Genomic DNA, 57,671 nt, shown 5'->3' with positions numbered 1-57,671 from the left:
AACATCATCTCACAAGGCCATTTTTCATATCTCAAAGATATTATTACTAGATATAAAAATTTAAAAGCTCAAAATTTAATTCCAGATTTATCTAATAGCGTTAATAACCAAATAAAATTACAAAAGATTCAAAATATCATCACAGAAGACTATGTGATGAACGTTTGAAAAGATTTAAAGAAAAAAGAATTTAGCGAATATAATCAATCGCACAAAAATGAAATTTTTGGTTTTAACATCAATGATTATCAAACATTTATTAATGATATAGCTAAAATTATTGATTTAAGCATCCCAACCAACAAACAAAAATTTAATGAATTTTATAAAACTAGAAATTTATATCAAAATAACTTATCAAATAACGAAAATGAAGATATTTCACAACAACGCATCAATTATGCACCACATTTAATTGAGAAATATTTACGCCAAAACCACGCATTATTTATAGATAACCTTTTGAAATTGTTTAAAGATAATATCAAAATCAAAAACGAACATGTTATATTAAATCTTACCATTGAAAACATCAATAACTTTCTTAAAGAAAAAACAAGCTCACAGTTTGAAAACATTCTTGCTTGAATATTAAGTTCTAATTTACAAACTCTAAAAGACAATTACCCGGATTCAGTCAATGAATTAAACAATGATGAAAATCCATTATTTAGTTGATTAGCAAACTCGATCACATATATCAATTTAGGGAATGAAGATTTTTTAGAAGATTATCCAAACTTAAATAATTTTGCTTTTATTAACTATACACCTTCATCAATTACAGATTATGAAATTGTTTTTAGATATTACTTTTTAGATAAATTTGATGGACAAGATCAAACTGCAATTAATATGTATGAAATTATTGATAACAGTAATACAATACACGAAACAATACAACCAGTTGATGATAAAACTTTAAGTCTTATAACTACTTATTATTTCAATAAAGTTAAGTCATAAAATCAAAACAAAAACTACTAAATTTAAGCCTTTTAAATTTTGTGGTTTTTGGTTTTTTTAATTTAAAAAACTTTTTTTGCTATAAGATAGACAAATAAAAATCATACACTCAGAATAACAAGATCACAAAATAAGATAAAATTTATATTGTAATATTATATTTAACAATAAGATTACTTAAATAACTTAACATTTATAAACGATGAGTTTGGATTCGCTTGGGTGTGCTAACTATAATTTCAGTGCTAGGCGTCAGAAAAACTCATTTAGATTAAAACAAACTAAAAGGAAAATATGTCAACAGAAAACAAAAAAACAGAAAAGGTTGAAACAAAACAACCAAAAGAAAATAAGGAAGCTAAAAATCCAATTGTTTCAAGAACTAAATTGTTAGAAGCAGGTGCTTATTTTGGACACAAAAGCCATGCATGAAATCCTAAAATGAAAGAATATCTTGTGCCAAACAAAAAAAATAAAGGCGCACACATTATAGATATTTTTAAAACTCAAAAATATTTGGAATTTGCTTATTCTCTAATAAATTCATTAGCAGCAAAAAATGCTAAATTTATTTTTGTAGGAACCAAAAAACAAGCTCGCGAAGCAGTTAAAAATGCTGCCGAGAGAACAAATTCATTCTTTGTAACTGAAAGATGGTTAGGTGGAACCCTAACTAACCACGAAACCATTATGAAACGTGTTTCAAAAATGGAAAAATTAGAAGCAAAACACGCAACCAACTTTAAAGGATACACCAAAAAAGAAGCATTAGAATTCAAAAAAGAATTAGACAAATTACACAGAAACCTTAATGGAATTCGTACAATGAAATACTTACCAAACGTAATGATTGTAGCAGATCCATTACATGATGAAATTGCTGTTAAAGAAGCAAAAAGAAAAGGAATTAAAGTTATCTCATTATTAGATTCAAACGCAAATCCAGATTCAGTAGACTTTGGAATTCCTGCAAATGATGATTCTTCTAAATCGATCGCTTTAATTATGACCATTTTGGCTGACGCAATTACAAAAGCTAAAGGCGGAGAACAATTATTTGCTTACCAAGATGATGAAAAAGTAGTATTACCAAAATTTCAATCAAAAAACACAACTACACAAAATGAATAATTAAGGAGAAAAATGTCTGTAAATAAATTAGAATTGATTAAAGAATTGAGACAAAGAACTAATTCGGCTTTAATCGATGTAAAAAAAGCTTTAGAAGCTACTAATTATGATATCGAAGCCGCAATTAATTGACTAAAAGAAAACGGAATTGTTAAGGCCGCTAAAAAAGCCGGGAGAATCGCTGCGGAAGGTGCAGTATTCGCTGTTGGTAACAATGAAACAGCAGTTTTAATAGAAATTAATTCTGAAACTGATTTCGTTGCTAAAAACGAAAAATTCTTATCATTAGTTAAAAAGGTTGCAACCGCTATCTTTAAAGCTAAAGCGAAAACACTAGAAGAAGCTTTAGTAGTAGTTTTAGAAAACAAACAAACAGTAGAACAAGAACTTCTACAAGCAACCTCAGTAATTGGTGAAAAAATCTCATTACGTCGTGTAAAAAGAGTATCAGCAAAATCAGACGAAAGTCTTGGAGTTTATGTTCACGTAAACAATCAAGTTGCTGCAATTGTAAAAATCAAAGGGAGTCATTCCGATATTGCTAAAAACGTTGCAATGCATGTTTCAGCAATGAACCCAGAAGTTGCGCTTGTTTCAGATTTAAGTGTAGAACGTTTAGAAAAACTTAAATTAAGTTTTGAAAAACCGGTAGGATTTGATTCAAAACCAGCTAAAATTCAAGAAAAAATTCAAGAAGGATGACTCAGTAAACAACTCTCAGAATTTGTCTTAGAAAAACAACCTTTCGTTATGGACGACAGTATAACAGTGGCGCATTACCTTAAAAATTGTCAATGTGAGTTAGTGTCTGCTATAAGATTTGAAGTTGGCGAAGGTATTGAAAAAACACAATCAGATTTCGCGGCAGAAGTCGCAGATATGTTAAAACACTAATTCAAAATTATTATTAAAATTATTAATTTAAAAAAGGAAAATACAATATAAATGAAATTTAAAATTAAAAAACACATTATTATTCCTACAACAACCACTATCATTAGTTTACCTACATTGATAGCCGTTGCTTGTGCCCCAAATCAACATCAGCAGCAAGACTCAGAACAAAATAAAGAAAGACAAGCAAAAACCAACGCTATCAATAGCGTTTTAGAAAAAGTTAATCTATATTATAATCAACCACAATTTTATTTAGAACAAAAAGCTCAATTTGATTTACTTAAAAAGAAAAAACATCTGACTGCATTAGATTTAGAAAATTTTTATAATAAGCTATTACAAAAACTATTTAAATTAGATTCAGATGATATTCTTGCTAAATTAAATAAAATTGCTCAATTACAAACATCAGTTGAAAAATTACAAAATGAAATTAAAAATCTACCTAAAAGCAATCAAACTACCTCAGATGATCAAAAAAATTCAAATATTCAACAACCAACTATTAGTCAAAATCAACAAGGTGATTCAACCACTACACAGTTAACAATAAAAGAACAAAAAATCCAAGAATTACAAAAACAAATTGGGGCACTTAAAAAGAATTTCTTACCAAGAACAATTTCTGGTAAACACGGTTATAATAGACTTTTAGAAATAGAATCTCAATATTTAAATAAATTATTATCTATATTGCAAAGTTTAGATCAAACACCAGCAAGCATTATTTCCCAAGTTAATACTCTTTCATCATTTGTTGAAAGAAAAATTAAAATTGAAGATTCCATTACCGAAACAGTTAAGGATTTGGATAAATATCAAAATGTTGTTTTAAGCGAAATCAAAAGATTTAATTTATTAAAGAACGCTTTTGATGGGATTATACTTGGCTTTAATAAAACAATAAACATAGACGATGAATCCGAACCCTTTATGAATCTACTATTTGAATGAAGAATTGCAGATTTACAAGGCCTAAAAAATGCAGTTTCTAATGCTCAAGCATCTAGTTTTGGTAGTGATGCAAGTAAACAAGAACAAACAAAAACCAGTTTAATTGCTGAACTTGATAAAATATTAAGTGCATATCAAAACGCTAAAACTAACTCAAAGAATTTTTTAGAACAACTCATCAATTACAATAACGTTGAATCAGGATATTGAGACAAATTTATTGAAAACAAAAATTCTAAAGTCACAGCAGAAGGGGTATCAGTAGATACCACTATATGACACGTAAAATATGTAATAAGTAAGTTTCCTTTATCGACCAGAATCACAGATGAACAATTTATTAAAGAAGTAAAACCTATTACAAGTAAAATCTTTGATGAATATAAAAAATACTACCAATCTCTCGGTAAAAACTTTGATAGTGTTTTTTATAGAAAACTAAACAAACCTTTTTTTGATATTGTATACAATCTCACTAAATTTCAATATTTAACTATTGAAAATACTAAACACGGATTCTTAGGTTTATTTCAAGATTATGAAAATCAGTTAAAAACCAAATTCACCCTAACTACTCAAAAAATGCAGGAAGACAAAACAAAAGTAGTTGAAAAAAACAACAAAATAAAAACAGAAATCGATGCTGCAATCACCAAATTAAATAATATGAAAAGCACCGATTCATCAACAGATACAGTTAAAAATCAAAAAATAGAACAATTAGTTTCTAGATTTAACACCGAATATAACTCTGTAAAAGACGATGATGAATCTGACATTTTAAAAGCATTTAATAAATATTTAAAACTTAGAATGTTACAAGAAAAATTAAAATTCTTAGAGCAAAGTTTTTTGTATTGAGAAAAATTAGGTTTAGACCCGCACTCTAGTGAGCTAGAAACTTTATTAGGATATACTAAGGATAACGGAAAATATCAAACTCAAATCAATGATGCCAAGGCTAATGTTGCTAAATATACAAAAAATAAAGAAAAAGTTACACAATGATTATCAAAGATTCCTAGCGATTATGCTTCGGATGAAACAGTTTCAAATAAAAAGCAATATATTGCAACAAACACAAACGCATTAAAAGAAATGTTAGATATGGTAGCCACTTCTATAGCTGAAAATGGCGAATTTAATAGTGACGACCAAATAAAAACTGAATTAGCTAAATTTTCACCTGAATTAAAAAACAAACTAAACGAACTACAAACCGGTTCAATTAGTGATACTGATTTTAATGCAAAGTTCAATGAATTGAAAACTTTATTAACTACCACTAAAAATGCTTTAAATACTGTTACTTCAAAATTAGATGAATACATTACTGATGAAAATTCAAGTATAACTACTTTCCAAAACAAAATTCAAAAAGCACAAAAATTAAGTTATTATGTGCCGGCCCAAGAATTATTAGCATCAATTCGCGAATGAAACATAAACGATTTAAGTAAATGAACCAATAATTTATCTTTAAGTAAATCTAATCCTGATACAGAAGCATATAATACAACTTCTGCTGTTGTTTCTAACTTAGTTAAAACTGAAAAAAATATTGCTATTACTAATTTTAACGACAAAGACATTTCAAGTGCAAACGAATCTACTACATTAGATAAAGAAGCATATAAAAAAGAATTTTTAGAGTTAGAAAAAGCATATTTTGAAGCCTCACAAGCGGCTTTAGACGCTATTGATACAAACGCCAACGATGTTGATGTTAAGAAAACAGCATTAAAACAAGCTAGAGATGCATATTATGCTAAATTAAACAATTCAAATGTTATTATAGAAAAAGGTTCTTTCTTAAAATACAACAATAGCATATACCAAGAAAATAATGACGGAAATACTAGCTCATTCACTCCATATGATTTAGCTAATATTTATGCTACATTTAAGGCTTCAGAAAAAGTTCTTAAAGAGTTAATTGACGAATATTTATAAAATAATAAAACTTCAATATCAATAATTGAAGTTTTATTTATATCCAAATTTAGATAAATATGTATCTGAATCATTTCATTTTTTAGCTACTTTAACTTTTAAAGTTAGTGTAACTGCTACACCAAGCTGATGTGCAATTTTTAAACGAGAATTTTTACCAATCAACTTAATCATTGAAGCATTTTTACCAATTAACATTCCTTTTTGAGAATCTTTTTTAACATAGATAATCGCATCAATATAAATATGTTCTGAATTTTCTTCATTAAATTCATTAATTTCCACTACAATTGAATGTGGAAGTTCATCATATAATTGATTAATTGCTGCTTCTCTAATTATTTCTTTTGCTATAAAACGCATTGATTTATCAGTAATATATTCAGGATCGTATTGTGCTTGTCCTTGATATGCATAAGTTTTAATAACATCTATTAAAGCATTAATTGAATTTGTATTCTTAATAGATGTTGAGAGAATATGACTAAAATTATACTCTTGTAATTGCGCTATTTTTTGAGTAATTAATTCGGGACTCCCTTTAATTTTATCGATTTTAGAAATTAATGCAATTTTATTTTGTCTATCTTTTATTTTTTCTAAAATCATCTTATCGCCTGGCCCAATTTTTTCGTCCGATGGAGATAAAAAAATTAACACATCAATATCATCCAAAGATGAATATGCACTTTTATTTAACGCTTCACCTAGTTTATTTTCAGGTTTATGAATTCCTGGCGTGTCTATAAAAATTATTTGAAACTCTTCGTCTGTGTAAATGCCTACAATCTGATCTCTAGTTGTTTGTGCTGTATCAGTTACGATAGCTACATCATAACCAATAATAGCGTTTAGCAAACTACTTTTACCAACATTAGGACGACCGAGGATACTTACAAAACAAATTTTCATTATTTAATACTTTCCGGAACTATAGGAAAAGGACAAAGTTCTGACAATTTATTAATACGAACCGATTTTGCGTCGTTACTATATTGATATACTAGCGCATCGGTAGGCATAAATTCCGTCATTACCTGACGGCAACCAGCACACGGACTAACAATAGATGCACCACTAGAGATAATGTGAATTTCTCTAAACTCACCAACTTTACCACCTAAAGCGACAGAACCAAATAATGCGCTTCTCTCAGCACACAAACCAGATGGATAAGCAGCATTTTCTACATTAACTCCTGGCCATTGTCTACCATCTTTATCTATTGCAATTGCCGCAACATGAAATTTAGAATACGGACAATATGATTTATTTAACAAATTCCTTAATTCATTGATATCAATTTTCATTATTTCTCCCTCGAAATTTTTAATGGATTAAAAATTTTATCTACAATAGCATCCATTTGAATTTTTTCTGCTTCTATTTCATGATCATAACCTTGTAGATGAACTAAACCATGAGTAAATAAATAACAAAATTCTCTACGAATCGAATGATTAAAATCTTTGGCTTGTTGTAGCATTTTGTCTCAACAAATTACTAATTCACCCAAAAAATACATTGGTAATTTTTGATATAAATCTTTTTGGTCAAAACCAAAAGATAAAATATCAGTAACACAATCTTTACCACGATGTAAATAATTTAACTGTTTTATTTTGTTTTTAGAAACAAAGCTAACATCTAAAATAATCGTTTTTTTTGGACTAATTTTAAAATATTTAGCAAAATTTTGTAAAATTTCATTCATTTCTTTTTCAAAAAAAACAACCTTCTTTGACCGATTCGAAACGTTTAATTCAATGTTATAATTTAACATTTTATAATTATACCATTATCTAAACAACCTGACTATTCAATCAAAAAGATATTGATATATTAATGTTCTATTTTTTATTAATTTTACTGATATAAATTCTAAGTTATGATTAATTAAATAGCTTTCTAAGTCTTTATTAGAAATTATAATCTCATTATTTTCACCAACTTCATGTATTTTTATAATGTATTGATAAAACTTTTCCTTATCAATGAATTCTATTTGATAATTAGATTTTTGAAGTTCAGCATATGTAATATTTTTAAGCCTAAGTGTGTTATCATTAAATTTAATAATAACAATTTTATAATTCACAATATAGGTATTTAAAATCAAATATATAAAGTATACAAATAACAATATTAAGCAGAGTAATAATAAGTATTCAAAAAAATTAATTTTGAACTTTTTCAATTTGTATTACCTCAGCATTGTTAAATATATACTTATGATTATGACTGATTTCTAAAACAATTTTATCTTTTAAAAGATCATAAATAATTATTTTTAATATTTTAAAAATTTCTTCAGAAAGCGATTCAAACGCTTCATCTAACATTATTACATCATAATCATTTAAAAATAATCTTAGAATTTTTATAATTTGCAATTGTCCACTAGATAATGAATTAATATTAGTATTTTTTATATCATTTAATGATGCTGCCTCTAAAATAGAGTGGAGTTTAAATTTCAACATAATTTGCTGAAAAATTTGTATGTCTTTTATCATTAAATATTCAGCAATTGACATATCTAATTTTTCTGCCTTATCGCCAATATAATAAATTTTCTCACGAATATTAAAATTTTTATGTAGATTCATTGGTACATCATTTATTAAAATTTCTCCAAAATCATTTTGATATTTGCCGCTCAAAATATTACATAACGTAGTCTTACCACACCCATTATTACCGCTGATAATATGTTTATTATTTAAAATCATTCTTGGAATATTAATAGTATTAAAATTAGGATCATTATGATAAGAAAAAGAAACATATGAAAGTTGAATCTTAGTTATTTTATCTAAATATAGATCCAAATTTTCTTGCTTACTTGGTGCATTAAATATTTTTAACAATGATGTTACGATCCGATAATCTTTATACATTTTAAATGCTTCTGGAATGAATTTTAATGGTTTAATAAACAAATTAGACGCAGTAATAAAGAAAAGTAGTTGATAAATTTGCAAATTATTATTTCACACTTGGTAAGCACCATAAATCAAAATGCAAAAAGGATAAAAAACATCCAAAAAGAGCTCAAAATAATTAAAATTTTGCATTTGTATATTAAAACTAGAATTCATTAATATATGGTTAGTATAATTATTCAATAAATTACTCTGTAAAAAATTGATTAAGTTTGATTCAAAGTTATTTTTCAATAAATTTATATAGTTATCCATATCCTTGTCGCGCTGTTGTGCATCATTAATTATGATGTTTTTATATTTGTTATACCATTGAATAAAAATAAATGAAAATAGCGATGTTATAATACCAAAACAAGCAACTATTATTAAAAGCTGCTTGTTAATGCTTAAAATAATTATTAATGCAAGAATTAAACTAATTAAATTTACTATAATTTTCGATAAAAAAGTTTGTTTATACACTAAATAATTACTTAATGAATTAATGCGATTTTTAATTTCTATACTATTGAGTTTATTAATTAATTTAATATTTTCACTAATTCATGTTTGAATTAAGGATTGAAATTTTTGATTATATTTCTTAAGAAATTTTAGTTCAAAAATGCGCATCAACATAATTTGAATTAAGATGCTTAACAAAAACATTACAACAAAAAAACCGGTCATTATCCATAATTCTATCTTTAAATGATACGGAATAATTGCTTCAAAAACATATTTCGATGTTAGTGGAGTTATTAATGAAACTAAAATTTGTAATAAATAAAATCCTATTAGTTTAAACGAAAGAGTCATGCCTTTTCACTGAAATTTATTATGAGTTTTAATCTCTTTAGTGATGTGTTGTGAAGTTTTTTGAAAACAAATAATAATTTCAGCAAACGTTTTTAAAAACTCATTTATTAAAATAATACTTTCACCAATTTGAGGATCATAAATTATTAATTTATTTTCTTTTCGTTGTTTAATTAAAACCATATGTGACATATTGTTGTTATTGACAATTGCTGCAAAAGGATATTCACTATTATCAATTTTTTCAAAATCATTGCTATTACATTTAAAACTCTGCAATTGATAAGAAAACTTTTTAATTAAATCCTGTAAATTCTTTAAACTAATTCCGTTTACATCATAGATAATATTTAATTTTAATTCATTAATATCTATGCTGTCACCATAATATTTATTTGCAAAATGTTCAAAGACATAAATTGAACAATCTCTTTGGTCTATTTGTTGTTTCATATTATGTTTATAATTTTTTTGTATAATTAAACTAGAAATTAACTAATTTTAAACCTAAATATTTGCTTAGTTCGCTTTAAATATCATTTGTGCATTTGTTTTTATATTTGCAAGCGGTCTAATAAGTCTTTAAATTTTAGAACTCTAGTTAAAAAAATTTTTATACTATTATCTTTTGCTTTGTTTCAATTACTACCTAATCATTTTTTCATAAGAAGTATTTACTTGGTTTTTTAAAAAAGTTCATAATTTTTCATTTAAAAATGTACTATACTGCTATTAAATAAGCATGAATTAAATTATTTTTAGTATTATTTTGTCTATTATTTTTTATTTTGATATCTTTTTATAAGTATAAATCTAAAAAAATATTATAATTAATAAAATAATATAAAACCAACATAAAAATAACACAATAAAAGGAGGGATTTATGTCACAAAAACATAAAGATCGCTTTATACAATTTCGAAAAGAAGAAATCGCTAATGCTATCGCAAAAAGTAAGCTTAAGCTACAAAAAAATAATTATTTTGAAGAACAAAAACAACTACCATGATACAAAAGAAGACTCTATATCAATATCTTTTTTTCGAGTTTATCTTTAATAATTATTATTGGTTTATTATTAATTGCATTTTTTATTGGCAAAACTTTTTAAGTCGATGTCTACATTCAATACTTACCAATTATTGATTTAAAATTTGTAATTGGTAAGTATTGATTAATTTTTTTGTAATAAAAGGAGTCCTATGGACATAATTTTGATTGTATTAGTTGTTTTAGTTTCAACAGCGATATTAATGTTATTGATTATCGGAATATTTATTTTATGGCCTTATTTACATAATTTATTTTCTTTAAAATTAAAGAGGACTAAATATGATAAATTAGGTAAAAGTAGTCAAATTCGTTTAATTAACCAGTTGCGAGAAACTGTAGAATATTTATCCAAAAATAAAATCGGTGCACTGATAACCATTGAAGGAAGTGAAAATATTGACAACCTCCGCACAGATGGTGTTGTATTAGATGCAAACATTTCTAGCTCGTTATTAATCTCCATTTTTAACAAAACTTCTCCATTACATGATGGAGCAGTAGTTATTCGTGATAATAAGATTTATTATGCTTCTACTTTTTATAAGATTACTCGTAAATCTGTTAATTCAGATTATGGTTCAAGACATCGCGCCGCTATAGGTATTTCCGAACAAACAGACGCCGTTACAATAGTAGTTTCTGAAGAAAACGGTGGTGTAAAAATACTTAAAAAAAATACAATTCAAAATATTGAAATCAATGAATTCCAAGAACAATTAATCAAATATCTTAAGGAGTAAGTATGCAAAACGATTTAAGACAAATTAATATTGAAAATCTTGTAAAATTACTCCAGAATCTAATTGATAAAAAAAATGTTAAAAAAATTCGGGAACTAGAAGAAGAAACACCTATCGCTGATTTTGCTAAAGCAGTTGAAAAATTAGAATCTCAAAAACAAATTTATTTGCTTAGAATTTTAAAAACCGATGAAGCTGCCGAAGTTTTCTCTTTCTTAGACGAAAACATTAAAATTCATTTAGTTAGTTTATTTACCGATGAATTAGGTATTAAAGTTCTACAAGAAATTGAAACCGACGAACTAGCTGAGTTAATCGAAGAACTTCCCGCTAATTTAACACGCAAAATTCTTTCACAAACACCAAAAGAAAAAAGAGAAAAAATCAACCAAATTTTATCATATAGCGATGAGCAAGTCGGTAGTTATATGAGCGTTGATATTTCTATTTTGCAAGATACATGAACCTGTAAACGAGCAATCACTAAAATCCGCCGTGATTACAAACAAAATATTTTAATGGGTTATAATTTTTATGTTGTTGATAATCAAGGTAAATTGTTAGGTGATGTTACTTTAGAGGAATTAGTATTTAGTGATGAAGACATCTTACTTTCAGATGTTTATAGTGCCGTTACAAGTTTAAAACCTACTGATGATAAAGAATATGCAGCCCAAATTTTCTCCGAACATGATAAATCAACTCTACCGGTTGTTACGTCTGACAACAGACTAATTGGTATGATTACATCTGACGATATTATTGATATTATTCAAGATGAAGCAACTGAAGATATTTATAAAATGGCTGGAATTAACCCACAAGCAGCGGAAGAAAATTATTTAAAAACCACAATTCGTAGTATTGTTAGATCTCGCGTCTTATGATTAATTATTTTAATGATTTCTGCCACAATGTCACAATTTATTATTCAAGAATTTACTGATTTAAGCGAAAACTTTATTAACGGTTTAGGAATTACAGTTTCAACCGCCGTTATTGTTTCATTGATACCAATTATAAGTGGTGCCGCCGGAAATGCCGGATCACAATCCTCAACCACTATCACGCGCGCGGCGGCTTTAGGCGATTTTAATAGCAAACAATACAAAAAAGTCATTTTTAAAGAAATGAATGTTGGTTTAATTATTGGCTCTATAATGTTTATTGTCAATGTAGCTCGTTTATATATTTATTATGCAATCCCATATTTTAGACGCGAAGTCGGTAACTGAGGAACTTTATCTTTTATTATTATTGCGAGTTCGCTTTCGTTGTGATTTGTTGTTATATTTGCTAAATTTTTAGGAACTACCATCCCTCTTTTTGCAATTAAACTTAAAAAAGACCCCGCAGTGATGTCTGCACCAATTCTTGCTACACTTTCTGACGCAATTGCAACTTTAATCTTCTTTGGTTTAAATTTATTCGTTTTATGAGCAGCGCACGCATCCGGTGTTTTAGAAAGCAAAATAACTACAACACAACCAATGTTAGAAAAGGTCGTAAGGATGTATGAAATATTGAATCAACAGCTTATTCAACCAGTAGGTATTAGTCTTTAGGAGTTATTATGTCTCAAACAGTAGATTTAGAAAAATTAAAATTATTAGCAGAACGTTACAATGAATTATCAGACGAAATAAAAGTATTAAAAAAAGAGATGAAGGAAATGGTTTCTGGTACCGAAACAACAATACATGAAAGACTTTCAGATGGTGGTTTTGTAATTTATGAAAAACCAGAAAGCAAAGAAATAATTAGTAAAAATTTAGTAACATCCTTGCTTTTTGATTTGTTAATGCAATTAAACAAAGGTGAAATAGATAAAGCGCCTAACATTGATGAAATTAAAGAAAAAATAGCGGTTAAATGTCGTTTTGAAAAAACTTTTAAGTGAAGATTACAAATTAAAAGAAAATAAGGAGAAGCATGATTTTAAATTATCAAGAATCAACCGGTACTAGTAGTCCTTTTGGCGGAATTAGCGGCGGAAATATCGCGCTATGAATAATTTTAGGGGTAATTTTTGTTTTATTACTTGGATATTTTTTATTCCAATATATCAAAAGTCGTATAGAACGTAAAAGAACTAAGGCCGCTACGGCTGAATTTAAAAAAAATTCTAAAATTTATTGGTATGAAACAACAGTCAAAATTAATAAATTAATTCAATTAAATCGCAAAACACACTCTGAGTTTGTTGTAAGTATTGGTAAATTAAAAATGTCTCAAATTAATAATACAACAAAAAATATATTAGATGATTTATTAGATGAATATGAATTTAAGAACTTTATCATCCAAAATCCAAGCTTTACTAAAGAAGTTCAAGAAATAGAAAGATTACGTGATTTAAATTCAAATTTATGAGATAAAAAAATCCCAAATTTACTATCAGACTTTGAAAAAAACATTAAATTAGCTAAAGAAGAATTAGAAGAAGTACAGCGCACTAGTTTCTTTGAATTGAAATCACAAGAAGAAATTGAAGCGACTTTTGAAGAAACATATAATAAAAAACTTTACCAATAATATGCAATTTCTAAAAACTTTAAATATTCCAAATAAACTAACTTTATTGAGAATTATTTTAGTTATTCCGATAATTATTTTAGCTACAATTAACACCATTATTTTTCATCAAAGCGAGCTCATTTTAAACGAAAAATTGAATTCTCCAACTGCCGTCACTTTTTTTATTTCTAACATTTTATTTTTTTTAATTTTTATTATCGCAATGATTACGGATTATTTTGATGGAAAAATAGCGAGAAGTAAGAATCTTATAACTCCATTCGGAAAATTATGAGATCCATTAGCTGATAAAATGATTACTACTACAGCCCTAATTTATCTAACTGCCATCTCTTACACACCAATTTGATCTACTCTACTATTTATTCTCCGAGATTTAATTGTTGATGGATGTCGTGGATTATTAATTAAAAATAATAAAGAAGTTGCGGCAAACTACTGAGGGAAATTAAAAACTATGCTTATGAGCATTGCTATCCCAATTATCTTATTATTTTTAATAATTGCACAACCGTTAGCATCAATTAAATTTGATTATTGAATAATTATGATTTTGAATATTCCATTATTTATAGCACAATTCTTCTCTCTATTTTCTGGTCTTATTTATATAAAATCAACTTGAAAGTTTATGTTATAGATTAAAAAATGCAGGATGTCCTGCGTTTTTTAATCAAATGGATTACTATCGTGATAAATACAATATAAGATTTTAGCTCAATATAAAATTCCTATTAATTCTCCTAAGGCTTCTTCATCGTTTTGTTGTATCTCTAACCTTACCGATTTAGAATTATCAGTATAAGAAACAAAATAATTGTCAAATGCATTCAAACTTATTTTATTAAATTCATCAAATGTAAATGATGAAAATTTACTTAATAAATCATCATAATCCACATTCGATGATGAACGATAATCAAAGTATTTACGGTCAAAAACAAAATAAAACAAAATCTTTTCTAAACCATTTGAAAGTACAGGTTGTCCAATTGATGAGATATTTTCAGGGAAAATACAACTATCATTAAACACTTTATCTTTAATTGTAATTAAATTAAAATGCAAAGCGAAAACACTAACTAATTCAAACAAGAAACTATCATAACCTACAAATAAATTTAATTTTGTCTTATCGACGGTGTTTAATTCATAAAAATTAATCAAATGCAAAACTAAACTTAATGCTTTATTAAAATATTGTTCATCCGAATTTAGTGATTCCGAAACACTTTTATAGCCATGAATTAATTTGGTTAAATTAACTCCTTGAGTCGCTAAAATAACAAGACAAATCTCTGAAAAAAAGGAATATTTATTATGAACACTACTAGAAACAAATAAAATATTTTTCTCAGGGATATTATATTTCTTTAAATATGAAAATCATTCTTTTTTGCCTATATAATAAATCAAACGCTTAATAAAAAAATCACTAGCTTGTTGATTAAATTTAGATAGAATATGTTCTACTAATCAAATATTTTTTTCTTTATTATTATCAGAAAAAACATCTAAAAACATAACACCCATATAACTGATATTAGATAATTGAAAATAATAATGAACCTTTTTTTGTATATTAATTTTGGTATCTTCATTGTTAATAAAAATTAACTTAATTTTTTTATCAGCATTAAAATCATTCGGACCAAAAATAAATTTAATAGCTGCTTTTAAAATTAGCTCAGTTTCTTTTGATGAGACAACTAAAAGATATTCAATATTATTTTTATATAACAAATCACATTGCGCAATAATATCATTAAAACCTTTAACACTATAATTTATGGCGATATCATCAAAACCTAAATTTTCTGATCCTTGAAAATTTAAAGATTTTAATTTTTGTAGCAATTCATAATTAAAATCCTCTATTATATTAGTGTTTATTTTTGGTTTATATGAAGCATGAAATTTTATTTTTGACATACAGTTTTATTATCAATGCAACATTCTTTTTGACAATCATTAATTTCACCGTTAAAGAAATTAATTAAGTTATTGAAACCGTTAGGAGTTTCTTTCAATTTATACGAAAATTTTGTTTTTAATTCACGGTGGTGGTTAAGTTTATAACTTCCATAACCCTCATTTTTTTCTTCATTAAATGAAAGACATACAAAATTTACGATATCTCCTATTTTAAAAATATCGTAAATTTTTTTTCCTTTAAAATCTGATACTTCTTCATGTAAAATTAAAAATTTTGTCGCATTCTTGGTCCATAAATTTACATATTTTAGACCTATACTATGAACTTTTGCCACGACAATATCGCCATTTTTATATTTCATTTTTTAATTATATAACATTATTTTAAAATGACTCGTTTTTTAGATTCAAATTGATAGTCACTTGCGTATAAACTCCCGTCACTAAATTTTAATTCTATTGCGTTTTTTATTGGTTCATAATATGCATAAAAAACTTTTAAACGTCTGTTTTGATACATAATATATGCACCAGGATTACTACTAAAGGCACGAATTTTATTAAATGCTTCTTGTTTAGTTAATTGAAAAGTTAGCAATGCATCAGCTTTATCTAATTTAGGGGATAAAACCACTAATTTGGTATCTTGTTTTTTTGGTTGAATTTCATTTTTTGAAATTTTATTTAATCATTCAACAATATTTTCTGCTGCTAATTGTGAAAGCTTCTTAAATAAAGAATCTGATGTATCACGTTGATTTATATCAATTTCAGCTTCAAACAAAATATCACCTGCGTCAAATTCTTTAGTCATATATATCAGAGAAAGCCCGGTCACAGAATCATTATTAAGCAAACTATGTTGAATTGGAGCTGCTCCACGATATTTAGGTAGTAAAGAACCATGAATATTTATTGATGCTATTTTAGGTAATTTGAGTACTTTCATAGGTATATATTGACCAAAAGCGCATGTTAATAAAATGTCTGCATTTAAATTTTGCAATTCTTGATAAATATCACCTATTTTCTCAGGTTGATATAAAGGGATTTGATATTTTTGTGCCAAAAGTTTAGTTGCTGTTGGTTGCAACTTGTACCCTCTTTTTGCTGGCCTGTCTGGTTGACTAACGATCGCAACAACATTGAAATTTTTAATAATTGCCTCAAAAGGTTTAATAGCAAATTCTGGTGTTCCGGCTAAAATAATTTTCATTATCTGTCTTCCTTGTTGCCGATTCAAACTTCGTTTGCAAATGTTCGATCTAAATATTCATCAGTATATGAGCACATTATTTTTTTAAAATTAGTTATTAGTTTTTGATGCATTGTATTTTTTTCAAATTTTTCCGGGTTATTAGACTTGCTTTCCCTGAAAAAATAATGCTTAAATAAAATAAAAGCACGATAATATGAACCAAAAATAACAGTTTTTTTATTAATAATACATTCACTTAACAAGGGATCTAAAAATATTTCTAAAAATCAATTCGAAAACTTTTTATATCCAAATTCATCTAAAATAATGACATCTAATTTTAACATACTATCAATTAATTCACGAATTTCTAATTGTGTATTAGATTTATTTAAATATGATTTAATTTCAGTATCTAAATCATTAATATTTAAATATGCAACGGTTTTATCCATAGTGGCGATCTGATTTGCTAACGCAGAAAGCATTAAACTTCTCGAACTGGTTGATGAACCTACTAATGTAAAATTTTTGAACTGATTGTTAAAAATTAATTTTAAATTGTTAGCTTGCATCAAATCACGAAAACCTGATTCACTATTGCTATTGCTTTGAATTTCATTTAAAAGTTTTTTTGTGGTAGTGGAGGTAATATATTTTAGTTTTAAGTTATTTGCAATTTTAAATTCATTTGCATGTGGCGAATTAGGATTTAAATATTTACTAAAAATAATTTGATCATTATATCCACGTTTAATATTAGTTAAAAATAATTCATTTTCGCTATTTTTTACTTCATTAACATAGTCAACTAAATTAGCAAAGGAATCCATAATCTCTTGATCTGTAAATTCTAATTTTTCAAGAATGGGTCTTAATATTTCATTCTCACGGACTTTTTTTATTACTGCTTCTTTTTTTGGAATCTTTTTGAAACTTATTTTAGGGTTATGAAATGATTTTATATTTTTTGTTTCTATATTCATTAGACACTTTTATTTATTAAAAAAGGCGTTCTTTAATATTGATTTTTCTTCAAAAATATTCACATATTTTTTACTTCCCCTAAGTAGTCCGTCAAGATATTTTTCAACATCCTCAAATTTATATAAATTTTGTGAGATTACTTCCATTATAGTAGTTCAAACATTCTTTTTTCACTTTTCGCTTCTGAATTTTTTTCTTGCAATATACATAATTAAATTTAATGCTTTACTATCTGGAATCTGGTCGCTTCAATTCTTTATCATAATTTCATCAACTGAATTAATTTCACTATCATTTAATTGTTTAAAAAACATTTCTGGGGTTAATTTATAAATAGCTTCATATGTATTTGAATACTTTACATTACCAATTATTAATGGAATTGCAATATTGTGCTTTTGAGTGTAGTGATTTATTTCTTGTTTATTGATAGAAGCAGCACCAGCAGTCATTAGAATTTCTTTTTGACGTTGTTTTTGTTCTAATTTATCAGTTTGTGGGAAAACTGTAAAAAAATCAAATGTCACGTCTTCATATTCACTATTATAATATGTGGTTGAAATTTTAGATTTACGAGATTTAATAAAACGCTCAAAATTTATGCGGCCAATCTTACTTACAATTAAATCGGTTAAAAATGGATTTTTTTGAATATTCTCTGGTGTTTGGGGTCTGAGAATTTCAAAAATACTAAATGCACGCTTATTATCTTTATATGTATTTAATAACCCTGCACCCTCTAAACGAGTGCGCGCTAAATTAAGTTCATCTTCATGAACGTTTAAAAATAGTGCCAAAGTTCGAAAATCATATTCAATAACTTTGTATTTTTCACCTGATGATAAATCTAAAAGATATTCATATAAGCACACTGAAATCGGACCTAAAAAAGTCCCATAAAATTGGTGCAAATTATGTAAATCATCTTGAGAAATATTAAAATTTTTTGATATAGCAAAATTATTAAAATCTAGTTTATAAAGTGAATTTTGGGTATCCATAATAACCTCATTTTAAAAAGTGACATTGTATTTATAATTTTAATGAGTTATTTTAATTTTTCTAAAATTTTTATGATTTTTTCTGTATTATCACGACTTCTCATTGGGATATTCACAACCTTTAGACCTCTGAAAAGTTCGTTTTTATTTCATTTATAGTTATTTAAACGATCTAATTTCTTAAATTCCAAGTTTTCCCCAAACCTTAAATTAACAAACTCTTTGCGTTTTTTAGGACATATAGTTAAATTCCATACTTCATCAAACAAAACACTAAAATCTTCATTTATAGTATTTAAAACTGGAATTTCAATAAAATCATAAGTTTCTTGTTGGAGTTTTTGCTTTAAATATGGATATAAAACTTTTTCAAATACATCAATATGTTTCAAATCTTCAAACAACCATTTTTTTAAAATATTTTTAGAAATTTGGTTGTTTTTTATTAAAAAATCACCTATTTGATTCTTTAATAATGCAATTAAATTAACATCTTTTTGATATAAATTTGAAATGTATTCATCTAAATTAATAGTGTGATAACCTAAATTTTTTAAAGTAGCTAAAAAATAACTTTTACCACTGGCAATTTTACCTACTATTGCTATTTTTTTAAAATAAGTTTTTTGAGTCATTTTATTACCGTATGCATTTGTAATTCTTCTAGTGTTTTGTTAGCATTATTTAGGTTTAATTTAATTAAATATGAATCAGCATTTGTATCAAAATCAAAAACATTTGTATTTAATTTTGATAATTCAAAACACATTTTGCCTACTTGATAACCACTTAAAATCTTTTCTTTAATTCCTTTTGAGTAATTTGAGTTTGCTATATTAGTATGAATATTTTCAAAATTACCAAAATCTTCCAATAATTTTATTGCAGTTTTATCACCAATCCCTTTAATTCCTGGTAAATTATCAGAACTATCTCCTTTTAAACCTTTATATGAGGTAATTTGATTTGGTTGCATACTAAATAAATCGTAAAAATTGTCTAATGTTATATGTAAATAATCGTCTTTTTTGCGTTGTAAAATAGTGGTTTTTGAATCAACTAATTGTAATAAATCTTTGTCTGCTGAAAAAACAAATTTTTCACCAGGAAGCTTTTTGACATAAGTTGCAATTAAATCGTCAGCTTCATCACCTCTTTGTTGCTTTCAAGAAATATTTAATTCAGTTAATATTTGTTTGATTTTTTCAACTTGTAAATATAGTTCATCGGGCGATCTGGCGCGACCAGATTTATATTCTTGATATTCTAGATGACGTTTTGTTTTGCCGGGTGCATCAAAAGCGATAAATAAGTGTGTAGGTTTAATATATCGAATTAGTTTAATCATCTGCATTAAAAATAATTGAATTGCGTTAGTTGGAAAACCATTTGAACTGCGTAAAATTGCACTAGTATCACCTCGATATGAAGCATAAAAGGATTGAAAAATTAAATAATTTCCATCAATAACTAAATTTTTATTCATTAACTACTTCCTGAAATTCTAAAAGATTGTAATATCCATTGCGTTTCTTAATAAAAGCTCGAATTTTAGTTTTAGGTTGTCTTCCTAATAATTCTTTTGCTTTTTTATTTCAACTATGTAAATCGGCAACGCCTGATTGATCTTTAACCTTAATTTTAGTGTGTTCAGGCTTGCTTCCATTTTTAACCTGTAGCAACTCTACAACAACTCATAAACCATATTCGTCTATATTTATCAAACAAGGAACAGAGTTATCTTTTAATTCTCTAAGAAATTCTTTATTATCTGTTGTGTATTTAGAACCTAAATATTTAATTTCATTAGCTTCTTGTTCTAAAGCATCTTCTTGTACAGTTGGAAAAGTAATTTCATTAACCTTTTCTTCTATAAGATACTGCATTAACAAACTAAAGTCATCATCGCCTGTAGTATATTTGCGCTTAAGAAGTAATTGAAAGTTTGTAAATAGCTCGTTAATAGTAGGAAGCATTGAAAGTAAATATCTTTGTCCACCAAAATTTCTAAACACTCCAGCTTTAGTTAATACTTCTAAATTAGCATCACCAATACCAACACGCTTTAACCTTAAGCATGCACAAATAAAATTTGGATAACGTCCGTGATTTAAGCGTTCTGCTACAATTTTACTAGCTGCTACCGAACCAATTCCTTTAATCATTAATAACGAAAGATAAATTTTCTTATCATATATTTCAGCGATATTGGATGAGACATTGATTTCTGGTGCAACCACTAAAATACCTTGTTGATATGCTTCTTCACTATAGCGCTTGATATTTTCTAAATCCGCACTCGCATCTGAAAGTAGGGTTTTATAAAAAATTTCAGGGTAGCGTGCTTTATAATATGCTAGTTTATAAGAAATCAAAGCATAAGCAACTGCATGCGCTTTATTAAAACCATAGTTAGCAAAGCTTTCTATTTTTTGATAAATTGCGTCTAATTTATCGAGATTGATACCATTTTTAATTCCACCATTAAAAAAAAGAGTTTTTAATTGGTGTAATTCGCTTTCATCTTTCTTAGAAATCGCACGACGCAAAAGGTCGGCTTGTGAAAACGACATTCCTGTTACTTGTTGTGCAATTTGCATTATTTGCTCTTGATATACAATAATACCAAAAGTAGAACGAACTATTTTATCATAAATCGGATGTACTCTTTCAATTAGTGAAGTATTTCGCTTATTACGTGCATATTCTGGAATAAATGCAACAGGCCCCGGACGAAATAGTGAAATAATTGCAAAAATATCATCAAAACTATCAATATGTACTTGTTGTATTGTTTGTCGCATCCTTGGTGATTCTAACTGAAAGATTCCATCAGTATGCAATTTATTTAACACATCAAAAGTTATTTTATCATTAAAAAGCGAGTATGACTGATTCATTATTTCATCAAAATGTTGGTCTAATGGCAACTGATTTTCAATCTCTTGCATAAAAGTAAGATTTTTTAAACCTAAAAAATCTATCTTAATAAGTCCAAAGCGTTCTAAATAATTCATTGTCATTTCGACTTGTTGAAACCCATTATCATTATAATGGCTTGCCACAATATTATTTAAAGATTGATTAGCAATCAATACACCAGCGGCATGTAAACCAACTTGTCTTGGAAATCCTTCTATTTTAGAAGCCAATTGATGCAAAAGTGGAAATTTAGAAATATACAAGCGATACTTGGAATTATTGTTGTATGCATCTGCTAAAGATTTATCTTTTAAGCCAACACAGGCACAAATATTATCAATATCACTACGTGCAATATCTAAAATTTTTTTATCCACCAGATAACGCGCAACATCTCGTAAAGAGTTTTTAGATGCTAAAGTTTGAAATGTTGAAATTAAAGCAAATTTTTCGGTACCATATTTATTTTTTAAATATTGTAACACTTCCTCACGTCGGTTATCTTGAATATCGATATCAATATCAGGCAATGAAACGCGATCAACATTTAAAAAGCGTTCAAATAATAAGTCAAATTCTAATGGATTAACAGATGTTATTTCTAATAGATATGCCACCAAGGAACCTGAAGAACTTCCGCGACCTGGACCAATGTTAATTCTATTTGCTCTAGCATAAGCTAAAGCATCGTGAATAATTAAAAAATAATCAATAAAACCTAATGAATCGATAACTTTTACTTCATATTTTATTCTTTGTAAAATTTTTTCTTTATTATAGTATTTAACAAGCTCCTGATATCGCTTTCCTAAAATTTTTTGTTGAAAAATATCACGACTATTAGTTGCGTATGCAGCCAATTTTAGGTCCGAACTTGGTTTACTAATATTAATAGATTCAACTAGATTTAGCATATTATTATAAACCTCATCATTTAGATCCATAAATTCACTGTCATCAAAATACTCACCATAAATTTTAGTGTTATTGTTACCTGAAATATGCGATAAAATTGGTAATATTTCATTATCATCATAATTTAAAATTCGCTTAGTAGGAGCATAAACGCATTGGTGATGCAATGGTGATTTTGAGTTAAAATAGAAATTTTTATGCAAAATATCAACATCAATATTTTTAACTAACATTCCATATTCTTCATGATCTATAACAAAAATATCATTAGTATTAAGTTGATAATAACTTGGTTTTTTACCTAATGAGATATCACTAACTAATTGATATAAAAATCTTAAACCTGAATTATTTTTAGCAATTGCAATAACACAAAAATTTTCTAATAAATCTAATTCAACTCCTATTATTGGTTTAAAATCATATTCATCCAAAAATTCTCAATAATATTGAAGCGCATAAAAATTTTGATAATCAGTTAAAGTTATATACTTTTGCCTTAATTCTTTACTTTTTTGTAATAATTCATGAACTCTTATTGTAGATGATAAAAAGGAAAATTCAGTATTAGTGTGTAGATAAATTTTTTGTCTCATATTCTTAATTGTAATATATTTATTTCTAAATAAATATATTTAAATGAAAATTGTCTGAACTTTGCTTTATTTAACACGATAAAACTTAATTTTCAAAATAATTTTAGGAAATTAATAATTTTATAAAAAATAAATATACAATTATATATTATGTATCAATCCAAATTAAATGTTAAGCAAACCCAAAAAGCAATTCAAAACTTAAAGCACATTTTTCAAAGTTTAATTAAAGAAGAACTTAATTTAACGAGAGCAACTGCTCCATTATTTTTAGATACAAAAAGCGGTTTAAATGACGGTTTAAATGGTGAGACCGCTGTCTGATTTAATCCTAAAAATTCTAATGTTCGTTTGGAAGTTGTACACTCATTAGCTAAGTGAAAAAGACATGCGCTAAAGCAATATCAATATAATGAGCACGAAGGTATTTATACAGACATGAATGCAATTCGACGTGAAGAAAATTTAGATCGCACTCATTCATATTATGTAGACCAATGAGACTGAGAACGTATAATAACTTCAAAAGATAGAAATATTGATTTTTTAAAAACAATTGTAAGTAAAATTTATAAATGTATAAGAATTACCAAATCACAACTTCAACAAGAATTTCCAATTTTAAATCATAAATTAGCTAAAGAAGTGTTCTTTATTAGCGCGCAAGAATTAGAAGATATATATCCCAATGACACTCCTGAAGCGAGAGAAAATTTAATCGTTAAAGAAAAAGGAGCAGTTTTTATTTATCAAATTGGCTGAGAGTTAAAATCAGGCACAATACACTCAAAACGTGCGTTTGATTATGATGATTGAAAATTAAATGGAGATTTAATTGTTTATTCTAATGTTTTAGATAGTGCAATTGAACTATCATCAATGGGCATTCGTGTCAACTCAGAATCAATGGTAAAACAATCAGGTTTAACTTATGAACAGCTTTTAGAACTATCACCATATCATAAAAGTATTTTATTAAAAGAGCTCCCATTAACAATTGGCGGTGGAATCGGACAAAGTCGTTTAAGTATGTTTTTATTAGAAAAAGCACATATCGGAGAAGTTCAATCTAGTTATTGACCACAAGAACACATTGATGAAATGGCATCAAAAGGGATAAAATTATTGTAAAACATAGCATGTGCTATGTTTTATTTAATTTGATTTATAATAAAATTTAACTTCTGCTTTTTGAATAATTAAAGGGTCTAAGTTTTTTTCAATATCCTCATATATAATTCTAATTGCTTTCTTTTTAGCGATATTTACAACACTAACACAATCTAAAAATAAGTTATTATCTTGATGAATTTTAGAAGCAATATTTTTTCCTATAACAATCACTTTTAAACGCATATCATTTAAGATCGTAATTAGTGATTTATCAATTTGATTAATATATAAAGTTGTCGGAATTTTATTTTGAAGGTTTTTTTGTATTTTAGTTTGTGTTTTATTAGAATTAAAAAAATTTATTTCACTATACACCAACGGAATTGGTAAATTATCTGCAGAGTTAAATTCTTTTTGTAAAAATGTTTCTTGCGAAATTTTTAAAATAGTATTCTTCGAGTTTGCAATATTCTGATTTTGTAAAATTTGATAATTATTTTTTTCTACTTTTAATTTTAAATAAGGTATTTTTTCAAATAACTCAAAATTTTTAATAGAGTTTTTTGGGTAATCTTCTATTATTTTTGCCACCGAAAGTCTGGTGGGTAAATCATTCTGAAAATTTAAAATTTTATTATGTTTAATATTAACTTTTTGTTTAGAATTATGTATGTATTCAAATAAATTCAGGTCTTCTTTAAATTTTCGTAATTCTTCTGGTTTATTAAAAAGTTCATTACCCAAATATTTTTGAGATTCATTTGGATTATTAATAATATTAAATAATGAATATTTTAAAATTCGTTCTATTTCAATGATGTCATGCACTGAATTCATTTTAGTTTCAAAAACCGAAGTAGCTAATAATAATTTTGAATTTCAAGTATTTTTGTTTATTTTTTTAGCTTCGTTTAATCAAATTTCTATTTTTTTATGAGTATTTTTTTTGGCAAGAAAATATATAATCCCATCTTTGTAAAAATACATTTCTTTTTCAGGATTTAGATTAAATGTAACTGCTAATTCTTTAATATCGTCATATCTTATTTCATCAGTCAAATAATAGGAATTTAAAGCAAAACCTAAAACAAGATAATTGCCAGATTTTATTCTAAAATTTTCCTTAAAATGTAAATTCTCCAATTTATCTGAGACATTTATATTATCAAAATGATTTCAATGAATTTTTCCATAAAAATCACCTTTACTATTTGATAAAATTTCTAAATAGTATTTTTTGTTTTTCTTAAGTTTTGTATCGAATTTATAAATTATGCGATCTATTAGACTAAATTTCTTTAATAAAGTTACCATTTCTTTATCATCACATAAATAAGCATCTAATTTATACTCATTTACTTCTGAATTATCTAAAATAGCCAAAATTTTATCCTTAGTTTGTTGATTAAAATAATCTAAAAAATCATTAACAGACATATAGTTATACATTTCAAAATCTGTGTGTTTCGCATCAAAAATTGTGGATAAATAAGCAAATTTAGAATTTAAACGTATGACACGTTTGTTGATATAATCAACTTTGAATAAAATAATTCCTGATGAACTACGTTTATAAAAACCAAACAAAACAAAACAAAAAAATAATACAAATACAAAAATAATTAACGATAATAAAACGATTAAAATTTTTAGAAATTCAAGCATTTTATCTCTCTCTTAAAATCCTAATTGAATGGTGGATTTTATTTAAAGTTTTAATACTACCATCCGAAAATTTGATTACCGCATTATTATTTTCACCTAAATCTATAACTTCTCCCTCTCCGAATATTACATGCGAAATTAGATCGCCGATTACCATCTTAGAGTTCATTGAAATAATTTCTTCTTGGCTGTTCTCTGATAAATCCAACCCCGCTTTGGACCCTGCCAAGATTCCATCTTCAGTATTAATTCCAATTTCTCGCACAAATTGTGAGGGCTCTTTATCAATTTTAGTTCCAATAATTTTTCCCCGAGATGAACTTATAAAAAGTCTTTTTTTAGCGCGCGTTACCGCTACATATGCTAAACGCCTTTCTTCTTCTAAAGTGTCTAAATCAGCAATACTATTATCTTGATAAATTCGCCAAGTTGGAAAAACCCCTTTAGACATACCGACTAGAAATATATTATCATATTCTAAACCCTTAGCAGAATGAACAGTCATTAAAGTAACATAATTTGTGTTTCCATCAGTCTCATCAGTAACTGATAGAAAATTAATATAATTTAAATAATCCTCTACTTTTTTATCAGGATTTTTTGTTTCTCAAATTGCTATAGAATTAATCAATTCTTTAACATTTTCTTCAGCTGTTCCACGTAAACTTTTGTTTTTTTCAATAAATTTATAATAATCGATTTCTTTTAAATAAAAATTTAAAACTCTATGAATTTTCATATTGTTTTTTAATAATTGCGTGCGATATGATAATGTAAGTTTTATAAAACCATACATTTTTTTGGCAATTGATTCGTATTCTTCTCTAAACTGATTTCAATTTTTGTATAAACCTTCCAAGGTAGAAATTTCATTTTTAGAGTCTAAAAAACTACTGATATTTTGCAGCGCTGTTTCACCTATTCCGCGATTTGGCACATTTATAATCCGTTGCATCGATAATTCGTGTCCGTTAAAGATTACACGTAAAAATGCTATTGCATCTTTTATTTCGCTACGTTGGTAAAATTTAATTCCATTCAAAATACGGTGTGGAACACCCTCTTCTATTAAACTTTGTTCGAATGCACGCGAATAAAAGTTAGAACGATATAAAATAGCAATTGATTTGAGTTGATTCTTTTCTTTTTTAAGTTGGTTTATTTCATTTACTACCCAACGAGCTTCAGCATCTTCACTAAAACTATGCATATATTTAATTTTAGCTCCTACTTCATTATCGGTAACTAAATCCTTGTTAAAACGATTTTTATTATGCTTAATTAATTTATTAGCAGCATCTAAAATAACTTTTGTTGAGCGATAATTCTTATCTAAAACAACTGTTTTAGAATTAGGAAAATCTTTATCAAAATTTAAGATTAAGTTAACATCAGCCCCTCTTCAATTGTAAATTGTTTGATCCGGATCTCCTACTATTGTTAAATGTGTATTCTCTGAAATAATTTTTTTAATTATGTTATATTGCAAAACGGAAGTATCTTGAAACTCATCAATTAAAATATAATCATAGTTATTTTTGTATCTCATAAGAATATCGGGTCTTTCATCAAAGAGAATGCTAGTTTGTAAAATTAAATCATCAAAATCTAAGGCTCCATTTTTAGCCAAGTAATTAGTGTATTGAATGTAAATATCATTTAAAATACCATCTGAATTTTTATTTTTATATAAATCACGAATATCTTTATTAAAATTTTTTACATAAGAAATATATTGAATTGCATTTTTATAACTAACCTCATTAATAGTAATGCCAAGTTCTTTATAAACATTACTTAAAATCATGTTTTTGTCATTTTCATCTAATATTGTGAAATTATTGTTATAACCCAAATTATGTATCTCGCGGCGCAAAATGTTAGCACAAAATGAATGAAAAGTCATAATATTTAGCTTCTCATTGTTTTCGCGACAATACTTTTTAATTCTTACTGACATTTCTTGTGCCGCTTTGTTAGTAAAAGTAACTGCTAAAATTTTTTTCGGCGAAATACCTAAAACATTAATTAAATAAGAAACCTTACGAGTTAAAACTTTTGTTTTTCCTGTACCGGCACCAGCAATAATTCTTAATGGAGAATCAAAATAACGAACAGTCTCTGATTGATGTTCGTTAAGATCGCCAAGTAAATCAAGTTTTTTATAATTTAGGGTCATAATTCTCCAAACTCTCTCATTCATTAAATCTTTTAATTTTTCTTCATTTTTTTTCAAATGGTTTTAATAAATATAATTCTTCCTCTTGTATTTCTACTTGCTTGATAAAAACAACTCTAGAATTAGATAAAAAATCAGTAAGAGAAAGTTTCTTTTTATGAAATAAAATCATTATATAATTTGCTGTTTTCAAAACCATTAATAATGAAAATGCAGTTGTAATAAATCTTAGAACAATAATTGTTTTTGTATTTTCAACAATATAAATTCCTTCTTTTTTATCATTTATATCGTTTTTGTATATTGTAGAAAAGATAAAAATTACAATCGCAAAAATATAAAACGAACTCAAAATATTACGTTTGAAAATCATAGCAAAAGTATAATCTTTTGTCTTTGTATCAATAATCCTAGTTTTGAAAATGTAATTACTTATTAATTTTCCTTTTGTGATTATAGGTAAAATAAAAAAATACAAAAGTGTTCAAATTGACATAAATAAAAACGAAAGATAAAAATAATAAATTTTAAAATGTCCATTGGAATCTTTTTGATTAAAAGAAAAACTAATAAAAATTAAAGTAAAAACAATGCCATAAATTAAAAGATCAAGAAGGTCTCCGAGAAGCCTTCTTAAAAAATTAACATTTTGATACATTATTCAAGTGAACTCAAAATCCCTATTTTACGTAATTTTTTATTATCCAATAACAATAGTGATACTTCATTCAATTTATTATGAATATATGGGTTGATTAATTCAAATTTATTTTTTTGATATTCTTTTTCAATTTTTTCTATTAATTCATAGTGTTTTTGAAGCCACATCTTAGTTCTTGTTTCCTTTATTTTTTTCTTCTCACTTTGATACACATAGCGATATAAAATTGTAGTTTCTTTTAAAAATGCTGTTAGCAAAAGCTTAAAGAAATATAATTTTGCATAATTTAACTCATTTTCGTATTTCTCTAAACTAGTACTATTTGTTATTCACTTTTGTATACCATCAAATGAAGATAACATTCTTTTTGAATTAAATCAAATTTCTGACTCAAAAAATTCTCTATAAATCCCGTAGTTGAGATACATATAATTTTTTGATTCTAATAATAAAATATAATTTATTTCTACACACATTTTAGTATCGTTTGTATTTAGTGGTTTATAAGAAAGAATTTTCTTAATTAGTTGTTTCTTAAAAATTTTATTAAAAACAAACGGGTAAGCATAAGCAATAATATTCTTTGATTTTGCAGTAAGAGTTGGTTCTTCAATATTGTTGCGCTGTTTTGGCTTTCAGCGGATTGATCCTATAATCCTTGGACGGAACTCTAAAACATCAACATCATACTTAACTGCTGCAGTTATCATTTTATTAACATAATATTTTTTTAAACTTACATCAGTATTCAAGGTTGCTACGAAATCGCCTTTTGCAATTTGAAAAGCGCTCATTAAATTGTATTGATATGAACTATTTTTCGAGTTATAAATACTGATTAAACGATCATTAAAATATAGTTGATAATTCGCAATCAAATTAATAATTTCAGCTTCTTCATTAGTTTTATTAATGCATAAAATTATTTCAAAATCTTGATTATCCTGCTCTAATAAATCTTTTAAGTATTTTTCAACATCTTTTTTCGAATCATTCATTACTGAAATTAAAGAAAGTTTCATTATTGCTCCTCAAGATTTTATATAAATTAATTTTACCATATTTACTTAAGATAAGACAAAAATGACCCATTGTAATAACAAGAGGTCATTTATTTGTAATCATTAATACCATTAAATACTTGTTCATCAGGATTATTAATTTCTCAAAATTTATTTGCTTCGCGTTTTGCTTTAATTCTTTGATTTACTGATTCAAATCATATAAAGAATTTAGGCATTATAAATAATGCAATTAAAGCAACTAATAACATTGAAATTAATGAAAAAATTACAAACCAAACATCAAAAACACTGTTAAATCCTAAAATTATAAACAACGAAAGATAAACACCAATAATCAACAATACGAATCTTTTAATAGAACTAATAATTAGTTTATTAACCACCGTTTTAATATTTTCTTTTGTCATTATATGTTGATAATAATTATGTCTTATTAAAATTCTTAATTTCGCTAACAACAATGATGCGCTATAGATATATAAGATATCAAAAATTAACATTGACAAGACTACATAACTATTTATTTTAATTCTAGTGATAAATAATATAGCAAAGAATGCTAAAAATAAAATTATAAAACCAACCAAAGCACTTAAGGCATACGAAACACCCATTCTAATGCTAAAGAAGACTAGAATAATAACGGCAAATATCAAGAATAAAAGTGATAAATTATTAAAGGTTTTTAATGCTTCGTTATTAGAAACTTGATAAGTATTTATTTCTAGTGGTAATTGAGTTGAATTATTAATTGCTTCTTGAATATTATTTAATTCATTATTACTTAATAATTTTGATGTTTGCACCGAAATCATAAAATTGTCTGTATTATCGATTGTAAATAATTTTGTAACATCATAACTTAAATTAAATTGACTTAAATTTGGATTTTTACCAAGTGAATTAATTATATGATTTATATCATTTTGTAAAAGAAGTTGATTAAATTTTGAACTTCCTTGAACTGTAATGACAGTACCACCACCAAAAATATCTTTAAACGTAAACGCTCCTAAAATACTTCTATTAATTAAACTTAATGTAATAAAGACAATCAATCCAATTACTATTAATGTTAAGATGGTGATAGTAGAAACATTTAATGTTTTATTAAAGTTGTAATTTTTCTTACTTAAGTTAATATTTTTGAAATTATTTTTAAACAAAATACCAAATAATCATAATTTCTTATTTTCAAAACTATTAACAATTCATTCAATGATAAATTTATTAAATGCTAATAAAGAGAAAAGTCCAACTAAACTTGCAACAATAAATATTACACCCGAAGTATTAAGTGGTTTTAATGCAAAAAAGAAAATAAACAAACCAATTACCAAAATAAACACGTTAGAATCTATAATTCATCATAATGACTCTTTGAACGAATTTTTTATTGCTTTTTTTTGCGTATCTCCCGAGGAAATTTGTTTTTTAATATTATCAAACATCAACACACTTGTGTCTAAGAATAATCAATATGTTGATAAAATAATCATAAAGATATGTGGCGAATATTCACCCCTTAATGCTGTAAATATTAATAGTGTTAAAAATATATATAATGCAGCAGAAATAGTATTTAAAGCTCCTAATAAACCATAATTTACAATCATTATTAATGATATTAAAGAAAAAATCACTATAGATGCTATCATTGTATAAAACAACGCACCACGATTTTTTTCAATAAATGCATAACTACTTGAAATAAGATCTAATGTATAGTCACTCAGTGCATAATTAATTTTATTCGCAATTCTTGTTGCTTCAGTATTTGTAAAAGTTTCATTATGTAAGATTAGATTTTCACCATTAAAAACATGATCGACCGGTATTATTGCAATTAAATATTCACTTAAAACTGGTATGATAAATTTTTTAATTTGATTTTCTTTTTTGGTTTCTTTATCTTCGATTTCTTCGTTTACATGAATAAATTTTCACATATTTCTGCCGGATTTTTCTCATTGTGTATTATATTGAGTTTCCGCAATTCTTTTTAATTTATCATAATTTAATCAGATTAGGATTTTTTTACCATCAGTTTTTGAAATCTCTTCGGTAGCCTTTGATCATTCAGATTTTCCATCTTGACTATTAAAACTAACTTCAATTGTATTCTCGCGATTAAAGTTTGAATTAGTATAAATTGCTCCATTTTTGCGAAACGGTGGTATATATTGATTTAAATCCGAATCAATTAAAACTTGATCTTTTTTATAAAAACCATCTAAAAACAATGGATGCATATCAACATCAGTCGCAATTAGAGTGGGCTTATTAATTAGTTCATTTTCATACAAAGTTTTAGATTCATTATTAAAATTTCCGCCTTGATTTACATAAACAATTCCATCAGAAAGTGTAGTTACATATGCATTTGGGATACGTTTAGAAATATCAGAATTTACATTTTCTGTTTGTTCAGAATTCGCTATTTTATTGTTATATTTAACATTTAAAACAGTTTTAATTCCATTATTGTATTCAATAGAAGTTTTAGAATTTTTTGAAATATAAAAGGCGCTTCCTAATGCAATAGATAAAATTGCTGTAATTATTACTAGAAAACCGATAACCATCCTTATTACTTTATTTGATAATAAGAATTTTTTTATTTTATTCATAATAAAAATATTATCACAATTTATTACTTTTTGTATTAAGAAATGTTGATTATAGTAATTTTTGCGAAATTAAATAGTCTATTCCTTTTGATGTAATTCTTCTTCCTCTTGAACTTTTTTCAATTAAGTTTAAATATAATAAAATTGGTTCAATTTCAGAGACTATGTCTCCTTTTTCGCGTATAGTTAATCCTGAAATTGTATTTAAGGAAACGCTATTTTGATCGAAACCATCTTTTAGAATCTCTAAATATTGGATGTGTTCATTGGTTAAACCATATTTATAAATTTCTAAACTCCGTAAAGTTTTCTTAACTATTTTACGATCTATAACTCCCGAATTGTGTGAAATTGCAAAATCATAAACGCGCTGAATTATATGATTGGCAATTCTGGGCGTTAGTCTTGAATATTCTGTTAATTGTTCCAAAATTTTAGTTTCTACACCAATTTGCATCTTTTTACAAGTATTCTTTAAAATCTTTATAATATCATCTTGAGTGTAACCGATAATTCGACCAATATAACCAAATCTATCCTTTAAAGGTTGGATAATTTCATTAATTTTCGTGGTTGCAGCAATCAAAGTAAACGGTTTTATTTTCATTCGCATAGAACGAGAATTCCCTTCTACACCTATGATTAAGTCAAAAACAAAATCTTCCATTGCATTATATAAAAATTCAATAACATTTTTATTAACGCTATGTATTTCATCAATAAACAAAATATCACCTTCGTTGATAACTGATAACATACTGATTAAATCTGATTTTTTCTCTATATTTGCGCCTTGTACAAAATGAATATTACTTTGATATTCATTTGCGATAATACTTGCTAATGTAGTTTTACCCATTCCAGGAGATCCATAAAATAAAATATGTGGTAAAACTTTGTTTTGTTTTTTAGCACTTTCTATAATGGTCTGTAAAGTGCTTTTCAGATGAATTTGACCTATAAAATCATTAAAATTCTGTGGTCTAAGCTCTAATTTCTCCATCTTTTACACTAGTTATTAAAACTATACTTTCCTCAATCATTTTATCTAAATCTTTTCTTTCTTTTAAGTTTATTAATGCATATTCAATTTGTTTTTTCTTAAAACCAAGTGATTGTAGTGTTGAAGATAGTTCAGTTAGTATTGAAGTATTTTCAGAATTACTTACAATAACTTTATCAATCATTTTCTTTCATTTTTCTGTTAATTCAACACATATTAAACGCGCAGTTTTTTCTGAAACAAATTGGCATTTTGCTAATTCAAGATAATTATTTTCTGCTATATACCTAGCTATTAATTCTCAACCTTTATCCAACATTAATATAGCTATTTTTGGTCCTATTTTATCTACATTAATTAGATCCATAAACAAAACACGCTCTTTAAATTCTTTAAAACCATAAAAGTTGTGTAAGTAATCGGTCGCATGTTCATAAATATAGATTTTGAGTTTTTGTCCAATTTCAAATCGATTGATATTTGGGACAGTGACAATATGTCCATCGCCACGACTTTCAAATATTAAATTGTTTTTATTTTTATGTACTATTTCACCTATTTTGTAAAGTATCATTTTGTCCTCCAATTTATATATAAATGTTTTACAAAAACAGAACAAAAAAGGGAAAAAATTTTTGTTCTGTTTTTGTATAAATTTCTTTAGTAATTACCATCATCGTCTGATGAAATTTGATGTTTTATTAAAATTCAATTATCATAATCTGCCAAAACTTCGTTATGCCTTTCTTGATCGTTACATAATTCTATTTCATAATTTAATAAAGCATTCATCAATTCATGTGTTTGAGTTTTGATGATTGTTTGAACTTTGGAATTTAGTTCCAATTTTTTATTAATATCTTGATTTTTATACTCTAAAAAATTTGTATAAACATAATGTTTCTTACCTTTATGAAGCTGTATAAAGCGTTTATTAAGAAAAAAATTATCATTTATATGTGATGGAAAGTTTATATCTTGTCCTAAAACTAAATATTGTGAAAATTTTGAAAACGGTTTAGAAAACAAATGTTCATATTCACCACTTTCAACAAGTTGATTATCATCAAATAAAAACAAGCTTTGAAAATCATTTCTTAAAACTAATTGATCATCTGTAACATAAATATAAGGAACATTATATTTTTCAGAGATTAAATTCACTACCCTAATAAATTCTTCTTTTAATTCATATTTTAAATCATTATTAAAATCTTTAATAATTATTAATTCCGCTTCATCAAATCAGTTTTTTAAAAATTTAATTTTTATTTTATCTATAGTTTTAAGATATTTATAAGGTACCAAAAAATACTTTGAGTTTACTGAAATATTTTCAATTAATTGTGTTAATTTTAAAACAGCAATAATTTGTTTTATTAATTTTTTTGAGAGCTTTTTTTTGGAAACTGAATATGAACTAATACCTAATAAAAAATTAGTAATTCAGTTATCATAAGAAAATAGGTTATATAAAATTTTGAAATTTTTATCAGCCTTTTGTTTAAAAATACTAAACCTTTGATTTTCATTAAGAATCTTTTGAATCGTATTAAATGATTGCGATAAAGTTTTATTTAAAAGTTTAAAATTAGATGAAAATCGTTTTACTTTATTCTTTTTATTTTTTTGTGAATTAATAAATAATTTATTTTCAAAATAATTATCTCATTTTATTTCTGCTTCAGCTGTTTTAAGTTGTTGTCCTGCATTATATAATTCTAAAAGATGTTTATCACTGTGTACTTGTTTATAAATAACATTATCTATTTTTTGAATTTCTTTTTTTATTTTACGTATTCTTAATATCACTTCCGAATAACGCTGTTTTGAATATAAAGTATAAATATCAATCTCAGGGTTAAATTCATAATAAATAAAATTACGTAGTTTTTTTAATACTGTGTATTGATCTTTTTCATTAACTTTATAAATATTATTAATAAAAAAATTAGTTTTATTTTCAAATTCTTCTTCTAATTTACAAAGTTCCTCGTAAGTTAAATATAACAAATGTCTTTTTCGATACTTCAAAAAATTATAACTACGTTTTTTGATTAAGAATAACTTATAAAGTTCTACATAATCTGAAAAAATTGCCTTACTATATTTTAGTTTATATCTAATAATTGAAAGTTCTTTAGAATATTTATTTAAATTGTTATTAATAAAAATGACAGCTTGTTGCTTTATTGTTTTTAAAAATTTTTTATAATGGTATATTTCAGTTAAATAGTCGCGTTTCTTTAATTCTTTGGAAACTTGCATATTAGAAGTTTTATTAATTTTATTTAAGTAGTATATACGTTTTTTAAATTCAATTACTTTATTTTTTTGAACCGCTAAATTTGAATTTTCAAAGTTTAAAAAAATATTTTCAATTTCTGATTTTAAATCACGAAAAAAGTTTAAAAATAAATCAAAAAGTTTAACTTGATAAGATACAAATAAAATACGGTATTCTTCTATGCTCTTTTCTTGAAGATGAGTTTGACCTTTTTTTGCAATATTTTTCTTTAATAAATCAATTTCACGAATATAATCTTGGTTTATTGATACAAAATTAGGCATAAAATCAAAGAGGTGTTTGTAAAATAAATTTTTTAATAAATAAATATTTTCTTTATTTATTGATGTAATTTTATTATAGTAATATTGATAGCGAAAATCAGTATTTAAACATACTTTTCATATTTCATTAATCGGAAATGTTTCATCTTGATTATTCACTATCTCTTCGATATCTAATATGGAAATTTTGTTTAATATTTTCTTTTTATTAGATTCATAACCGAGGCCTTCAGAATTATTACCACGAAATAATACAACAACATCTTTATTAGATCTTAACGCACGTCAAAATGAATCAAAAGTTAAATTTTGATTCATTTTGCTAAAAAAGAAAAGATTACGTTTATGTGTTATTGTAATTTTTGGAACGCTAAATGTATGTGATTCTTCACTATTATTTTTTCGTCCATACCAACTTCGCTTGCTATCCTCAAAAAGATTTTCTAATATAAATAAAAATTTATCTTCGTTCATAAACCCTCTATTTGTAAGATAAATTACTATTTTTGTAAATTAGTTTTGAAATAATTTCATATGTATAATAAATAACAAAAGTATTAAATCATATTTTAACAGGACCAGATAAAATATGTTGTGAAATTCAAAAGAAAATATCTTTGCCATCTTTATTTCCTAATGATAGCAAGTCTGCATATGCTAGTACTGGGATATTTACTAACTCTAAAAATGCCGAGAAGACCACAATCGGTACAAGTGTTAAATAAGTTTTGGTTTTAAAGAAAAAACGACCTAAAAACACAAAAAATAACATCATTGAAGTTCCACCAGACATTAAACCTAATAAAATATATTTATTTTTTATAATTCCTTTTTGAATGATTTCATCAGGCGAATTTAGAACAAACCAAGCAAAACTAGCAATAACTAACGTTAAAAGAATTATACTTGCAAATAAATAAATATTTTTAAGTAAATTATCTGCATCATTTTGATTAATATATTTCTTTTTATTGTTTAATTTAATAAGTTTATCAGCTACTACATCTGCTTTTTTGAATTCATTTTGATCTTTTAAAAACTTATATTTATATGCATATATTGTAAGTTTTTGTGAAATTCTTTGCAAACGAAATTCACGACTGAATGCAGTTTTTAAAATTTGATTAAAGTAAATCCCAAATAAACCAGAAACCAAACCATTAATAGCAGTCGCTACGGTATATACCGGATTATAACCTGCTGGCGGGATAAAAAGTAATGAAAGTAAATCACTTACTATACCAACAAAAACTCCTACCACTGGTCCAAATATAAAACCAGCTATTTTTACCGGTAAACCTATAAAAGAAAATTTATATGTAGGTAATGAAACAATAGGGATTATTTGAGCAACAACAATAGTAAAACTAACTGAAATGGCAATTAAAATAGATACCATCACCATATTTTTGATGGTTCATTTTGGAAAAAGACTAATTTCTTTTCAGTTTTTACTTTTTACTTTATCTATCACTCGTTTCATAACCTAAATTTTATAGTATTTTTTCATTTTTGTTTGTATTTGTTAAATTTTATAAGGTCTATATGACTTTGCCATTAATTCGATTGCGATTTGAATCAATATTTAAAATTTCTAAGTCAATGATCATTCCTACATAATATTTTTCAAAAATAGATTGATTCTCTAACTTTGCATCATTGAGATGGATAAATAAATGTTTTTTAAGACCTATATATACAAATAAACCAAAATCTGTAATATTCTCGATTGTTCCTTGTAATTTAAAACCAGGTTGTAAATCTTGTATCTCTAAAATCTTATCTTTAATCAAAAATCCACTTTTATTCTTATCAAAATTTTTAATTGGATTTTCTAAAGCGTTTAAAATTAATTCAATTTCATATTTTTTATCACTAAATTCATTAAACAATTCTTTTTTAATTGTCTCAGAAATTTTAATTCCTGTTTCTTTTGGTTGAAAATGATATTTAGCAATTATATAGTTAGCTAATTGATATGATTCAGGATGGATAAAGGTTTTATCTAGAAAATTTTCAGAATTAAAAATTCTCAAAAAACCAATGCTTTGTTCAAAAGTTTTTTCTCCTAATCCTTTAACTTTCTTTAATTCGTTGCGATTTGTAAAATTACCAACTAACTTACGATATTCCAATATCTTTTCTACAATTTTGTTATTTAAACCTGAAACATAAGTTAAAATAGATTTTGTTGCAGAGTTCAAATCTACACCAGTTTCATTAACGACTTTATCTACCTTATATTTTAATTTTTCCTCTAATTCTCTTTGATTTACATCATGTTGATATTGTCCAACTCCTATTGATTTAGGGTTAATTTTCACTAGTTCATTTAGTGGGTCCAAGAATTTTCTTCCGATATTTACAGCACTTCTTTCTTCAACTGATAAATTCGGAAATTCTTCTTGTGCTATTTTAGAAGTTGAATAGACACTCGCACCAACTTCAGAAACAATCGCTCATTTTACATTTAATTTTTGTTTTTGTATAAAATCAGCGATAAATAACTCGGTCTCACGCGAAGCGGTACCATTGCCGATTACTATAATATCAATTTCAGGGAATTTTTGAAAAATTTTTATCAAAGTGGTTTGTGCTTGAATGATTTTAAATAAAGGGGCATTTGGAAATATTTTATCTATAAATAAAACTTCTGAATTCGAATTTAAAACAGCCAACTTGCAACCACTTACAAAAGCAGGATCGATCGCTAAAATAGTGTGTCCATATGTTGCCGGTGCTTTTAAAAGTTTTTCTAATGAAGTAGCAAATACTTCAATCGCGCTATGTTGTGCCTTATCAAATAATTCATTAAAAATTTCTCGTTCAATTGATGGTAAAATTAATCTTTTTAAACTATCTTCTACTGGTAAAATTAAATTTTTGATATTGATTTTTTTATGATCATATTGATATAAGATAGTATTAATCAAAGGTTGAATATTGTAATTAAAATTAAGTGATAAAATATTTAATTTTATCCCTCGATTAATAGCTAAGATATTATGATTCTTTATAAATTTAATTGGTTTATTAAAGTCATAATAATTACTAAAATTTTCATTTAAATCTTCTACTTTCTTTTTTTGTTTAGTTTGTAAGGTTGCATACTTATAAATACTTTCTTTCACAAATTCTCTTACTTTCACATCCTGAGAAATGATTTGTGCAATGATAAAATTTGCTTGTTGTATAGCGAATTTTACATTTGTAACTTTTTCATTAAAATATTTTTTTGCTTCTATAAACACATTAAATTTTGGATTTTTGTTATTTAAAATTGTTTGTGCTAATGGTTGTAAACCTAACGCAATCGCTTCGGTGGCTTTGGTTATTTTTCCTACTTTAAATGGCTCATATATTGCCTCTAAATTGCTTTTAGTTGTCGTTTTTAAAATTGTTTCTTGCAGTTGTTCGGTTAATAATTCTTTTTCCTTTAATATATCTAAAATTGTTTTTTTGCGTTCTTGAAGTTCTTGATTATATTTATATAATTTTTGAATTTCAAAAACCTGTTCTTCATTTAGACCGCCGGTAGCATCCTTGCGATACCTCGAAATAAAAGGAATGCTACTACCTTGTGATAAAAGATCTAAAACTATTTGAACTTGTTGATTTTTAATATTTAGTTTTTGTGATAGAAGTGTAATAATTTTTTGATTCATTATTTTCCTTTTTTAATTATTTTTTTAAATTTTTGTTTTTCTTTATTTGTTTTTATTTTCATTGACATTAACATTTCTTTAACTGCCTTTTTATTTATTACAGGTGGATTTTGGTTGTTTACATAACTACGCAGTTGTTGTAAAGTTTCTAATAATTGATCTTCTGTTATAAAAAGAACATGATCTTCTATATTGGTAATTTTAATTTTACTTTGTTGTGGAATTATAATTAAACTTGCATAAGGAATTTGTTGTGAGATAAGTTTAAAAGTATGATTTAAATTTTTTTGGCATTGCAAAATTGGATTAGTTACTAATTTATATTTTGATTTAGGATGTTTTTTTAATTTTAACATTATATCGTTAGCATCACCACTCAAAATTCCATTATAAAATTTAATTTCAATAACCACAATAAACACATTAGAAATTAAGAATCCATCGGTCTCAAATATTTTACCGTCATATAAATAACTACTTCCTTTTAAAAACTCAAAGGTATTAGAATCAATATTTTTTTGAAGTTTTTCTCAGATATAACCTTCATACAAAAAGCCTTTTTTTCCTTGCTTATAGTCTATTTTAATTCTTCAATAAAGATATCACACTATCGATGAAATTAAAATAAAACAAAAGAAAACTATAAAAAAAATCGTTAAAATAAGGTGTGTTGAACTAGACATATTCTCCTTGATAAATCTTATAAAGATAAAAATTGAAATTGAACAAGACAATGTCCAATTTCAATTTATTTATTTCTTTGTCTTAGGATTATTTTGACATTTTTCCATACATTCGTTTTTATTATTTCTGTATTTAATCGACGACACAATAAATGGATTAATTCATTTACGAGTAATACCTTGTGCGGTTATATAAAATAGCGGAGCAATTAAACCACCCAAAATCATAGAAATAGTGGCAGATACTACTGAATTATAATAAACATCGTATGCTTCTTTTGTAGTGGCATTAGTATTTTCACTAAGATTAAAATAACCACCAACAACATTATTTATTTGCAAGTAACCATCTTGCACCGGATTCGGTTCAAATGCTAAAAGTGATAGTTGTTGCGCTAAACCACGAAACGGATTTATTGCGGCAGTTCCTGATAAAATACCCATTCAAACACTAAGTGAAATAATAAACATAATAAATAAATCGCGATATTTATTTTTAATATTTGGTGAAAAAATTGGAAATAGCAAAATCGATGTCATTATCATTTCAATAAAGAAAATTCAAGTAGAACCACTATAAATTGCTGTTGTAGAAGTACTATCACCCCTAAATAAGTAAAAAGCTTTTTTAGTTGATGAAATCGCATCTCAAGGTAAATTAGATAAATAACCTGGATGTGAATTTGCAGTAGCTCTACCAACACCAAAAATCATTGCCGCAGCTACAATTGAACCAAGAATTTGAATAAAAATCTTATACGATACATACCACCCGGCTTGACTTCCATTCAAATACCTAAAAATACTTACCGCCGGATTCAAATCACTACTTCAACGTAAAAAGATAATTAATATCAATCCGACAGCGATAAAACCAGCATAAAAACCGACGAATACCGGATGTAATAAAAAGTGTTCTATTACTATTGGTTTACCATTTCTAGAACCTACAACAGTTGATAATCCTGCCAATAAAAGAGATAACATTATGGTTCCAAAAAACTCAGATAAGCCATGAATTATTCAAGTTTTTATATCTTTTGGTTTTTCTGCATTAAATCTTTCAAGTCGTTTTAATTTAAAATAACTAAATATATGGATTTTTTTATCGCGATCCGGGCACACACATTTTTCATTATCATGTTCACACATTATTAAAGTCCATCCCTATTAAGCAACTAATGCGTTGCTAAAATCTCCTTTAGCGGCTGCATCAGCATGCGCTAAAGTATCTCTTGCAATTTGAGTTAAGGCTAAATCAGTTAAGAAAGCTTGATGTGATGTAACTAACACATTATCTAAACTTAAAAGTTCTTTTCATTCAGGATCAATTATTTTAATATCACTACTTCATTGAGATAAATCTTGATAAAATCTTCCCTCTTCACGTTCTAAAACATCTGTTGCTAAACCACGAATTTTACCAGATTTTAAACTGTTTAATACTGCTTTGATATCAAAAATTTCACCACGCGCTGTATTAATAATTATTACACCATCTTTTAATTCTTTGACGGCTGAATCATCAATTAAATAACGAGTTGATGGTAGTAGCGGACAATGAATTGAAATAAAATCACTTTGATTAAGAAGTTGAGTTAATGAAACAAACTCAATTCCTAATTGTTGCTGTAGTTCGGGATAATTTTCCTGAGCGTATGCATCAAAAACAATTACTTTAGCACCGGTAGCCTTCGCAATATTAATAAACGTTTGCCCGATTTTGCCTGAACCAATTACTCCAACTACAGAATTGGCAATACATTTGCCGTTTAAACCTGAAAGCGAAAAGTTATAATTTTTCACCCTTTGATTAGCAACTAATAAATTGCGGTTTAGTGTTGATAAAGTAGCAAATGCAAACTCTCCAATACTTTCAGCAGAATAATTAAAAATCCTAAAGACTTTAATTCCTAATTTATTTGCTTCAGTTACATCTATCTTATTGAAACCCATTGATCTTTGAAATCAAAATTTAATTCCTAATTTTGAAAGCACCCGCAAAATAACTTTGTCTCCATAAGTATTAACAAAACCACATATAGCATCAAACCCTTTTGCTAATTTAACTGTATTTAAATTTAAATTTTCTTTAAAAAAGGTGATTTGATGTCTAGAGTTATTATGTTTATTAAAATTTTTAACATCATAATCCTTAGCGTCAAAAAATGCAATTTTCATCTTTTAGTCCCTCTTGTTACAATAAACATAACATTGAATTATTAATTTTTAATTATATACTAAATTTAAAAATTTGATAATCATATCAATACTATTCACCGTTAAATTATTAATTGTTTTTAATTTTTACTTTATTTGTTTATTTTTTGTATTATTCTAGATTTTTGTTATTTAATAATGGGAGAAAAATGAAAGAAATTTTATTATATTTTAGTTTAAAATCAAAGGGTGATCAATACCAAATCTATAAAAACATTAAAAACGGAACATCTGTATCATTGCAGGAAGTTAGTGAATTTCAAAAGAAATTAATTGAAAATAACATTAATTATAAAACAATATTAGACGATGACTATCCCAAGGAGCTATATCAAGTAAATGACTGTATGTTTTTATTTTATTACAAAGGAAATTATGATTTAATAAACCAAAAATACAAATTTTATATTGTTAATGAACTTTGAGAAGCATATAATTGGGAAATTATTAATAAAAATATCAACACCTTAGTAAATGAAGTTGTTTTAGTTACAAATAACTACAAAAAAACAGAAAGTCAATTTGTTGATTTTTTTAGAAATAAGGGTGGTTGTATAATCCATTTGGCCAAAGAAGGATTAGATTCATATAACTATGATAAAATTAATTTAGAAAAAGAACTAGTTATTAGTCAATACCCATTACAAACGCACCCAGAAATCAAATATTTTAAACAAGCTAATTTTATTGCATCTGCATTATCAAATTGCTTGTTGTCTTTATCAATTAAAAAAGAATCGAAATCTAATAATTTAATTACATCATTTTTAAATTTAGGAAAAGACGTATTTTGTTTTCCTGGACGTGAAATTAATGACGGTAATAATCAATTAATTGATTCTGGTGCAAATTTAATCTTATCAATATCTAAAGTCATCAATATTTAGAAACAAAATAAAAAGAGCAATTATATTGCTCTCTTAAAATGCAAACCTAAAAGCTACACTATAAAATTTATGTAAATTAGTGTAGTTTTTTTGTTTTTTTACTTTTTAATATTTGATAAAAAAAATAAAATTTTATTGATTTTAAAAAACCCCTTTTCTATCTAATAGATAGAAAGGAGCCATCATCAGTAATAATTTTACTCTTAAAACAAGAGTTTCATTAGAATTTTTACTTAAAAATACAGACTTATCTTTAAACGAAATTTCAACTAAGTTAGGGTTCTCGAAATCATCTATAATAAGAGAAATAAAAAGAAATTCTGATTTATATGGTTATGATGCCTATTATGCACAAAAAAAGCATAATATAAGAGAACAATGGAAAAATCATTGTCTTTTAAAATCAAAAATGGAAAGTTTTTTGGAGTTTAGCGAAATTTTTAAGAAAAAATTTAATAAAAGAAATTTTGGTGTAGATGTGACTTATCAATTTATTAAAAATACGAAGAAGATTAAAAGGCCATCATTAAGGTCTGTGTTTAATTGAATAAATAGTGGTATTTGAATAATAAATAGAAATGATTGTTTACGCAAAAAATACAAAAAAAGAAATAAAGAAGATTATCAAAGCGCATCAGATAAATTGGTCGGTAAAAGATTGGTTCGTCCAATATGATCAAGACCAAAAATCGTGATGGAAAGAAAGGAATTTGGTCATTGAGAAATTGATTTGATAATAGGTAAAAATAGAGCTAAAAGCAGTCATCTAATTACTTTTACAAAAAGATTATCACGTTATGGAATAATAATTCTTTTAAAAGAGAAAAATCCTTGATTAATCATTAGATTACTATGAGACACTATTAAAAAATATAAATTAAATATAAAATCCATAACCCAGGATAACGGATGAGAGTTTAATAAGTTGTTTTATTTAGCATATAGATTAGGTATATATATTTATAAAACTGAGGCATATGCGTCGCAGCAAAAAGCAAGTATTGAAAATTTTAATAGCATCGTGAGACGATATTTTCCAAAAGGAACTAGTTTTAATAACTTCACCGAAGAAGAGATTTTAAAAGTTCAAAATAAAATAAATAATATGCCTAGAAAATTACATAATTATCAATCAGCAGATGAAATCTTTTTTGATTACAATTATTACAAAGATAAATGAAAAGAAATACCAGAGAACGAACCGTTATATGTATATTCACATTTAAAAAGAAAATCAAATACATCAAAAAACACATTCTTTAAAAAATATAAATAAGAAAGATAATTTAGATAGAAAAGGAAGAAAAGATGGCATGTAAACTATCTTTTCTTATTTTTAATAAATAAAAAATATTTTTTTAAAATTAAATTCCTCTATTACACTACCCCTACTTTCTTTTTTTAAAAAATATGGAGCGGGGAGGTGTAATAGGAAAATAAAAATAAAAAATTTACTTCCATATTTTAAAAAAATATATCAAATACAAATACAAAAAAAGATGACTTTTAAAAAATATCATCTTTTTTTGTATAAAATTTTTGCTATTTAGTGTAGCTTTTAGGTTTGCAATTCAGCCTTTTATAATGTGAAAAAAATATGAAACAAAAAAAGCAAAAAACAAGATTTTTATAATATTTTTATACATTTCAAAAAATTTCATTTGTTAATTTATATGTTGTATTTTACAATAATGATGTACTAATTAAACAAAGAAAGCAAAATATATAATCAAATATAAATTAAATTTTTTATGGAGGAATTTTAATTAGATGAACAAAAAATTAAAAAAATTACTTTGAATAACATCAGGAGTGGTGTTTGCTACAACTGTATCTGTGGGTTATATTTATCTTCCTGATAATTCTAAAACACAAAAGACACAAATACCTTGATATGAAAAATATCAAAATAGCAAAACGGTAGTAAGAGAAAATAAGTTTAATCTAAATTCTACAAACGATGCAAATGATATTAATATTAACAATCATTTTGAATTAAAATTATTATTAAATTATGAATTTATTGATAATACAAATAATGATTTTATAAAACAAAAGAATCATGAATTTCTCGATAATATTAAAAAGCAAGACAAATTAAATAGGTTAGTTTTAAATTATGAAACAAGTGAAATGATGCCTATTGTTTGATTTTATTTTAAAAATGAAAATGATCGCGAGAGTTTTTTAAAAAATATAATAGAAAAAAACGAAATTTTTCAAGCAATTATTTTTCCTAATAAAACAAAACCAAATTCTAATTTTAATTTAAATAAGAGAGAAAATAATAATATAGAAAAAGCTAAAGATCCATATTTTAAATTTGATAGAAAAATCGATAATAGTAATTCTACATTCGTAAATTTTGATGCTCAGAAATTAAGGGAAGATAAAAGGGGTTACGCTAACACATCATCTATCGGTATTTTAGAAGTAGAAGGTACATTAGATGCTAGTAAGACGGATGATTATAAGAAATTTGGATATGAAATTTATTCTGATTCACTTGATAACATAAACCATCACGCGCAAGAAGTTTCAATGATAGCGGCTGGTAATCAGGGTATTGACCGATACGCAAAATTATATTTTGCATCATATAAAACAGATGCACAATGAATGAAAGCAATAGAGTGATTTGTAGAGAAAAAAGGTGTTAGAGTAATTAATCATAGCTATGGTTTTAGTTATGACGACCCTAATTATAAATACAACGAAAATAATCTCTTTTTAGATTATATTTCAAGAAAATATGGAGTAGTTAATGTTTTTTCATCAGGTAACGCTAATGATAAAAGAGAAAAATATAACGAGTGAATAATAGGAAGTAAATTATCATTTAATAATCTTGTGGTTGGTGCACTAGGATATAATGAATGAACAAAAAAGACGACTGATAGAATTGCAGATTATTCAAATTACTTATTATATAATGATTATTCAGAACTTTCTAAACCTAATGTTGTAGCTCCTGGATATTTATATTCTAGATATTATTACGAAGATGACTTTTTTAAAATTAAAAAATATGGGGATTTTGATGGTACAAGTTATGCTGCTCCAATAGTTTCGGGTTTAATTTCAACTCTGTTAAGAGAAAAAACATTTTTAAACACAGATTCAAAAAGATTACAAGCAGTAAAAGCAATTATAGGTGCTTCTTCGAGAACTCCTAATATAATTGATAAAATTAAGTATAAGAAAAACGGATATTCAGTGATTTATGGTGCAGGAATTGCTGATTTTGAAAAAATGTTAGAAGCAGCCGATAATATAGAACTTAAAAATATATCAAAAAATGAAACAGGAATAATAATGACTTCAAAAGAAATATTTGTGGATAAAAATAAGCATATAAAGGGTGCTATTTCTTGATTATTTAATGCTGGTATCTTGAAAAATAAGGAAAATCTACCAACATATAATGCTAATGTTAATTGATGATGGCTCTTAGGTGTATTAGGTGGTATTATCGCAAATTCTGTTGAAGGTGCCAGATTAACAAGAGAAAAAGATGAATGATATAAAACACATATTAATTCAGAAAGATTGAATCTTGAAACAACTAACAAAAAACAAGGTAATAATTTCTTTACTGATTATGACATAATTTTACAAAAAAAAGATAGATTAGGTAATTGAAATAATATAGATAAAAAAAATTCCATAAGATCTAATGATGAAATTTTAGAATATATCACAAGCGAAAGCGGAACATATCGCTTTGCAATCAAAAAATATGCTGATTCACTATTTAATAATTCAATCGATGATAGTTTAGCGTTAACATACACAATAAGGTAGGAAATAATGAAAAAGAAACATTTATCTTGATTGATTCCTTTTTTGTCAATTCCTATGCTTTCCCTTGCTTCGTGCGTAAGTATAATTGATAACGAAAATAACAAAAAAGATGAAGAATATAATGATGAGAAATATGCAGAAAATTTCTATGATTTATTAGGAAAAGCTCAAAAAGAAAGTCAAATAAGTACACCTGATGATGACTTTTTTGAAGTTATATTTTGAGCTTATAATTTTAGTTTTCAAGCACGTGAATCTGGTGAAAAAGTTTTTATTAATAACGTAGATAAAAATTATGTTTTAATAAAAAATACACAGGAATTACAAGAAAAAATCTTAAATAAATTAAACACTGATTTTTTTAAAGGTGTTAATATAGAAACAACTGATAAAGAAAATGAATATAAAAAAGCCGAGGAATTAAACGATACACAATTAAAAGAGTTTATTAATCGGAAATTTAGCAAGATATTTTTAAATAATGAACCGATTGAGATGTTTTTCAAAAAAAAGAACTTATTTATATTTCAAAGTATAATTACTGGTGATTCATTAAGCTCATTGCATATAGTACCTTCTACAGAACAAAATGTTTATAACTTAGTTAGACCCTCAGCTATTCTTAATTATCACAGAGCTTTTCCTACAGTACGTCGCCCCATAACTTTTAGTTTATATTACAAGGTTTTTGACAAATCAATTGATAATGTAGAGATAAAACAAAGACTAAACAAGAAGCAAGCAATACAGTTATATAAAAATCTTTTGAGTAAATATAAGCACGATGACTAATTAGTAAAACACGAAATTTATGTAAAAATCAAAGTAATTTTCGCGTTTTTATAGTAAAATTTTAAAAACAAAATTAGGATAGTTTATAATTAATATTATGAAATTAAAATACCTGTATTTCCCACTTTTGTGGGATTTTTTATACACTTTAAAAATTCTCTTATATATTACATATATAAGAGATACACAAAAAATTTTTATTTTTTTCTTATTGTTTCTTACTATTTATGGTATAATTTATGTATGGAAAGTCTAAAAGTATTTAATGTATCAGGAAATAAAAAAGGAATAACTTATAAATATGTTGGTTGATACAAAGGGAATGGTGACAGAAATTTTCATAGGTGATTTAGTTTAGGACTCTTGTCTGATTTGCTACAAATAAATCCAAAAGCTAATGAAATTTTGAAAACTCGTATAAAAGCTTTTAGTAAAAACGATGATAAAGAATTTATTAAACAATCTCTTTTAGATTCATTAAAAGAAACTAAAACAACAAAAAGAATAAATGTTAATGTAGGAAATCACTTAATATATGACTTATTAGATAAATACAAAATATTTGATTATATAAGTGATAAGAAAATGCATTCAAAGCTAAAAACAGTTTTTTATTACCTAATTTCAAGGAGAATAACAAATCCAACAAGCATTCTACAAAGTTTCAATGACCAAGAAATGTATATAAACAGACAAATTGTTTCTAAAAATACCTTTTATAGAACACTTGATTTTGTGACTGATAATTCTGATACTTTATTAAATTCATTAAATGATATGGTCTTAGAAAATACAGATAGAGATACAAGCGAGTTATTCTACGATTCATCAACAGTTTATTTTGAAACATTTAAAAGAGATGGTTTAAAACAACCAGGTTATTCAAAAGATGGTAAATTTAAAGAAGACCAAATTGTTTTAGGTCTTGCATGTGATAAAAATGGTATTCCATTTCATCTAAAAGTTTTTAAAGGAAATACAGCAGACTCAAAAACTTTTATACCTTTTATGGTGGAATTACAAAGAAAATATAATAATGGTATTAAAAATCTAACAGTTATATCAGATAGAGGGATGAGTACGACACCAAATATTCGTTATTTAGAACAAAAAGGAATTAATTATATTATTTCTTGTCGCGCTAAATCTAGCAGTCAAAAGTTTAAGAATTTCGTGTTAGATAAAAATGATTATATACAATTAAATAACGATGTAATGTATAAAGAATCTTTATCATATTCTACTTATAAAAACAAAAGACAAACAACTTCTATTAGAAGAAAAATTGCTACATTTAGCAAAAAAAGAGCAATCAAAGATCGTAATGATCGTGATGCATTGATTGATAATTTTCGAAAGAAACAAGATGAATTCGGAATCGTTGATTCAAATAAATTAGTCGGTTCTAAAAAATGCAAATTCTTTAAGGAAGTTTCAAATTTAAAGTTTGAATTGGACTATAAAAAAATAAATGAAGATAAAAAATTTGATGGATTATATGTTTATGAAACAAACCTTGAAGATAAAACTGTCGCAGAAATTATGGGAACTTATAAAAGACAATGACAAATTGAATCAAATTTTAGAAGTTTAAAAACTTTTTTAGCTATTAAACCAATTTATGTAAGGTTAGAAGAACATATTATTGGACATCTATTAATTTGTTTTACTTCATTAGTAGTACTTAAATATTTAATTTATATCTTTAGACAATTTAATAAAGAAACAGGATTGGTCAGAGAATATACAGAACAAAAACTAATTAAATTATTAAATCAAATTTCAATTTCGCAAAAAGTTGATATTATGACCGGAGAAATATTGGAATCAGAAAGAAATGCGATACCGAAAATGGATGATGCATGAGATATCTTTGATGATTGCCGAAAAACAGTAAGAAAAAGCTGATAAAAAAAGACGTTTATTCTTTAAATATAGTGATAAACGTTTTTTACATCCATAAAAGTGGGAAATACAGGAAAAAAGATGACTTTTAAAAAATATCATCTTTTTTTGTATAAAATTTTTGCCATTGAATGTAGCTTTTAGGTTTGCAATTCAGCAAAAAGAGCAATATAATTGCTCTTTTTATCATGTTTATTTAGAAATTCTTTCAGGATATACTGAAACAAATTTTCTATTTTTTTTGCTTTCGTATTTTACATAACCATCAATTAAGGTAAATAATGTATCATCTCCACCGCGACCAACATTATTACCAGGGTGGATTTTAGTTCCACGTTGTCTGTAAATAATTGAGCCTGCTGTTGCAAATTGTCCGTCACCTAATTTAGCACCTAAGCGTTTTGAATGTGAATCACGACCATTTTTAGTAGATCCACCTGCTTTTGTCTTTGCCATTTTCTAATTATCCTTGAATTGAAGTAATTTTAACACGTGTATATGGTTGACGGTGCCCTAATTTTCTTTTATGAGTTGATTTTGCATTGTGACGATACACAATAATTTTCTTTGCTTTACCTTGCTTTTCAATTGTTCCTAATACGACAGCATTTTTTAAATGAGGTTTTCCAATTTTGGTATCTACAAGTAAAACTTTGTCAAATTTTACTTCCGAACCTTCTTCACCTTCTATTTTTTCAATGAAGATGGTTTGACCTTCTTTAACTAAAAGTTGTTTCCCACCTGTTTCAATGATTGCTAACATGCAATTTCTCCTAATAAGTGGCTCGTCTTTAAGGTGAGCAGTGCTACTTTAAACCTTTTTAGAACGGTTACTCACGGTAACAGTGTTATTATACCAAAAACCAAAATAATTTAAAAAATTATATAATTAGTTTTCGTGATCGCTGAAGAAGCCTTAGTTTCGTTATTTCATTTATATGTGGTTACTTTATCTTTAATTTCTCCAGATGTTGAAAATGCTGATTTAAACAAACCAACCAAGGAAGCCAACGCAGACGCTAAAAGTGGAATATTTGTTAAAAGCGCCGTAAAAGCAAATCCTGGTTTTATTTTTTCTAATTCTTTGTTATTTATTTTTTGTAATTGATTAAGTTTCATATATACCTCCACTTAGTATATAAAAAAACACAAAAAATGAACCAATAAAGGAAATTTTTAGTGTTCAACAAAATCAGTGTTAAAATTACCAATGACTGTATGAACTTTTGTGATAGATATTCATATTTTAGGATCTAACGTTTTTAAATCAGAAATAATATTTGGAGTTTCTAAAATTAACATTACAGTACTAATTTTAGTTGCAAATTTACCTGTATAACCTGATTTATATCTTTCAATTCGGTATGAGTGTCAATAATCAATTAATTTGAAGTAAACAAGCACTTTCGCAGGGTCACTACAAACAATGGTCACGTTAACCTTTTTATATTTTGGATAAATAATATCTATAAAAACATTAACTACTAAAATGTATAAAAAAGTTGTTAATTCACGAATTCCAAAATAAACTTTATGATTGATACCTTTTTCTGTAAGATAATTTCAGGTTTGAATAATCTTAAGTACATCTTTATTTTGTATATCAATCTCTCTATAGATTGGCGCTTTAACTATCCCTTCGATTATTTTTTTATCATTATCAATTGGATATGGATACAAATAATTAGGATTAATAATGGCAAAAATTATTAAGAAAACTATCGCAGTTGCTACACCAATAATTGTTAAAACATTTCCCACACTTTTTTTTGATTTAACTGAATAATAATAAGCAATAATATCAGTTCCACCGGTTGAACCACCCGATTTTCAAGAGATTGAGATTCCTAAAGCAATGAATAAAGCACCAACTATTGAATAAACAATATTAGATCAATTAGTAAAAGGTGGATTTGAATCTGTAAATGTAATGTATTTATTTAAATAAGATTCTAATCCGATTGCATCTAGCGTAAAAAGTAAGTTAGATACAATTTGAAAAATCATAAACGTGAGTGTTAAAAACACAAAACTTTTTTTGATTTTTCAACCAAAAATTAAAAAAAGTGGAATATTACATGCTAAATAAATTAAAGCAAAATAAGATTTAACTGCAGGAACAATATATTGAATTAAGGTTGGTATTCCAGTAACCCCAGACGGAATGGTTTGTGCTCTTTGTAAGAAAATTTGAATTCCGGCATTAAAAATTAATGCGGCAAAAAAAATAGAAATAACCTTAAATCAATATCTTTTCACCAATCATTGAAAAGTAATTTTAGTATCTTTTGAATTTAAAAGATAATGCCCCATTTTATATTTTAATTGTTCAGTTTTCTTTTTTAATTCTTGTTTACTAATACCATCGTTAATAAAGTTCAAAATATTTTTAGAATGAATTTCGCAGGATTCTCGAGTCTCTGGTTTACAACAATTTTTTTTACTCTCTAACGGTGCGGGTGGTTGCGATTTCATAGTGTTATTATTGTATATTTTTTTATGAAAAAAAAAAAAAAAAAAAGATATAAATCCTAATGGGTAAATTAGAATTTATAAAATTGCTTCTTGGTGTCTTTTATAATTATGATTGTGTTTGCTTGGAATCAATAATGTAATCAAAAGTCCTATAATACCACTAAAAATGAGTGCATCGGCAAAATTAAAGGTTCCATTACTATGAACAAATGGAATATAAAAAATGTCCTTTACATATCCAGCAAAAATAAAGCGATCTAAGGCGTTTCCTAAATCTCCGGCTAAAATACAACCAATTAAAATAGCTCTTGTTTTATTTTTACGTTCAATAAAGAAACCGTAACAAAAAATCAAAATAAATAATAAGATACTAATTGTTTGTATTAGATTAGTATTTCGGGTTTTAGCAAATGTTATTCCACCATGTCAAATGCTACGAACCCCTATAATTACATAGTTTATTCATTTATCAGAGCCAGGATAGATCGATTCAGCGTCTTTATAACTACCATCAGAAAATTGAACTTGGTGATTATTTAATGTAGAAATCGCACCATGACTAAAAAGCAAATTTTTAGTAATTTGGTCGATTGCTAAAAATACTATTAACGCACCGAACATAAAAATATAAGTTATTAAAATGCGTTTTTTATTATTTTTTAAATAGTGCAAAAATTTCTTAATTTTAAATTTATTCATAATTATTCAAATTCTCTAATAATTGAATTACATTGTAAACATAATTCATTATTAATATGTTCAGGTTGGTAATGGTTTCAGCATCTTTGACATTTTAATGAATCAAATTTTGCTACTTTTAGATCTTTTGATGTAGTTACCTTACCTACCATCAATAATGTTTTTAAATCTAAGTTATTGATTAATTCTGATTGAATTGGTAAAAATAATTCTAACTCGTTTGAACGTTTAACATCACCAAACTTAATAGCATTTTCAATTAAAACATTAATCTTATCACGTAAAACAAAAAATTCTTTGTAGTCTGATAAAACTTTTTCATCAAATTTACAGTCTTCTAATTTTGGAAGATTTTCTAGCATAACTGATTCTTTTTTATTGATTTTATTAAAAAAACTATATGCCTCCTCAGAAGTTGTTGTTAAAATTGGTGTTAATGCAAGAATTAAGAAATCTACAATCTCATACATATTAGTTAGGGTCATTACGCGTTCGGCATCATTTACACGACGTACGTATAAAATATCTTTAGTAACAGAAAGATAAAAACTAGAAAGCTCTACAACATAGTTTGACAAAAGTTTAACTACTAATAAAAATTTGTACTCATCATAAGCCTTAATTACATTATATTTAAGTTCTTTTAATTGTTCTTGGATAAATAAATGAATTCCAGTACGTTGAATAGTTGGATCATATTTAAATCCATTTAAATTACCTAATAAAAACTTAATAGTATTTCTTAGTTTGCGGTAAACTTCAGTATTTTGTTTTAAAATGTCTTCACTAATAGAAATGTCCCCTTGATATTCCGAATTTGCTACTCATAATCTTAAAATTTCAGTACCTCATTTATTAATAATATCATTAGGTTCAATTGAATTTCCTTTTGATTTAGACATTTTATTACCTTTACCATCAACTACAAAACCATGTGAGATTAAATTTTTATAAGGAGCGACACCCTTATATGCAACAGCATTAATAATTGACGAATTAAATCAACCACGATATTGATCGGTTCCCTCTAAATACAAATCATATGGTAAATTTAAACTTTTCTCAATTTCAACCGCAATGCTCGAAGTACCTGAATCAAATCAAACATCCATAATATCATTTTCTTTACTAAACCCTAGATTACGAAATTTTGACGGCAAAAGTTCATCAACTTCGCGTTCTCATCATACATCAGTTCCAAATTGTCCAACTAAATCAATTACATAATCAAAGATTTCTTCTTCAAAAACTGGTTTACCATTTTTATCATAGAAGATAATTAATGGTACTCCTCAAATTCTTTGACGTGATATAGTTCAATCTGAACGGTTTTCTATCATTGAAAATAAGCGTTTTTTTGCTCATCCAGGATGTGTTTGTACATTATTTTCAATTTCATTTAAAATTTTGCTACGAATTTTATCAATCGAAACAAATCATTGTGGGGTACCTCTAAAAATAATTGGTTTATGTGTTCTTCAGTCATGTGGGTATGAGTGAGTAAATTTTTCAGAAAATAATAAATTTTTTGCTAAAAATTTATTAATTCCTTCGTTTGCAACTTCATAAAATTGACCATCAAATTCTGTATGAGTATTTTCAATATATCCTTTATCTGAGATATGCATGATCATTTCTAGTTTATGTTTTTGTCCAATTAAAAAATCATCCTCACCAAACATTGGTGCTGTATGAACTAATCCGGTTCCTGAATCTACACTAACATGATGTCCAATTACTAAAGGTGCTTTAAATTTTAGAATCGGTGTAAGATATTTAACATTGTGATTTTGTGTTTGTTTTCCTAAAAAAGTAGTTACAATTTGATAATCTTTTCAACCAAATTTCTTTGTTACAATCTCTAAAAGAGATGTTGCAATAATATAATATTTATCGTTATATTTAACTCTACCATATTCAATTTCTTCACCAGCAGCTACGGCAGCGTTTGCTAATAGAGTCCATGGAGTAGTGGTTCAAATTACTAAGTAATCGTCTTTTTTAATTAAATCAAAATCACTTTCAATAACTTTAAATGCTACATAGATTGATGGTGATACTACATCTCGATATTCTACTTCTGATTCAGCTAATGCGCTTTGAGAACTAGGTGACCAAAAAACAGGTTTTAAACCTTTATATACTAAACCATCTAAAACCATTTTTTTAAAGACTTTAAGTTGAGCAACTTCGTATTGTTTGTCTAAAGTGATATAAATTTTTTTGTAATCTGTAAATAATTGTAGTCTCTCGATTTGTTTTTTTTGAATTTCGATCTGATTTAGTGCATATTCCGCTGCTTTTTTCCTTAATGTTAATGGATTTAATTCATCTTTATGTAATTTACTTTCTGTTAGCATTTTATGTTCAATTGGTAGTCCATGTGTATCTCAACCTAAAACAAATGGTGAATAAAAACCTTTTAATGATTTATATCTTACAATAATATCTTTCAATACACGATTTAGTGCATGTCCAACATGAATTCCACCATTCGCATATGGAGGTCCATCGTGTAAGATAAATTTTTCATTCAATTTATTTTTCTTTAATACTTTATGATAAATGTCATTATCTAATCAAAATTTTCTATATTTTGGTTCTTTTAGAATTAAATTTGCTCGCATTTCATAATTCGTTTGCGGCATATTTAATGTCTTCTTATAATCCATTTTTGCTCCTTTTTTAGTAAATTGATAAATAAATAATTATAATTATATAATAAGAATTAAAAAAATAAAAATTACTATATTTTATAAAACTACTTAAGTCTTATAAAATATAGTAATTTTTAGGTGGTGGCCTCGGCAGGAATCGAACCAGCGACACACAGAGCTTCAATCTGTTGCTCTACCTACTGAGCTACAAGGCCAATGGCGGTCCAGACGGGAATCGAACCCGCGTTCTTCTCCGTGACAGGGAGACGTATTAACCACTTTACCACTGAACCACTGGTTGCGGAAACAGGACTTGAACCTGTGACCTTCGGGTTATGAGCCCGACGAGCTGCCAAACTGCTCCATTCCGCGATATAATCTATAAATTTTCTGTTGGTGGCGGGTGATGAGGGATTCGAACCCCCGCGGGCCGTGAAGCCCCTGGCAGTTTTCAAGACTGCTCCCTTCAACCAGGCTTGGGTAATCACCCACATGGTGGACCCAACAGGATTCGAACCTGTAACCGACCGGTTATGAGCCGGTTGCTCTAACCGTTGAGCTATAGGTCCATTACTAAAATTTATAGAAAGATTGGTAGCACCAAAGAGAGTCGAACTCTTGACCTTCCGGGTATGAACCGGATGCTCTAACCAACTGAGCTATAGTGCCATAAAAATGGTGGAGAGTATGGGATTCGAACCCACCACCTCCTGCGTGCAAGGCAGGCGCTCTAGCCAAATGAGCTAACCCCCCAAAAATGGTGAAGAAGACAGGATTTGAACCTGCGACCACTACAGCCCAAATGTAGTGCTCTACCAAACTGAGCTACTTCTCCAACGCAATAGGCTATAGAATTATACAATAATTAAAATATTTAAAAAATACTTATTATTTTTTATTGCTTTAAAAGTATAGCATAATTTTAATATTATTAAAATTAAATATATATTTTTTTTAGTTATACGTATTATATTATAAATTTAGCAGCACTAATCTAAATGACTCTAATTTTGTTTATTGTATAAAACACCAAAACTATCAATAACATTAATCTAAATATCTTTAAAAACTAGTTAATATGAATTTTTTTAAACTAAAATTTAGATATATTTAATAAATCTTTACGAATTACAATAATAATTTAGTGCAGGCATTTTGTGTTACACCATAATCTAAAAATATATAACTTTCTCGAATTAAAAAAATACCCCAACGGGGTTTTGTGCTTTGAAAACTGAATAGTAAATTCATAATTCATTAAAATGTCTTGAATCCATCCTAACTTTTAAACCTTTCAATTTATTAGTAATGGTCAGCTGAATGTATTACTACACTTACACTTCCATCCTATCAACCTCGTAGTCTACAAGGAATTTCAAGGGAATACTTATCTTTAAGGAGGCTTCCCACTTAGATGCTTTCAGCGGTTATCCTTTCCGTACTTAGCTACCCAGCTATGCTTCTGGCGAAACAACCGGAACACCAGCGGTACGTCCACTCCGGT

The 57,671-nt window shown here is 26.2% G+C and carries 48 protein-coding genes, 8 tRNA genes and 1 rRNA gene (1 of these 57 running past the window's edge); 16 read left to right on the top strand and 41 right to left on the bottom strand.

Annotation, left to right across the window (positions count from 1 at the left end):
- The 4 genes from BCF59_RS03115 to BCF59_RS03100 form a co-directional block, all read left to right on the top strand.
- Nucleotides 1-966: the end of a hypothetical protein gene (locus tag BCF59_RS03115; protein WP_134111144.1), read on the top strand. It extends 1,278 nt beyond the left edge of the window; the window shows 966 of its 2,244 coding nt (coding positions 1,279-2,244); its start codon lies beyond the left edge, outside the window; the stop codon is at nt 964-966.
- A gap of 294 nt (nt 967-1,260) precedes the next feature.
- Nucleotides 1,261-2,097 carry a 30S ribosomal protein S2 gene (gene rpsB, locus BCF59_RS03110; RefSeq protein WP_134111142.1) on the top strand — a complete coding sequence of 279 codons (837 nt, stop codon included), beginning with the start codon at nt 1,261-1,263 and terminating at the stop codon, nt 2,095-2,097.
- Nucleotides 2,098-2,109: 12 nt separating this feature from the next.
- Nucleotides 2,110-2,991: a translation elongation factor Ts gene (gene tsf / locus BCF59_RS03105; protein WP_134111140.1), complete on the top strand. Its 882-nt coding sequence runs from the start codon at nt 2,110-2,112 to the stop codon at nt 2,989-2,991.
- 51 nt (nt 2,992-3,042) lie between these two features.
- Complete coding sequence (locus BCF59_RS03100; RefSeq protein WP_134111138.1) at nt 3,043-5,901, top strand: hypothetical protein; 2,859 nt, start codon at nt 3,043-3,045, stop codon at nt 5,899-5,901.
- Nucleotides 5,902-5,934: 33 nt separating this feature from the next.
- Here BCF59_RS03100 and era read toward each other — a convergent pair whose 3' ends face one another.
- From era to BCF59_RS03075, 5 genes are read right to left on the bottom strand one after another with little or no spacing between them, the layout of a single operon-like run.
- A complete protein-coding gene (gene era / locus BCF59_RS03095; protein ID WP_134111136.1) occupies nt 5,935-6,813 on the bottom strand; it encodes a GTPase Era in 879 nt (292 codons plus the stop codon).
- Nucleotides 6,813-7,211 (bottom strand): cytidine deaminase, encoded by a 399-nt coding sequence (gene cdd, locus BCF59_RS03090; RefSeq protein ID WP_318025683.1) that lies wholly within the window; start codon nt 7,209-7,211, stop codon nt 6,813-6,815. Before cdd ends, era begins: the two co-directional genes overlap by 1 nt.
- Nucleotides 7,211-7,684 (bottom strand): rRNA maturation RNase YbeY, encoded by a 474-nt coding sequence (gene ybeY, locus BCF59_RS03085; RefSeq protein WP_134111134.1) that lies wholly within the window; start codon nt 7,682-7,684, stop codon nt 7,211-7,213. Before ybeY ends, cdd begins: the two co-directional genes overlap by 1 nt.
- Before the next feature lie 15 nt (nt 7,685-7,699).
- Entirely contained in the window at nt 7,700-8,044 is a 345-nt protein-coding gene (locus tag BCF59_RS03080; RefSeq protein WP_408634110.1) for a hypothetical protein, read from the bottom strand.
- Between the two features lie 34 nt (nt 8,045-8,078).
- The gene (locus BCF59_RS03075; protein ID WP_134111130.1) at nt 8,079-10,100 is read right to left on the bottom strand and encodes an Mbov_0121 family peptidase domain-containing ABC transporter; all 2,022 of its coding nucleotides are present in this window, start codon (nt 10,098-10,100) and stop codon (nt 8,079-8,081) included.
- A gap of 431 nt (nt 10,101-10,531) precedes the next feature.
- Between BCF59_RS03075 and BCF59_RS03070 the strand changes: the two genes are divergently transcribed.
- From BCF59_RS03070 to pgsA, 6 genes are all read left to right on the top strand, one after another.
- Complete coding sequence (locus BCF59_RS03070; RefSeq protein ID WP_134111128.1) at nt 10,532-10,759, top strand: hypothetical protein; 228 nt, start codon at nt 10,532-10,534, stop codon at nt 10,757-10,759.
- A gap of 91 nt (nt 10,760-10,850) precedes the next feature.
- Nucleotides 10,851-11,441: a diadenylate cyclase gene (locus BCF59_RS03065; protein WP_134111126.1), complete on the top strand. Its 591-nt coding sequence runs from the start codon at nt 10,851-10,853 to the stop codon at nt 11,439-11,441.
- A gap of 2 nt (nt 11,442-11,443) precedes the next feature.
- On the top strand, nt 11,444-13,006 hold the full coding sequence (gene mgtE / locus BCF59_RS03060) for a magnesium transporter (protein ID WP_134111124.1): 1,563 nt from the start codon (nt 11,444-11,446) through the stop codon (nt 13,004-13,006).
- 8 nt (nt 13,007-13,014) lie between these two features.
- Nucleotides 13,015-13,365: a hypothetical protein gene (locus tag BCF59_RS03055; RefSeq protein ID WP_134111123.1), complete on the top strand. Its 351-nt coding sequence runs from the start codon at nt 13,015-13,017 to the stop codon at nt 13,363-13,365.
- Nucleotides 13,366-13,373: 8 nt separating this feature from the next.
- The gene (locus BCF59_RS03050) at nt 13,374-13,976 is read left to right on the top strand and encodes an MHJ_0274 family protein (protein WP_134111121.1); all 603 of its coding nucleotides are present in this window, start codon (nt 13,374-13,376) and stop codon (nt 13,974-13,976) included.
- Between the two features lies 1 nt (nt 13,977).
- The gene (gene pgsA, locus BCF59_RS03045) at nt 13,978-14,619 is read left to right on the top strand and encodes a CDP-diacylglycerol--glycerol-3-phosphate 3-phosphatidyltransferase (RefSeq protein WP_134111119.1); all 642 of its coding nucleotides are present in this window, start codon (nt 13,978-13,980) and stop codon (nt 14,617-14,619) included.
- A 29-nt stretch (nt 14,620-14,648) separates the two neighbouring features.
- On the opposite strand, the gene BCF59_RS03040 is transcribed toward pgsA, so the two are convergent.
- From BCF59_RS03040 to dnaE, 8 genes are read right to left on the bottom strand one after another with little or no spacing between them, the layout of a single operon-like run.
- A complete protein-coding gene (locus BCF59_RS03040; RefSeq protein ID WP_134111117.1) occupies nt 14,649-15,911 on the bottom strand; it encodes a hypothetical protein in 1,263 nt (420 codons plus the stop codon).
- On the bottom strand, nt 15,899-16,276 hold the full coding sequence (locus tag BCF59_RS03035) for a S1 domain-containing protein (RefSeq protein ID WP_134111115.1): 378 nt from the start codon (nt 16,274-16,276) through the stop codon (nt 15,899-15,901). Before BCF59_RS03035 ends, BCF59_RS03040 begins: the two co-directional genes overlap by 13 nt.
- A 17-nt stretch (nt 16,277-16,293) precedes the next feature.
- Nucleotides 16,294-17,130 carry a methionyl-tRNA formyltransferase gene (gene fmt / locus BCF59_RS03030; RefSeq protein ID WP_134111113.1) on the bottom strand — a complete coding sequence of 279 codons (837 nt, stop codon included), beginning with the start codon at nt 17,128-17,130 and terminating at the stop codon, nt 16,294-16,296.
- On the bottom strand, nt 17,130-18,098 hold the full coding sequence (locus tag BCF59_RS03025; protein WP_134111111.1) for an ATP-binding protein: 969 nt from the start codon (nt 18,096-18,098) through the stop codon (nt 17,130-17,132). Before BCF59_RS03025 ends, fmt begins: the two co-directional genes overlap by 1 nt.
- A gap of 9 nt (nt 18,099-18,107) precedes the next feature.
- Complete coding sequence (locus BCF59_RS03020) at nt 18,108-19,100, bottom strand: replication initiation and membrane attachment family protein (RefSeq protein ID WP_134111109.1); 993 nt, start codon at nt 19,098-19,100, stop codon at nt 18,108-18,110.
- Nucleotides 19,101-19,147: 47 nt separating this feature from the next.
- Complete coding sequence (locus tag BCF59_RS03015) at nt 19,148-19,735, bottom strand: dephospho-CoA kinase (protein WP_134111107.1); 588 nt, start codon at nt 19,733-19,735, stop codon at nt 19,148-19,150.
- Nucleotides 19,705-20,586: a 5'-3' exonuclease gene (locus BCF59_RS03010; RefSeq protein ID WP_134111105.1), complete on the bottom strand. Its 882-nt coding sequence runs from the start codon at nt 20,584-20,586 to the stop codon at nt 19,705-19,707. The genes BCF59_RS03015 and BCF59_RS03010 overlap by 31 nt, the downstream gene beginning before the upstream one ends.
- Nucleotides 20,579-23,533, bottom strand: a complete 2,955-nt coding sequence (gene dnaE, locus BCF59_RS03005) for a DNA polymerase III subunit alpha (RefSeq protein WP_134111103.1) — start codon at nt 23,531-23,533, stop codon at nt 20,579-20,581. The genes BCF59_RS03010 and dnaE overlap by 8 nt, the downstream gene beginning before the upstream one ends.
- A gap of 150 nt (nt 23,534-23,683) precedes the next feature.
- Between dnaE and BCF59_RS03000 the strand changes: the two genes are divergently transcribed.
- On the top strand, nt 23,684-24,664 hold the full coding sequence (locus BCF59_RS03000; protein WP_134111101.1) for an aspartate--ammonia ligase: 981 nt from the start codon (nt 23,684-23,686) through the stop codon (nt 24,662-24,664).
- A 24-nt stretch (nt 24,665-24,688) separates the two neighbouring features.
- Here BCF59_RS03000 and BCF59_RS02995 read toward each other — a convergent pair whose 3' ends face one another.
- From BCF59_RS02995 to BCF59_RS02935, 13 genes are all read right to left on the bottom strand, one after another.
- The gene (locus BCF59_RS02995) at nt 24,689-26,311 is read right to left on the bottom strand and encodes an MHO_4530 family protein (protein ID WP_134111099.1); all 1,623 of its coding nucleotides are present in this window, start codon (nt 26,309-26,311) and stop codon (nt 24,689-24,691) included.
- A gap of 1 nt (nt 26,312) precedes the next feature.
- Nucleotides 26,313-28,490: an ATP-dependent helicase gene (locus BCF59_RS02990; protein ID WP_134111098.1), complete on the bottom strand. Its 2,178-nt coding sequence runs from the start codon at nt 28,488-28,490 to the stop codon at nt 26,313-26,315.
- Nucleotides 28,474-29,148 (bottom strand): RDD family protein, encoded by a 675-nt coding sequence (locus tag BCF59_RS02985; protein ID WP_134111096.1) that lies wholly within the window; start codon nt 29,146-29,148, stop codon nt 28,474-28,476. Before BCF59_RS02985 ends, BCF59_RS02990 begins: the two co-directional genes overlap by 17 nt.
- Complete coding sequence (locus BCF59_RS02980) at nt 29,148-30,173, bottom strand: glycosyltransferase (protein ID WP_134111094.1); 1,026 nt, start codon at nt 30,171-30,173, stop codon at nt 29,148-29,150. The genes BCF59_RS02985 and BCF59_RS02980 overlap by 1 nt, the downstream gene beginning before the upstream one ends.
- Nucleotides 30,174-30,262: 89 nt before the next feature.
- Nucleotides 30,263-32,806 carry a protein translocase subunit SecDF gene (gene secDF, locus BCF59_RS02975; RefSeq protein ID WP_134111092.1) on the bottom strand — a complete coding sequence of 848 codons (2,544 nt, stop codon included), beginning with the start codon at nt 32,804-32,806 and terminating at the stop codon, nt 30,263-30,265.
- Nucleotides 32,807-32,855: 49 nt separating this feature from the next.
- A complete protein-coding gene (gene ruvB, locus BCF59_RS02970) occupies nt 32,856-33,809 on the bottom strand; it encodes a Holliday junction branch migration DNA helicase RuvB (protein ID WP_134111090.1) in 954 nt (317 codons plus the stop codon).
- Complete coding sequence (gene ruvA / locus BCF59_RS02965) at nt 33,790-34,383, bottom strand: Holliday junction branch migration protein RuvA (RefSeq protein WP_134111088.1); 594 nt, start codon at nt 34,381-34,383, stop codon at nt 33,790-33,792. The genes ruvB and ruvA overlap by 20 nt, the downstream gene beginning before the upstream one ends.
- An 86-nt stretch (nt 34,384-34,469) precedes the next feature.
- Nucleotides 34,470-36,854 (bottom strand): MAG1360 family OppF-related protein, encoded by a 2,385-nt coding sequence (locus BCF59_RS02960; RefSeq protein ID WP_134111086.1) that lies wholly within the window; start codon nt 36,852-36,854, stop codon nt 34,470-34,472.
- Nucleotides 36,855-36,861: 7 nt separating this feature from the next.
- A complete protein-coding gene (locus BCF59_RS02955) occupies nt 36,862-37,863 on the bottom strand; it encodes a folate family ECF transporter S component (RefSeq protein WP_134111084.1) in 1,002 nt (333 codons plus the stop codon).
- A 58-nt stretch (nt 37,864-37,921) separates the two neighbouring features.
- Entirely contained in the window at nt 37,922-40,045 is a 2,124-nt protein-coding gene (locus tag BCF59_RS02950; RefSeq protein ID WP_134111082.1) for a Tex-like N-terminal domain-containing protein, read from the bottom strand.
- Nucleotides 40,045-40,728: a nuclease-related domain-containing protein gene (locus tag BCF59_RS02945; protein WP_134111080.1), complete on the bottom strand. Its 684-nt coding sequence runs from the start codon at nt 40,726-40,728 to the stop codon at nt 40,045-40,047. The genes BCF59_RS02950 and BCF59_RS02945 overlap by 1 nt, the downstream gene beginning before the upstream one ends.
- Nucleotides 40,729-40,797: 69 nt before the next feature.
- Nucleotides 40,798-41,880, bottom strand: a complete 1,083-nt coding sequence (locus BCF59_RS02940) for an aquaporin (RefSeq protein ID WP_134111078.1) — start codon at nt 41,878-41,880, stop codon at nt 40,798-40,800.
- Nucleotides 41,881-41,898: 18 nt separating this feature from the next.
- Nucleotides 41,899-42,909 (bottom strand): NAD(P)-dependent oxidoreductase, encoded by a 1,011-nt coding sequence (locus BCF59_RS02935; RefSeq protein WP_134111077.1) that lies wholly within the window; start codon nt 42,907-42,909, stop codon nt 41,899-41,901.
- 188 nt (nt 42,910-43,097) lie between these two features.
- On the opposite strand from BCF59_RS02935, the gene BCF59_RS02930 reads away from it, so the two are divergent.
- The 5 genes from BCF59_RS02930 to BCF59_RS02910 all read left to right on the top strand — a co-directional run bounded on the left by BCF59_RS02930 (nt 43,098) and on the right by BCF59_RS02910 (nt 50,342).
- Nucleotides 43,098-43,835 (top strand): DNA-processing protein DprA, encoded by a 738-nt coding sequence (locus BCF59_RS02930; RefSeq protein ID WP_134111076.1) that lies wholly within the window; start codon nt 43,098-43,100, stop codon nt 43,833-43,835.
- Between the two features lie 421 nt (nt 43,836-44,256).
- On the top strand, nt 44,257-45,111 hold the full coding sequence (locus tag BCF59_RS02925; protein WP_234851424.1) for an IS30 family transposase: 855 nt from the start codon (nt 44,257-44,259) through the stop codon (nt 45,109-45,111).
- Nucleotides 45,112-45,605: 494 nt separating this feature from the next.
- Complete coding sequence (locus BCF59_RS02920) at nt 45,606-47,639, top strand: S8 family serine peptidase (protein WP_134111072.1); 2,034 nt, start codon at nt 45,606-45,608, stop codon at nt 47,637-47,639.
- 6 nt (nt 47,640-47,645) lie between these two features.
- Nucleotides 47,646-48,431, top strand: a complete 786-nt coding sequence (locus tag BCF59_RS02915) for a hypothetical protein (RefSeq protein ID WP_134111070.1) — start codon at nt 47,646-47,648, stop codon at nt 48,429-48,431.
- Between the two features lie 243 nt (nt 48,432-48,674).
- A complete protein-coding gene (locus BCF59_RS02910) occupies nt 48,675-50,342 on the top strand; it encodes an IS1634 family transposase (protein WP_134111068.1) in 1,668 nt (555 codons plus the stop codon).
- 186 nt (nt 50,343-50,528) lie between these two features.
- Here BCF59_RS02910 and rpmA read toward each other — a convergent pair whose 3' ends face one another.
- The 15 genes from rpmA to BCF59_RS02835 all read right to left on the bottom strand — a co-directional run.
- Nucleotides 50,529-50,792: a 50S ribosomal protein L27 gene (rpmA, locus tag BCF59_RS02905; protein WP_134111066.1), complete on the bottom strand. Its 264-nt coding sequence runs from the start codon at nt 50,790-50,792 to the stop codon at nt 50,529-50,531.
- 7 nt (nt 50,793-50,799) lie between these two features.
- The gene (gene rplU, locus BCF59_RS02900) at nt 50,800-51,099 is read right to left on the bottom strand and encodes a 50S ribosomal protein L21 (protein ID WP_134111064.1); all 300 of its coding nucleotides are present in this window, start codon (nt 51,097-51,099) and stop codon (nt 50,800-50,802) included.
- Between the two features lie 110 nt (nt 51,100-51,209).
- Nucleotides 51,210-51,455, bottom strand: coding sequence for a hypothetical protein (locus BCF59_RS02895; RefSeq protein ID WP_134111062.1), 246 nt, complete (start codon nt 51,453-51,455; stop codon nt 51,210-51,212).
- Nucleotides 51,456-51,512: 57 nt separating this feature from the next.
- Nucleotides 51,513-52,811: a YitT family protein gene (locus BCF59_RS02890; RefSeq protein ID WP_134111060.1), complete on the bottom strand. Its 1,299-nt coding sequence runs from the start codon at nt 52,809-52,811 to the stop codon at nt 51,513-51,515.
- 75 nt (nt 52,812-52,886) lie between these two features.
- Nucleotides 52,887-53,510 (bottom strand): signal peptidase II, encoded by a 624-nt coding sequence (locus BCF59_RS02885; RefSeq protein WP_134111058.1) that lies wholly within the window; start codon nt 53,508-53,510, stop codon nt 52,887-52,889.
- Nucleotides 53,511-53,512: 2 nt separating this feature from the next.
- Complete coding sequence (gene ileS, locus BCF59_RS02880; RefSeq protein WP_134111056.1) at nt 53,513-56,182, bottom strand: isoleucine--tRNA ligase; 2,670 nt, start codon at nt 56,180-56,182, stop codon at nt 53,513-53,515.
- Nucleotides 56,183-56,306: 124 nt separating this feature from the next.
- Nucleotides 56,307-56,382 (bottom strand) — tRNA-Phe (locus tag BCF59_RS02875).
- 2 nt (nt 56,383-56,384) lie between these two features.
- A tRNA-Asp gene (locus BCF59_RS02870) sits at nt 56,385-56,460 on the bottom strand.
- 2 nt (nt 56,461-56,462) lie between these two features.
- Nucleotides 56,463-56,539, bottom strand: a tRNA-Met gene (locus BCF59_RS02865).
- A 25-nt stretch (nt 56,540-56,564) separates the two neighbouring features.
- Nucleotides 56,565-56,657, bottom strand: a tRNA-Ser gene (locus BCF59_RS02860).
- A 3-nt stretch (nt 56,658-56,660) separates the two neighbouring features.
- Nucleotides 56,661-56,736: transfer RNA gene (locus tag BCF59_RS02855), tRNA-Ile, on the bottom strand.
- Between the two features lie 23 nt (nt 56,737-56,759).
- A tRNA-Met gene (locus tag BCF59_RS02850) sits at nt 56,760-56,836 on the bottom strand.
- 7 nt (nt 56,837-56,843) lie between these two features.
- Nucleotides 56,844-56,920: transfer RNA gene (locus BCF59_RS02845), tRNA-Ala, on the bottom strand.
- Nucleotides 56,921-56,925: 5 nt separating this feature from the next.
- Nucleotides 56,926-57,002: transfer RNA gene (locus BCF59_RS02840), tRNA-Pro, on the bottom strand.
- A 446-nt stretch (nt 57,003-57,448) separates the two neighbouring features.
- Nucleotides 57,449-57,671 (bottom strand): 23S ribosomal RNA (locus tag BCF59_RS02835); the annotation flags it as partial.

Source organism: Mycoplasmopsis mustelae, from assembly GCF_004365095.1.
Classification (GTDB): Bacteria; Bacillota_I; Bacilli_A; order Mycoplasmatales; family Metamycoplasmataceae; genus Mycoplasmopsis; species Mycoplasmopsis mustelae.
The sequence above is the reverse complement of the archived record's forward strand: the minus strand, read 5'-3'. Positions and strand labels throughout refer to the sequence as shown.